This is a genomic window from Arthrobacter sp. TJ-217, from assembly GCF_058269255.1.
The window spans coordinates 282,946-339,898 of the sequence record NZ_JBZCNJ010000003.1 but is presented as its reverse complement, the minus strand read 5'-3'; the positions used below and the strand labels follow the sequence as shown (position 1 = coordinate 339,898).

General features: G+C 68.1%; 55 protein-coding genes (2 of these 55 running past the window's edge). 46 read left to right on the top strand and 9 right to left on the bottom strand.

Annotated elements, in window-relative coordinates; genetic code table 11:
• The 9 genes from lysA to AC4D2R_RS07385 all read left to right on the top strand — a co-directional run.
• Positions 1-1,418: the 3' portion of a diaminopimelate decarboxylase gene (lysA, locus tag AC4D2R_RS07425; protein ID WP_490938919.1), read on the top strand. It extends 88 nt beyond the left edge of the window; the window shows 1,418 of its 1,506 coding nt (coding positions 89-1,506); the start codon falls outside the window, past its left edge; it ends in the stop codon at positions 1,416-1,418.
• Positions 1,415-2,746 (top strand): homoserine dehydrogenase, encoded by a 1,332-nt coding sequence (locus AC4D2R_RS07420; RefSeq protein WP_490938917.1) that lies wholly within the window; start codon positions 1,415-1,417, stop codon positions 2,744-2,746. Before lysA ends, AC4D2R_RS07420 begins: the two co-directional genes overlap by 4 nt.
• Positions 2,747-3,874 (top strand): threonine synthase, encoded by a 1,128-nt coding sequence (gene thrC, locus AC4D2R_RS07415; protein WP_490899823.1) that lies wholly within the window; start codon positions 2,747-2,749, stop codon positions 3,872-3,874.
• Positions 3,852-4,841 (top strand): homoserine kinase, encoded by a 990-nt coding sequence (gene thrB, locus AC4D2R_RS07410; protein WP_490938915.1) that lies wholly within the window; start codon positions 3,852-3,854, stop codon positions 4,839-4,841. The genes thrC and thrB overlap by 23 nt, the downstream gene beginning before the upstream one ends.
• A gap of 294 nt (positions 4,842-5,135) precedes the next feature.
• Positions 5,136-7,229, top strand: a complete 2,094-nt coding sequence (rho, locus tag AC4D2R_RS07405; RefSeq protein ID WP_490938913.1) for a transcription termination factor Rho — start codon at positions 5,136-5,138, stop codon at positions 7,227-7,229.
• A 188-nt stretch (positions 7,230-7,417) separates the two neighbouring features.
• Positions 7,418-8,497, top strand: a complete 1,080-nt coding sequence (prfA, locus tag AC4D2R_RS07400) for a peptide chain release factor 1 (RefSeq protein WP_490938911.1) — start codon at positions 7,418-7,420, stop codon at positions 8,495-8,497.
• Positions 8,498-8,500: 3 nt separating this feature from the next.
• Positions 8,501-9,400, top strand: coding sequence for a peptide chain release factor N(5)-glutamine methyltransferase (prmC, locus tag AC4D2R_RS07395; protein WP_490938909.1), 900 nt, complete (start codon positions 8,501-8,503; stop codon positions 9,398-9,400).
• A gap of 1 nt (position 9,401) precedes the next feature.
• A complete protein-coding gene (locus tag AC4D2R_RS07390; RefSeq protein WP_490938907.1) occupies positions 9,402-10,310 on the top strand; it encodes a glycosyltransferase in 909 nt (302 codons plus the stop codon).
• A 126-nt stretch (positions 10,311-10,436) separates the two neighbouring features.
• Positions 10,437-11,180 (top strand): L-threonylcarbamoyladenylate synthase, encoded by a 744-nt coding sequence (locus AC4D2R_RS07385; protein WP_490938905.1) that lies wholly within the window; start codon positions 10,437-10,439, stop codon positions 11,178-11,180.
• 137 nt (positions 11,181-11,317) lie between these two features.
• Here the strand turns inward: AC4D2R_RS07385 and AC4D2R_RS07380 are convergent, their stop codons facing one another.
• Positions 11,318-12,298: a glycosyltransferase gene (locus tag AC4D2R_RS07380; RefSeq protein WP_490938903.1), complete on the bottom strand. Its 981-nt coding sequence runs from the start codon at positions 12,296-12,298 to the stop codon at positions 11,318-11,320.
• A gap of 177 nt (positions 12,299-12,475) precedes the next feature.
• On the opposite strand from AC4D2R_RS07380, the gene AC4D2R_RS07375 reads away from it, so the two are divergent.
• The 13 genes from AC4D2R_RS07375 to AC4D2R_RS07315 all read left to right on the top strand — a co-directional run bounded on the left by AC4D2R_RS07375 (position 12,476) and on the right by AC4D2R_RS07315 (position 23,846).
• Positions 12,476-14,341, top strand: coding sequence for a polysaccharide biosynthesis protein (locus AC4D2R_RS07375; protein WP_490938901.1), 1,866 nt, complete (start codon positions 12,476-12,478; stop codon positions 14,339-14,341).
• The gene (locus AC4D2R_RS07370; protein ID WP_490938898.1) at positions 14,338-15,360 is read left to right on the top strand and encodes an MraY family glycosyltransferase; all 1,023 of its coding nucleotides are present in this window, start codon (positions 14,338-14,340) and stop codon (positions 15,358-15,360) included. The genes AC4D2R_RS07375 and AC4D2R_RS07370 overlap by 4 nt, the downstream gene beginning before the upstream one ends.
• Positions 15,361-15,494: 134 nt before the next feature.
• Positions 15,495-15,971: a Cg1360 family ATP-synthase-associated protein gene (locus AC4D2R_RS07365; RefSeq protein WP_490938896.1), complete on the top strand. Its 477-nt coding sequence runs from the start codon at positions 15,495-15,497 to the stop codon at positions 15,969-15,971.
• Positions 15,961-16,269 (top strand): hypothetical protein, encoded by a 309-nt coding sequence (locus AC4D2R_RS07360; protein WP_490938894.1) that lies wholly within the window; start codon positions 15,961-15,963, stop codon positions 16,267-16,269. The genes AC4D2R_RS07365 and AC4D2R_RS07360 overlap by 11 nt, the downstream gene beginning before the upstream one ends.
• An 85-nt stretch (positions 16,270-16,354) precedes the next feature.
• The gene (gene atpB / locus AC4D2R_RS07355) at positions 16,355-17,176 is read left to right on the top strand and encodes a F0F1 ATP synthase subunit A (RefSeq protein WP_490899835.1); all 822 of its coding nucleotides are present in this window, start codon (positions 16,355-16,357) and stop codon (positions 17,174-17,176) included.
• A gap of 73 nt (positions 17,177-17,249) precedes the next feature.
• The gene (locus AC4D2R_RS07350; RefSeq protein WP_019481292.1) at positions 17,250-17,465 is read left to right on the top strand and encodes an ATP synthase F0 subunit C; all 216 of its coding nucleotides are present in this window, start codon (positions 17,250-17,252) and stop codon (positions 17,463-17,465) included.
• Between the two features lie 50 nt (positions 17,466-17,515).
• Positions 17,516-18,064, top strand: a complete 549-nt coding sequence (locus tag AC4D2R_RS07345; RefSeq protein WP_490899836.1) for a F0F1 ATP synthase subunit B — start codon at positions 17,516-17,518, stop codon at positions 18,062-18,064.
• On the top strand, positions 18,064-18,879 hold the full coding sequence (locus tag AC4D2R_RS07340; RefSeq protein WP_490938892.1) for a F0F1 ATP synthase subunit delta: 816 nt from the start codon (positions 18,064-18,066) through the stop codon (positions 18,877-18,879). Before AC4D2R_RS07345 ends, AC4D2R_RS07340 begins: the two co-directional genes overlap by 1 nt.
• Before the next feature lie 94 nt (positions 18,880-18,973).
• On the top strand, positions 18,974-20,602 hold the full coding sequence (gene atpA / locus AC4D2R_RS07335) for a F0F1 ATP synthase subunit alpha (RefSeq protein WP_490938890.1): 1,629 nt from the start codon (positions 18,974-18,976) through the stop codon (positions 20,600-20,602).
• A 97-nt stretch (positions 20,603-20,699) separates the two neighbouring features.
• Positions 20,700-21,593, top strand: coding sequence for a F0F1 ATP synthase subunit gamma (locus AC4D2R_RS07330; RefSeq protein ID WP_490938888.1), 894 nt, complete (start codon positions 20,700-20,702; stop codon positions 21,591-21,593).
• A 51-nt stretch (positions 21,594-21,644) separates the two neighbouring features.
• Positions 21,645-23,108: a F0F1 ATP synthase subunit beta gene (gene atpD / locus AC4D2R_RS07325; protein WP_490899840.1), complete on the top strand. Its 1,464-nt coding sequence runs from the start codon at positions 21,645-21,647 to the stop codon at positions 23,106-23,108.
• Positions 23,109-23,113: 5 nt separating this feature from the next.
• Positions 23,114-23,404, top strand: a complete 291-nt coding sequence (locus AC4D2R_RS07320; RefSeq protein ID WP_490899841.1) for a F0F1 ATP synthase subunit epsilon — start codon at positions 23,114-23,116, stop codon at positions 23,402-23,404.
• A 10-nt stretch (positions 23,405-23,414) separates the two neighbouring features.
• A complete protein-coding gene (locus AC4D2R_RS07315; protein ID WP_490938886.1) occupies positions 23,415-23,846 on the top strand; it encodes a DUF2550 domain-containing protein in 432 nt (143 codons plus the stop codon).
• A 19-nt stretch (positions 23,847-23,865) separates the two neighbouring features.
• Here the strand turns inward: AC4D2R_RS07315 and AC4D2R_RS07310 are convergent, their stop codons facing one another.
• The gene (locus AC4D2R_RS07310; RefSeq protein ID WP_490938884.1) at positions 23,866-25,086 is read right to left on the bottom strand and encodes an N-acetylglucosamine-6-phosphate deacetylase; all 1,221 of its coding nucleotides are present in this window, start codon (positions 25,084-25,086) and stop codon (positions 23,866-23,868) included.
• A gap of 44 nt (positions 25,087-25,130) precedes the next feature.
• A complete protein-coding gene (nucS, locus tag AC4D2R_RS07305) occupies positions 25,131-25,826 on the bottom strand; it encodes an endonuclease NucS (protein WP_490899844.1) in 696 nt (231 codons plus the stop codon).
• Positions 25,827-25,925: 99 nt separating this feature from the next.
• Here nucS and AC4D2R_RS07300 point away from each other — a divergent pair, with 99 nt between their 5' ends.
• Together AC4D2R_RS07300 and AC4D2R_RS07295 are read left to right on the top strand one after the other, a co-directional pair.
• Positions 25,926-26,249 (top strand): Rv1322 family protein, encoded by a 324-nt coding sequence (locus AC4D2R_RS07300; RefSeq protein ID WP_490899845.1) that lies wholly within the window; start codon positions 25,926-25,928, stop codon positions 26,247-26,249.
• Positions 26,250-26,303: 54 nt separating this feature from the next.
• Positions 26,304-27,095: an alpha/beta hydrolase gene (locus AC4D2R_RS07295; RefSeq protein WP_490938882.1), complete on the top strand. Its 792-nt coding sequence runs from the start codon at positions 26,304-26,306 to the stop codon at positions 27,093-27,095.
• 68 nt (positions 27,096-27,163) lie between these two features.
• Here AC4D2R_RS07295 and AC4D2R_RS07290 read toward each other — a convergent pair whose 3' ends face one another.
• A complete protein-coding gene (locus AC4D2R_RS07290; RefSeq protein WP_490938880.1) occupies positions 27,164-28,492 on the bottom strand; it encodes an AI-2E family transporter in 1,329 nt (442 codons plus the stop codon).
• 334 nt (positions 28,493-28,826) lie between these two features.
• Here AC4D2R_RS07290 and AC4D2R_RS07285 point away from each other — a divergent pair, with 334 nt between their 5' ends.
• The 6 genes from AC4D2R_RS07285 (at position 28,827) to AC4D2R_RS07260 (ending at position 36,468) form a co-directional block, all read left to right on the top strand.
• Positions 28,827-30,524, top strand: a complete 1,698-nt coding sequence (locus AC4D2R_RS07285) for a DUF8094 domain-containing protein (RefSeq protein WP_490938878.1) — start codon at positions 28,827-28,829, stop codon at positions 30,522-30,524.
• A 37-nt stretch (positions 30,525-30,561) separates the two neighbouring features.
• A complete protein-coding gene (locus AC4D2R_RS07280; protein ID WP_490938876.1) occupies positions 30,562-31,521 on the top strand; it encodes a tetratricopeptide repeat protein in 960 nt (319 codons plus the stop codon).
• Between the two features lie 50 nt (positions 31,522-31,571).
• Complete coding sequence (locus AC4D2R_RS07275; protein WP_490938874.1) at positions 31,572-32,687, top strand: NADH:flavin oxidoreductase/NADH oxidase; 1,116 nt, start codon at positions 31,572-31,574, stop codon at positions 32,685-32,687.
• Positions 32,688-32,756: 69 nt separating this feature from the next.
• Positions 32,757-33,047, top strand: a complete 291-nt coding sequence (locus AC4D2R_RS07270) for a DUF3039 domain-containing protein (protein ID WP_490899851.1) — start codon at positions 32,757-32,759, stop codon at positions 33,045-33,047.
• A gap of 95 nt (positions 33,048-33,142) precedes the next feature.
• The gene (locus AC4D2R_RS07265; protein WP_490938872.1) at positions 33,143-34,687 is read left to right on the top strand and encodes an MFS transporter; all 1,545 of its coding nucleotides are present in this window, start codon (positions 33,143-33,145) and stop codon (positions 34,685-34,687) included.
• A complete protein-coding gene (locus AC4D2R_RS07260) occupies positions 34,684-36,468 on the top strand; it encodes a DEAD/DEAH box helicase (RefSeq protein ID WP_490899853.1) in 1,785 nt (594 codons plus the stop codon). The genes AC4D2R_RS07265 and AC4D2R_RS07260 overlap by 4 nt, the downstream gene beginning before the upstream one ends.
• Positions 36,469-36,529: 61 nt before the next feature.
• On the opposite strand, the gene AC4D2R_RS07255 is transcribed toward AC4D2R_RS07260, so the two are convergent.
• Both AC4D2R_RS07255 and AC4D2R_RS07250 read right to left on the bottom strand, forming a co-directional pair.
• Positions 36,530-37,150, bottom strand: a complete 621-nt coding sequence (locus tag AC4D2R_RS07255) for an isochorismatase family protein (protein ID WP_490938870.1) — start codon at positions 37,148-37,150, stop codon at positions 36,530-36,532.
• Positions 37,147-38,463, bottom strand: a complete 1,317-nt coding sequence (locus AC4D2R_RS07250) for a nicotinate phosphoribosyltransferase (RefSeq protein WP_490938868.1) — start codon at positions 38,461-38,463, stop codon at positions 37,147-37,149. The genes AC4D2R_RS07255 and AC4D2R_RS07250 overlap by 4 nt, the downstream gene beginning before the upstream one ends.
• Before the next feature lie 111 nt (positions 38,464-38,574).
• Here AC4D2R_RS07250 and clpS point away from each other — a divergent pair, with 111 nt between their 5' ends.
• The 9 genes from clpS (at position 38,575) to AC4D2R_RS07205 (ending at position 45,154) form a co-directional block, all read left to right on the top strand.
• A complete protein-coding gene (clpS, locus tag AC4D2R_RS07245) occupies positions 38,575-38,883 on the top strand; it encodes an ATP-dependent Clp protease adapter ClpS (protein WP_490899856.1) in 309 nt (102 codons plus the stop codon).
• A gap of 5 nt (positions 38,884-38,888) precedes the next feature.
• On the top strand, positions 38,889-39,455 hold the full coding sequence (locus tag AC4D2R_RS07240; protein WP_490938866.1) for a DUF2017 domain-containing protein: 567 nt from the start codon (positions 38,889-38,891) through the stop codon (positions 39,453-39,455).
• Positions 39,456-39,534: 79 nt separating this feature from the next.
• Entirely contained in the window at positions 39,535-40,452 is a 918-nt protein-coding gene (murI, locus tag AC4D2R_RS07235; RefSeq protein WP_490938864.1) for a glutamate racemase, read from the top strand.
• Positions 40,449-41,246, top strand: coding sequence for an MBL fold metallo-hydrolase (locus AC4D2R_RS07230; protein ID WP_490899859.1), 798 nt, complete (start codon positions 40,449-40,451; stop codon positions 41,244-41,246). Before murI ends, AC4D2R_RS07230 begins: the two co-directional genes overlap by 4 nt.
• A gap of 181 nt (positions 41,247-41,427) precedes the next feature.
• Complete coding sequence (locus AC4D2R_RS07225; RefSeq protein ID WP_490938862.1) at positions 41,428-42,252, top strand: class F sortase; 825 nt, start codon at positions 41,428-41,430, stop codon at positions 42,250-42,252.
• 76 nt (positions 42,253-42,328) lie between these two features.
• On the top strand, positions 42,329-43,135 hold the full coding sequence (gene rph, locus AC4D2R_RS07220; protein ID WP_490938860.1) for a ribonuclease PH: 807 nt from the start codon (positions 42,329-42,331) through the stop codon (positions 43,133-43,135).
• Positions 43,119-43,775 carry an RdgB/HAM1 family non-canonical purine NTP pyrophosphatase gene (gene rdgB / locus AC4D2R_RS07215; protein WP_490938858.1) on the top strand — a complete coding sequence of 219 codons (657 nt, stop codon included), beginning with the start codon at positions 43,119-43,121 and terminating at the stop codon, positions 43,773-43,775. Before rph ends, rdgB begins: the two co-directional genes overlap by 17 nt.
• A 48-nt stretch (positions 43,776-43,823) precedes the next feature.
• Positions 43,824-44,495 carry a DedA family protein gene (locus tag AC4D2R_RS07210; RefSeq protein WP_490938856.1) on the top strand — a complete coding sequence of 224 codons (672 nt, stop codon included), beginning with the start codon at positions 43,824-43,826 and terminating at the stop codon, positions 44,493-44,495.
• Positions 44,492-45,154, top strand: coding sequence for a GNAT family N-acetyltransferase (locus AC4D2R_RS07205; protein WP_490938854.1), 663 nt, complete (start codon positions 44,492-44,494; stop codon positions 45,152-45,154). The genes AC4D2R_RS07210 and AC4D2R_RS07205 overlap by 4 nt, the downstream gene beginning before the upstream one ends.
• Here AC4D2R_RS07205 and AC4D2R_RS07200 read toward each other — a convergent pair.
• The gene (locus tag AC4D2R_RS07200) at positions 45,135-45,746 is read right to left on the bottom strand and encodes an HAD-IA family hydrolase (protein WP_490938852.1); all 612 of its coding nucleotides are present in this window, start codon (positions 45,744-45,746) and stop codon (positions 45,135-45,137) included. The two genes, AC4D2R_RS07205 and AC4D2R_RS07200, sit on opposite strands and share 20 nt — an antisense overlap.
• Positions 45,747-45,840: 94 nt before the next feature.
• Between AC4D2R_RS07200 and AC4D2R_RS07195 the strand changes: the two genes are divergently transcribed.
• A complete protein-coding gene (locus tag AC4D2R_RS07195) occupies positions 45,841-46,836 on the top strand; it encodes a 3'-5' exonuclease (protein WP_490938850.1) in 996 nt (331 codons plus the stop codon).
• Positions 46,837-46,865: 29 nt separating this feature from the next.
• On the opposite strand, the gene AC4D2R_RS07190 is transcribed toward AC4D2R_RS07195, so the two are convergent.
• Together AC4D2R_RS07190 and AC4D2R_RS07185 are read right to left on the bottom strand one after the other, a co-directional pair.
• Complete coding sequence (locus tag AC4D2R_RS07190) at positions 46,866-47,354, bottom strand: GNAT family N-acetyltransferase (protein ID WP_490938848.1); 489 nt, start codon at positions 47,352-47,354, stop codon at positions 46,866-46,868.
• Between the two features lie 66 nt (positions 47,355-47,420).
• Entirely contained in the window at positions 47,421-48,476 is a 1,056-nt protein-coding gene (locus AC4D2R_RS07185; protein ID WP_490938846.1) for an ADP-ribosylglycohydrolase family protein, read from the bottom strand.
• 148 nt (positions 48,477-48,624) lie between these two features.
• Between AC4D2R_RS07185 and AC4D2R_RS07180 the strand changes: the two genes are divergently transcribed.
• The 6 genes from AC4D2R_RS07180 to hpaB all read left to right on the top strand — a co-directional run.
• Complete coding sequence (locus tag AC4D2R_RS07180; RefSeq protein ID WP_490938844.1) at positions 48,625-49,683, top strand: aquaporin; 1,059 nt, start codon at positions 48,625-48,627, stop codon at positions 49,681-49,683.
• Between the two features lie 188 nt (positions 49,684-49,871).
• The gene (locus AC4D2R_RS07175) at positions 49,872-51,035 is read left to right on the top strand and encodes an exonuclease SbcCD subunit D (RefSeq protein ID WP_490938842.1); all 1,164 of its coding nucleotides are present in this window, start codon (positions 49,872-49,874) and stop codon (positions 51,033-51,035) included.
• Positions 51,036-51,087: 52 nt separating this feature from the next.
• Positions 51,088-54,177: an AAA family ATPase gene (locus AC4D2R_RS07170; protein ID WP_490938840.1), complete on the top strand. Its 3,090-nt coding sequence runs from the start codon at positions 51,088-51,090 to the stop codon at positions 54,175-54,177.
• 133 nt (positions 54,178-54,310) lie between these two features.
• Positions 54,311-55,597 (top strand): MFS transporter, encoded by a 1,287-nt coding sequence (locus AC4D2R_RS07165; protein ID WP_490938838.1) that lies wholly within the window; start codon positions 54,311-54,313, stop codon positions 55,595-55,597.
• 245 nt (positions 55,598-55,842) lie between these two features.
• Positions 55,843-56,472: a flavin reductase family protein gene (locus AC4D2R_RS07160; protein ID WP_490938836.1), complete on the top strand. Its 630-nt coding sequence runs from the start codon at positions 55,843-55,845 to the stop codon at positions 56,470-56,472.
• A gap of 47 nt (positions 56,473-56,519) precedes the next feature.
• Positions 56,520-56,953: the 5' portion of a 4-hydroxyphenylacetate 3-monooxygenase, oxygenase component gene (gene hpaB, locus AC4D2R_RS07155; protein ID WP_490938834.1), read on the top strand. The gene runs 1,036 nt beyond the window's last position; 434 of the gene's 1,470 nt are visible here — the first part of the coding sequence; its start codon is at positions 56,520-56,522; its stop codon lies off the right edge, out of view.

The window sequence follows — 56,953 nt, the reverse complement described above, 5'->3', positions numbered from 1 at the left end:
TGCAGCGGGCCGAAGGAGGCGTCCTTGAAATCGACGGCGTTCCCGTGGACCAGCTTGCCCGCGAGTTCGGAACGCCCCTGTTCGTCGTCTCGGAGGCAGACTTCCGCTCCCGCGCCCGGGCTTTCCGCGACGCCTTCAACGACGCCTTTCAGGACCTGTGCGGCGGAGTCGACGTCTTCTACGCCGGCAAGTCGTTCCTCTGTACGGAGGTGGCGCACTGGGTGGCAGAGGAGGGGCTGGGTCTCGACACCTGCTCCGGCGGCGAGCTTGCCGTCGCGATGCGGGCCGGGATCCCGGGACACCGCCTCGGCCTTCACGGCAACAACAAGTCGGCGGCTGAAATCAACCGCGCGCTCGACCTCGACCTCGGGAGGATCGTCGTTGACAGCCTCGAGGAGATCGAGGTTGTGGGCTCACTCGCCGCAGCGCGCGGACGGCAGGCGAACGTCCTGCTGCGGCTGACCCCCGGCGTCCACGCCTCAACCCACGAATTCATCGCAACGGCGCACGAGGACCAGAAGTTCGGGCTCTCCCTCGCGGCCGACGCCGCAACAGCCGACGCCTCCGGTGCCTCTCCGGCGGCACAGGCCGTCGCAGCGGCGCTCGCCGATCCGGGAATCAACCTCCTCGGCGTCCACTGCCATATCGGGTCGCAGATCTTCGAATCCGAGGGCTTCGAGCTCGCGGCGCGCCGGCTCCTGGGCTTCCTCGCCGGAGTGAGGGACCGCCACGGCATCGAGCTCCCCGAACTGGACCTCGGCGGCGGATACGGCATCGCCTACACGGAGGCCGACGAGCCGCGGCCGGCCGCCGAGATCGCCCGGGCCATGGCCGGGGTGGTCGGCTCCACCTGCGCCGAACTGTCACTCGCCGTGCCGCGCATCTCCATCGAACCCGGGAGGGCCATCAGCGGCCCCAGCACGTTCACGCTCTACACCGCCGGGGTCACCAAGACCGTTCACGTCGACGCGGCCGCCGGGCAGCCGGACAACCCGCCGGCAACCTCGCCGCGCCGCTACATCTCCGTTGACGGCGGAATGAGCGACAACGCCCGCCCGGTGCTGTACGACGCCGACTACTCGGCCGTCCTTGCCTCCCGGGCGTCGGAGGCGGACCCCGTCCTCTCCCGCGTTGTGGGCAAGCACTGCGAGAGCGGCGACATCGTTGTCCGCGACGTCTACCTTCCGGCCGATGCCGGTGCGGGAGACCTCCTCGCGGTTCCGGGAACCGGCGCCTACTGCTGGTCCCTGTCGAGCAACTACAACTACCTTGCGCGGCCGCCGGTCGTGGCGGTCGCCGACGGAAAGGCGCGCCTGATCATCCGCGGCGAGACCGAGGACGACCTGCTGGCCCGCGACATTCCCCGGGCCGCCCCGCACAGCCCCCTCGAAACAACAGGAGCCGAGCGAACCGCATGAAAAACAATGGATCGCCTTCGGGCAAGACCCTGCGCGTTGCCCTCCTCGGCTCCGGGAACGTCGGATCCCAGGTGGCGCGCATCCTCCTCGACGACGCCGAAGCCCTCGGCGCCCGCGCCGGGGCCCCGCTTGAACTCACCGGCATCGCCGTCCGCTCCCTCGAAACAGAGCGCGCCGGAAACCTGCCGCGCGAACTGTTCACCACCGACGCCGCAGCGCTCGTCGAGGACGCCGATATCGTCATCGAACTCATGGGCGGCATCGAACCGGCCCGGACGCTGATCCTCCGCGCGATCGAGCACGGAGCAACAGTGGTCAGCGGCAACAAGGCCCTCTTCGCCCAGGACGGGCCGACGCTCTACGAAAAGGCCGACGCCGCCGGAGTGGAGCTCTCCTACGAGGCGGCGGTGGCCGGCGCGATCCCCATCCTGCGCCCCATCCGCGACAGCCTGTCGGGCGACCGCATCACCCGGGTGCTCGGGATCGTCAACGGCACGACGAACTACATCCTCGACCAGATGCACTCGACCGGGGCGCAGTTCGCCGACGCCCTGCGCCAGGCGCAGGACCTCGGCTACGCCGAAGCCGACCCGACCGCCGACGTCGAAGGCCACGACGCCGCCGCGAAGGCCGCGATCCTCGCCTCGCTGTCCTTCCACACGCGGTTCGGGCTCGAGAACGTCAGCTGCGAGGGCATCACGGGCGTAAGCGCAGAAGACATCGCTGCGGCCAAGGAGGATGGCTACGTCATCAAGCTGCTCGCCATCGCCGAACTGCTGCGCGATGCGGCCGGCGAGGACGGCGTCAACGTGAGGGTCCACCCGACGCTCCTGCCGGCCGACCACCCCCTTGCCGCCGTCCACGGAGCCTTCAACGCCGTCTTCATCGAGGCCGAGAACGCGGGCGAACTCATGTTCTACGGCCAGGGTGCCGGAGGAACGCCGACGGCGTCGGCCGTGCTCGGCGACGTCATCAGCGCCGCACGCCGCATGGTGCTCGGCGGCCCCGGCCGCACCGAGACGACAACCGGACACGTTCCTGCGCTGGCGATCGATTCGGTGACCACCAGCTACTGCATCGGACTCGACGTGCTGGACCAGCCCGGAGTGCTCGCGAAGATCGCGACGATCTTCGCCGACAACGGCGTCTCGATCGAGACGATGCGCCAGCGGATCCACTCGGCCGGCCCGGGCGTTGAGGGAACCGCGGAACTGCGCATCGTCACCCACCGGGGCACCGAGGCTTCGCTTGCGGCAACCGTCAAGCAGGTTGCCGCCCTGCCCATCATCAACGCCGTTACATCAGTTCTTCGAGTAGAGGGAATCTAAGTGGCCCACCAGTGGCGCGGAGTCATCCGCGAGTACGCCGACCGACTGCCCGTCACCGACTCCACGGAGGTCATCACCCTCGGCGAGGGGGGAACCCCGCTGGTGCGCGCACGGGCGCTCTCGGAGCTGACCGGCTCCGAGGTGTACCTGAAGGTCGAGGGGATGAACCCGACGGGCTCCTTCAAGGACCGCGGGATGACCATGGCGATGACCGCCGCCGTCGCGGCAGGGGCCAAGGCCGTTGTGTGCGCCTCGACGGGCAACACTTCGGCCTCCGCCGCGGCGTATGCCACCCAGGCCGGAATCACCTGCGCGGTGCTGGTGCCGGATGGCAAGATCTCCCTCGGGAAGCTCAGCCAGGCCATCGCCCACGGCGCGCAGCTCCTCCAGGTCAACGGCAACTTCGACAACTGCCTCGATGTGGCCCGCAAGCTCGCCGAAGCCTACCCGGTGTTCCTCGTGAACTCGGTCAACCCCGCCCGCCTCGAAGGCCAGAAGACCGCCGCGTTCGAGGTCGTCGACTCCCTGGGCGACGCCCCCGACTACCACCTGCTTCCGGTGGGCAACGCCGGGAACATCAGCGCCTACTGGAAGGGCTACCGGGAATACGCGGCGCCCTACGCCACCGCCGACGGCGAACTTGCGCCCGTGGCGACGAAGACCCCGGTGATGTGGGGCTTCCAGGCCGAGGGCGCCTCACCGCTGGTCAAGGGCCACCCGATCAGCGAACCCGACACGCTGGCCACCGCGATCCGGATCGGCAACCCGGCCTCCTGGGATCTCGCCATCGCGGCCCGCGACGACTCCGGCGGGCTCATCGAAGCGGTCACCGACGATGAAATCCTTGCCGCCCACCGCTGGCTCTCCTCCCGGGAGGGCGTCTTCGTGGAGCCTGCCTCGGCCGCCGGGGTCGCCGGCCTGCTCAAGAAGCACGCCGAAGGCGCGGTGCCCGAAGGAAAGACGATCGTCATCACCGTCACCGGCCACGGCCTGAAGGATCCGCAGTGGGCGCTGCGCACGGCGGACGGGTCGGACGTTGAGCCAACGAAGGTGGACTTCGACGTCGTCAGCGTCGCGGCCGCGCTCGGGCTGGAAGGTGAGACGCATGCGGATCACGCCGCTTCCTGACAACGGCGTCGTCACCGCCTCGGCGCGGCGGATCGACGTCGGCCAGGACATCGAGGTGAGCGTGCCGGCAACGAGCGCGAACCTCGGTCCCGGGTTCGACAGCCTTGGTCTCGCCGTTGCGCTCTTCGACAAGGTGCGCGTGCGGACAGTGCCCAGCGGCACAACCACCGTTGCGCCGACGGGGGAGGGCTCGGCGGCCCTGCCGACCGATGCAGGCCACCTCGTGGCACGCACCCTGCTCGATACGCTTCGGCACGCCGGCTGGTCGTCGCCGGGTCTCGAGGTCGAAACCGTCAACGCCATTCCGCACGGGCGCGGACTGGGTTCCTCCGCCGCTGCAATCGTCTCGGGCGCGCTTGCGGCGAACGCGCTGCTGCCCGAGGAGGGCCGGCTCGACGACGCCGCCCTGCTGCAGTGGTGCTCCGCCCTCGAGGGCCATCCGGACAACGCCGCGCCCGCGCTCATGGGTTCGCTGGCCGTGTCCTGGGAGACCGACGGCACGTACTCGAGCGCCCGGCTCGAGGTGCACCCCGACGTCATTCCGATAGCGGCCGTTCCGGACACCGCCCTCTCAACGGAAAGCGCGCGCGCACTGCTGCCCGTGTCGGTGGCGCACGGGCTGGCCGCGGCGAACGCCGGGCGGGCGGCCCTGCTCGTCCACGCGCTCATGAACCGCCCCGACCTCCTCTTTCCCGCAACGCAGGACGCCCTCCACCAGGACCAGCGTGCCAGCGCCATGGCCCCGAGTGCCGCGCTCCTCAAGGCAATGCGCTCGAAGGGCTTCGCGTCGGTCATCTCCGGTGCAGGACCCACGGTGATGACGCTGGCGGCCGGCAAGGAGCAGGCGGCGGAAATAACAGCCGAACTCAAGGCGTTGACTGCGGAAGGCGACACGCCCGGCTCGTGGCGCATTCTTCGGCTCGATGTGGCACGCGAAGGTGCTAAAGTAAGAGTGCACCAAAGGTAGGAACCGTACTTACGGTTTTGAAGCGTGCTTCTGTTGAGCCGGCCGTCCTCTCTTTAGACCGCCGTGAAACTGCAGGTTTATCAGCAGTAGCACATTCTCCGGTGTAGCCTCCGAACTTATCGTTGCGACAGGATTTTTCCCGACGCGCGGATTTCCTCAGGCTTCCAGAACACCCGGCCGTTCCGCAGTGCTTGCGGTTCAGCCGAACCCCTCCTGTCCATCTACAGCGGCAGCAGGGCTAACCAACGCGGCACACTCGAACGGTGGCCGCCCGACGAGGGGGAAGGATCCTTCGTGACTGATACCACTGACCTGTTGCCAGGTGTGGATACAACAAGCGCTGAGACAGAAAGCGCACCAGCTTCAAAGAGCAGCGGCCTCGCTGGCTTGAAGCTCGCCCAGCTCCAGGCTCTTGCCGGCCAGCTTGGCATCACCGGTGGTTCGAGGATGCGCAAGAGCGACCTCGTAGCCGCCATCTCAGATCACCAGCGCGGATCGGCCGTTGCCGACCGCCAGAAGGCGCCGGCCGTCCGCACCGAGGACGACGTTCCCGCGTCAATCGCAGACTCCGCGGCAGAGCCGCAGGCCGCCGAGCAGCCAGGGCGCGCCCCCCGCACCCGCAACCGCAACCGCAGGGCGGGCAGCGACGGCGTTGTGAGCACCCTTTCCTCGACCGAGGCACCCACCGACGCCGCTCCCGCCGCCACCGAGGCACCCGCCGGCGAGACCGCAGCGGACCAGCCCGACTCCGCGGGCCGCGGAAACAACGAACGCGAGGCTTCCGGCAGGGGCCAGCGCAACCGGCGCGGACGCCGGAACGACGACCGCGCAGACGCCGGCGAGGTTGCCGCCGACGACGCTCCGGGCCAGGCCGAAGCACCCGCCGCAGCATCGGGCGAGGGCCGCGGCGACCGCAACGAGCGCCGCGACCGCAACCGCTCCCGCGCAGACCGCGATGACGACCGCAACGGCGACACCCGCAACGCGGATTCCCGGAACGGCGACACCCGGAACGGTGATCCCCGCAACGGCGACACCCGCAATGGAGACTCGCGCAACGGCGACTCGCGCAACGGTGACGACGAGGGCCGCGGACGCAACCGCCGCAACCGCACCAACCGCGGCACCCGCGAGGACGAGCGCAGCAGCCGCTTCCGTGACCGCGCCGACCGCAATGACCGCCGCCGCGGACGCAACCAGAACCCCGACGTCGACGACGTCGAGGTCACCGAGGACGACGTCCTGCTGCCCGTTGCCGGCATCCTGGACGTCCTCGAGAACTACGCGTTCGTGCGCACCTCCGGCTACCTGCCCGGGCCCAACGACGTCTACGTTTCGCTCGCCCAGGTCAAGAAGTACAACCTTCGCAAGGGCGACGCCGTCGTCGGCGCGATCCGTGCCCCGCGCGATGGCGAAAACCAGAGCAGTACCCGCCAGAAGTTCAACGCCCTTGTCCGCGTCACTTCGGTGAACGCCCTCCCGGCGGATGACCTCAAGGACCGGGTGGAGTTCGCCAAGCTCGTGCCGCTGTACCCGTCCGAGCGGCTGCGTCTTGAGACCGAGCCCAAGAAGATCGGTCCGCGCGTGATCGACCTTGTTGCTCCCATCGGCAAGGGCCAGCGCGGGCTCATCGTTTCACCGCCCAAGGCGGGTAAGACGCTGATCCTGCAGGCGATCGCCAACGCGATCACCATCAACAACCCCGAGGTCCACCTCATGATGGTCCTCGTCGACGAACGTCCCGAAGAAGTCACCGACATGCAGCGGACCGTCAAGGGCGAGGTCATTGCCTCGACCTTCGACCGGCCGGCCGATGACCACACGACGGTTGCCGAACTCTCCATCGAGCGCGCCAAGCGGCTCGTGGAGATGGGCAAGGACGTCGTCGTCCTCCTCGATTCGATGACCCGCCTGGGCCGTGCCTACAACCTGGCCGCCCCGGCGTCGGGACGTATCCTCTCCGGCGGCGTCGACTCGGCGGCGCTGTACCCGCCGAAGCGCTTCTTCGGTGCCGCCCGCAACATCGAGAACGGCGGCTCGCTGACCATCCTCGCCACCGCGCTCGTTGAGACCGGTTCGAAGATGGACGAGGTGATCTTCGAGGAGTTCAAGGGCACCGGCAACATGGAGCTGCGCCTCTCGCGCAACCTCGCCGACAAGCGCATCTTCCCCGCAGTCGACGTCAACGCTTCGGGTACCCGCCGCGAGGAGAACCTCCTGTCGCCGGACGAGGTCAAGATCATGTGGAAGCTGCGCCGCGTCCTCTCCGGACTCGAGCAGCAGCAGGCGCTTGAGCTGCTCACCAACAAGATCCGGGAGACGCAGTCCAACGTCGAGTTCCTCATGCAGGTCCAAAAGACCACGCTGGGTTCAAAAGACTCGGATTAGCGTTTCAGCAGCCGCCCACGGGCGTGCGGGCCGCCTCGGGCGGTCCGTACATCCTGGGCGGCTGCCTCGTTAAGCGCCCCGCCATCGAGGACGCAGTACTTACGGCTCCGCCGGGTGTTTCCCTGCGATTTCTGCGTCCTCGATGAATCATTAGACTGGCTTGCAACAGCCGAAAGAGGTTTACACCAATGTTTGAGTCCATCCAGGGCCTGCTCGACGAGCATGCGGAACTGCAGCTTCAGCTGTCCGACCCCGCCGTCCACGCCGATCAGTCGCTGGCGCGCCGGCTCGGGCGCAGGTACGCAGAGCTTGGACGCATCGTCGATGCGCACAACCGGTGGAGCACCCTCAAGGACGACCTCGAGGCCGCGCAGGAGATGGCAGGGGAGGACCCGGAGCTCGCCGCCGAGGTTCCCGTCCTTGAGGAGCAGCTCGCCACGGCCCAGGAGAACCTCCGGCGCCTCCTGATTCCCCGGGATCCCAACGACAGCCGCAACGTCATTATCGAGGTCAAGGGCGGCGAAGGCGGCGACGAGGCGGCCCTGTTCGCCGGCGACCTGCTGCGCATGTACACCCGCTACGCCGAATCGCGCGGATGGAAGACCGAGCTCATCTCGGCAACGGAGTCGGACCTCGGCGGCTACAAGGACGTCCAGATGGCCATCAAGGGCTCATCAAACGACCCCGCGGAGGGCGTCTACGCGCGCCTGAAGTTCGAAGGCGGCGTGCACCGGGTCCAGCGCGTTCCGGTCACCGAGTCGCAGGGGCGCATCCACACCTCCGCCGCAGGGGTGCTCGTCCTGCCCGAGGTCGACGAGCCCGAGGAGGTCGAGATCAGCCAGAACGACCTGAAGATCGACGTCTACCGCTCCTCCGGTCCCGGCGGCCAGTCGGTCAACACCACCGACTCCGCCGTGCGCATCACGCACCTTCCCACCGGGATCGTCGTGGCCATGCAGAACGAGAAGTCCCAGCTCCAGAACCGCGAGGCGGCCATGCGCGTGCTCCGCTCGCGCATCCTGGCCCACGAGCAGGAGAAGATCGACGCCGCGAACTCCGACATCCGCAAGTCGCAGATCCGCACCATGGACCGCTCCGAGCGCATCCGCACCTACAACTACCCCGAGAACCGGATCGCCGACCACCGCACCGGGTACAAGGCCTACAACCTCGACGCCGTGATGAACGGCGACCTCGAGCCGGTCGTCCTGGCCGCCATCGAGATGGACGAGCAGGCCCGCCTCGACGCCATCGGCGCGGACGACTAAGCGTTGCCCGAACAACCGCTCGACGCAGCACTGGCCGCAGCCGCGCGCACCCTCGCCGAGGCGGGAGTGCCCAGCCCGCGGGTCGACGCCGAACTGCTCGCCGCGCATCTCCTGGGGGTAAGCACCGGCAGGATCCGTGCGTTGGCCATCCTCGGATCCGCCGCGCCGGAAGGATTCGAGGCCCTGGTGCGTGAGCGTGCCCGGCGCATCCCGCTTCAGCACCTCACGGGACGCGCCTATTTCCGGCATGTTGAGCTCGCCGTCGGGCCGGGTGTGTTCCTTCCGCGTCCCGAGACGGAATCGGTGGCGCAGCTTGTCATTGACCGGGGCTCGGCGCTGTCGTCCCCGAAGATCGTCGACCTCGGCACCGGTTCCGGCGCAATCGCGGCGGCGGTGGCGGACGAGGTTCCCGGCGCCAAGGTGTTTGCCGTTGAACTGAGCGAGCTTGCGGCGGCCTGGGCGGAGGTCAACCTCGCACCCCGGGGTGTCGAACTGGTCCGGGCGGACCTCACCGACGCGCTCCCCGAGCACGATGGAACCTTCGACATCGTTGTCTCGAATCCTCCCTACATTCCCGCAGCGGCGATCCCCAACGAACCCGAGGTGGCGCTTCACGATCCTCCCGAGGCCCTGTACGGCGGGGGCGAGGACGGAATGGTGCTGCCGGCCGCTGCCGCCCGCACGGCGGCCCGGCTGCTGAAGCCGGCAGGGTTCTTCGTGATGGAACACGCAGAGGTCCAGGCCGCCTGGATCGCCTCGATGCTCAAGCGCGCCGGTCTCTGGACGGACATCACCACGCACCGCGACCTCAACGGGCGCGAACGCGCCACCAGCGCGGTGTTCACGGGACGGGCCGCCGGAGCAGTCTCACCACCACCACAACGAATTGATGGGGAAGCCTAAGATGCACGCAAAAGTAGCAGTAGCGGCAGTCACCTTTGACCGCCACGAGGAACTCGGGCAGCTGCTCCGTGCCCTGGCGCAGCAAACCGCGCAGATTTCCGCCATCGCGCTCGTCGATTCGGGCACGCGTCCTGCGCAGGAGGTCGTCGCCGCGGCGGGGGAGAACGTCACCTACCTGCGCTCGGAGGCGAACCTCGGCGGAGCCGGCGGCTTCGCCTACTCCATCCTTGCGGCCCTGGCTACCGGCGCCGAGTGGATCTGGCTCATGGACGACGACGGGCACCCCGAGGACGAGACCTGCCTCGCCGAGCTGCTCCGGGCGGCGAACGAACACGACCTCGACATCGTCAGCCCGCTCGTCGCGGCAACCTCCGATCCGAACCGGCTTTCGTTCAATTTCCGCATCAACGGCCTGCTGACCAACGACCGGGCACGCCTGGCGGAAATGAAGTACCTGCCCAACATGGTCCACTTCTTCAACGGGGCACTGATCCGCAGCGAGGTCTTCCACACCATTGGACTGCCCGACCTGAAGTTCTTCATCCGCGGCGACGAGGTCGATTTCCTTTCGCGGGTCAAAAAGGCCGGCCTGAAATACGGGACCGTTGCGACGGTCGCGGTCCGCCACCCGGCCACCTGGACGGAAATGAAACCGGTCTTCGGCGGCTTCATCACGCCCGTCGTGCCGGAGGGCGACTTCAAGCGTTACTGCTACTTCCGCAACCGGGGGTACCTCACCCGCAAATACCGGAACCTGCGCTGGTTCGCCGCCGACCTCGCCGGGTTCCCGTATTACTTCCTGCGTTCGGGCGACGCACGCGGTTTCAGCCGGTGGCTTCGGGCCTACTCGGCAGGGTTCCGGGGCAAGGGGTTCGGCGCGCCCGAGCGCCTGATGTCGGAAATGCGCTGACAATCCGGCAGCGGAGGCTGTCGCGCCTGCGCTGAATGTCAGAAATGTGCACAATGGCAGAGATGTGCTGGCCACCGCCGGCCCGCCCCTGACCTGCCTGAATGGAAAAGAGATAAGGATGACGGCGTGAGCACCATGTACGACTGTTCCGATCCGGCCCAGCGGAGCGAGGGGCTCGCTGCGGCGCAGCGTGCCATCGCCTCAAAGCAGTGCGTCGTGATTCCGACGGACACGGTCTACGGGATCGCCGCCGATGCTTTCTCACCGCAGGCGGTTGCCTCGCTGCTCGCCGCCAAGGGCCGGGGCCGGAACATGCCGCCGCCGGTGCTGATTCCGCGCCTGTCGACGATGGATGGACTGGCCGCCGACATCCGCCCCGAAGCCCGCGCGCTTGCAGAGGCGTTCTGGCCCGGGGGATTGACCCTCATCTGCCATGCCCAGCCCTCGCTCACCTGGGATCTTGGTGAAACCCTCGGAACCGTTGCGCTGCGCATGCCCGACGACCGGGTGGCCCTGGACTTGCTGATCCTGACCGGCCCGCTCGCCGTTTCCTCCGCGAACCGGACGGGCAGCCCCGCCGCCTCGACGGCGGCCGAAGCGCTGGCGCAGCTTGAAGGATCGGCTGTGGTGTACCTCGACGGCGGCCCGCGCTCCGGCGGGGGCATCGGCTCGACCATTGTCGACGCAACGGGGGAGCTGCTCCGGGTGGTGCGGCAGGGAACACTGTCCCTGGAACGGCTGCGCGGGGTTGTTCCGGCAATTGTCGGCGCCGACGGTTCCGGCGGAACCGCGCCGGCAGCATCTGGTACCCAAGGCGAGGCCGCGCCGGGCGCGGGTCCGACCGAAGCACGGCAGCCGGACCAGCCCTAGGCGGTCGGAACCCGTGTAGCCGGAACCCACGCAGCCGGGATCCATGCAGCCCGCACCCTGGGCCGCCGTTCAGCTCCGGTTCCCATCAGGCGCCGATTTCCATGAGGCGCCGATTCCCGTACGGCGCGGCCTCCTTCTCAGGCAGGGGTCTTGACGAGCGGCGGCATCGGGCGCCACGCGGGGTCGGCCAGGATGCTCCGAGCCGCGCGCCAGCCGCGCCAGAGTTCCGCACTGCCGGACAGCGAGCGCTCGACGGCGACAAGCCGCAGCAGTTCCTTGCCGAACGTGAGCGCGGTGCCCAGGGCGAAGCCTGGCCGGGAGAACCGGCCCCGGCTGCGCAGGTACTGTCCGATGTGCCCGCGGTTGCGCATGGCATAGAACCTGCTGAGGTTGCTCGAATCGTTGAGGTGGCGGATCCCCAGGCTGATTTGGCGCTGCACCCGGGTCTTCCGCAGCACGTATTCGTCGACGTAGACAACGGGGTGGTGCTGGGAGATGAGCCAGCCGTACGTCGAGTCGTCTCCGTTGATGAAGAACCGCGGATCGGGAAGCCCCACCTCACGCACCGCGCCTGAGGAAACGAGCATTCCCTCGAAGCAGCCGACGTTGGTGCGGAATACCGGGGAGTGCTCGAACACGTTGCCGCGCACCGGAAGGTAGATGCCCAGGAAATCGATGAACCGGTGCTGCCAGAAGAACGGCCTGCCCTCGGCATCCCACCGGCGGCCGTGGATGCACGAGTAGCGCTCCATCCACGGGGCGAAGGACGCCAACGCATCCGGCAGGGCCTCGACGTCGTCGTCCATCAGCCACAGCCAGTCGGCGCCTTCGTCGAGCGCCCGCTCCACTCCGGCTGAAAAGCCGCCCGCGCCGCCGGTGTTCTCGGCGAGCCGGTGGTGAAGCAGCGGATAGGGGAAACGGGCAGCGGCTTCTGCGATGATGTCCGCCGTGCCGTCGGTGCTCGCGTTGTCGACAACGACGACCGCGGCGGGGGCCGGGTTGAGCACCTCGACCGAATCGAGCAGCCGGCGGAGGTACTCCGAGCGGTTGAAGGTGGTGATAACGAGCATCACGCGCTGTTCCGACACGCCCGGGATCTTCCGGTTCTGCTGCTCCAAACTGATCCTTTCGAATCCGCGGCAACACGCGATTGTCGCGGGAGGCGCAGGGATGTGCGGCTAGTATTCTCGGGTAGAACGAGTCTATTACACCGCCGCAGTCCAACGGCCGAGCAGAACCCGCGGGGTCCGAGGACGCCGGCAGGCGAACTCCTGCCTCAACGTTTGTTAGGAACCATGAGTCGAACCGACGGTCACAGTGAACCCCCGAGGGGATCCACCGAAACCATGACCCCGCGCGGGGACAAACCCGCTTTCTGGCTGTGGTCCCAGTACATGCTGGACGCCGTGGCCTGGGTGGTGGCGATCCTCCTCGCGCTGGTGCTGCGTTACGAACTGCTCGTCAACGAGATCAACGCCGAGGGCGTGGTCGTCTTCTGCGCGGTCGCCGTCGCCGCCCAGCTGCTCGTGGGCTTGAGTTTCGCCCTCTACCGCGGGCGCTACAGCTTCGGAAGCTTCCACGAAGCCAAGCTGCTGGTCATCGTGACGGTCATCGTCTCGGTGATCCTGGTCCTGGTCAGCGTCGCCTTCTTCACCGTGATCGAAATTCCCCGCAGCATCGGCATCATCGCGTTCCCCTTCGCCTGCATCTTCCTCGCCTCCACCCGCTACCTCAAGCGCATGTACGTCGAGAGCAAGGCGCGTCCGGGTGAAGACGCCCAGCGGACCCTGATCTACGGCGCCGGGTTCCTTGGCAATTCCCTCGTGGGACGCATGATGCAGGATCCGGAATCCCCCTACTTCCCGGTCGGACTCATCGACGACGACCCGGCCAAGAAGCACCTCCGGCTCTCCTCGGTGCCCGTCCTCGGGCGCCTCGACGACCTGCCCGACATCGTGGCGCGGACCAAACCCTCGGTGCTCGTCATCGCCTTCTCCGAGGTCGAGGCCTCGCAGGTGCGCCGCGTGTCAGATCTCGTTGCGGGCCTCAGCATCAAGGTTCTTGTCCTCCCGCCCCTGCGCGACATGCTCGGAGCCGGAACCGGTCTTTCCGACTTCCGCGAGGTGGCCGTCGAGGACCTCATCGGGCGGCGGCCCGTCGACATCCACGCCGACGAGGTCGCCGGGTACATCACCGGACGCCGGGTGCTGGTCACCGGGGCCGGTGGTTCGATCGGATCCGAGCTGTGCCGGCAGCTGGCCGAGTTCAGCCCGAAGGAGCTGATCATGCTCGACCGCGACGAGACCGGCCTGCAGACAACCCAGATCTCGCTGACCGGCAGGGGGCTGCTCACCGGGCCCGACACCGTCCTTGCCGACATCCGCGACGCCGAAACGCTCCTGGGGATATTCGAGGAGCGCAGGCCCGAGGTGGTCTTCCACGCCGCGGCACTCAAGCACGTCTCGCTGCTCGAGCAGTACCCGGAGGAAGCCTGGAAGACGAACGTCCAGGGCACCGCGAACGTCCTGCGGGCGGCTGAAGCCGCAGGGGTGACAAATTTCGTGAACATCTCAACCGACAAGGCGGCGAACCCCACGAGCGTGCTGGGCCATTCGAAGCGGCTGGCCGAGCGGATCACCGCCTGGTATGCCGCGCGCACCGGCCGGAAGTATGTCTCGGTCAGGTTCGGCAATGTCATCGGCAGCCGGGGCTCCATGCTTCCGCTGTTCACCGAGCAGATCCGCAGCGGGGGTCCGATCACCGTGACCGACCCCGAGGTCACCCGGTTCTTCATGACGATCCCCGAGGCCTGCCAGCTCGTGGTCCAGGCCGGTGCGATCGGACGTGCGGGGGAGGTGCTCATCCTCGACATGGGCGAGGCGGTGAAGATCCTCGACGTGGCCCAGCGCATGATCGCGATGTCCGGCAAGGACATCGACATTGTCTTCACCGGGCTGCGGCCAGGCGAGAAGATGCACGAGGACCTCGTGGGAATCGACGAAGACGATTCGCGGCCGCTCCACCCCAAGATTTCCCACACGCCTGTTGCCCCGCTTGATCCCTCCCACCTCGACCTCCAGGAGTTCCGGAGCAGGGGAGCGTTCCCGCTGGCCGCCGGTACGGGCATGCCCGAACCCTCAAACGGCAAGGCGCTGCAGTGATCCCGCTGCTGGTCGCGGTGTCGGCCGCCGCGTTCACGCTCAGTGCGCTGCTTCCGGCGGCGATCAAGCCCCTCCTCCAGCGGCACGGCGTCCTCGACGTCCCGAACCACCGCTCGTCGCACAGCACGGTGGTCATCCGGGGGATGGGACTCGCCGTGGCAGGCGGGATCGCCGGCGGCCTGGTGCTCGCGCTCGCCACAGGCCTCATCGCGGTCGACCGTTCCCTGCCCGCCGTCATCCTCCTCATGATCGCCGGAGCCTCCCTCATCGGCTGGATCGAGGACCTGCGCGGAGTGTCGATCGTGGCCAGGGCCAGTATCCAGCTGCTGATCGGAGCGGTGGGCACAGCCGCCCTTGCCGCAGCGATCGGCCAGAGCTACTGGTGGGTTCCCGTCGGGGCGATAGCCTTCGCCACCTACATCAACGCCGCGAACTTCATGGACGGCATCAACGGCATTTCGGGAATGCACGGCGCACTTGCCGGCGGGTTCTACTCCCTCGCCGGAGTGCTCAGCGGCCAGTGGTGGCTCACGGTGACCGGACTGGTCATCGGCGTCGCGTTCCTCGCGTTCCTGCCCTGGAACCTCGGCCGCGGCTTCGTCTTCCTCGGCGACGTCGGCAGCTACCTGCTGGGGGCCTCGATCGCGGCGACCGCGGTGGCAGGGCTCCTCGCCGGGGTCTACCTCGAGTACCTCCTTTCCCCGGTGCTGATCTACCTGGCCGACACCTTCACCACCTTCCTGCGGCGGGCGCGCAGGGGCGAACGCCTCTATGCCTCCCACCGCTCGCACGTCTACCAGCGGCTGACCGACACGGGGCTCACCCACGTCCAGGTCGCCCTGCTCGTCACCGTGGCCTCCGGCCTCACCGGTGCCGCCGGTTTCGTCGCCGCGACGGCCGAGCCGCCGATCGCGGTCGCCGCCTCCCTGTTCGCGGCAGCGGTCGTGTGCGCCTACCTCTACAGTCCCCGCCTCTTTGCCGCCGCCTCCGCCAAACGGCGGGAACGCCGGACAGTCTGAGCCCCTGCGGGGGGCCGCGATTTCTATCTGCTGTAGAATGTTGTGTGCGCCGCCGGCCTGAGCCGCGCGAGTGCCTTCCCGGTCCGAAGCCAGCAATGGCCGACGGACCCCCCAAACACCACGGACGGAACGCTGTGACTCCTCAAGATGCCTCGGGTGCCCCTGCCGGGCCGCGGCTTGGCGTCTCCGGTCCGGAACAATCGCCGTGGCTGCGGATCCTGGTCCGCTGCGCCGCGGTGACGGTGGGCACCACGGCCCTGCTTTCGACGGCGGCGGCCCTTACGGCCGGCCCCGGGGCGGCCCTCAGCGCCGCCTTCGGCTACGGCGTGGTTGCCGCCTTCTTCGGCATCAGCCTGCTCATCGGCCACTTCGCCGGGAAGACGAACCCCTCGGGTGCCCTCGGGCTCTTCGCCGTCACCTACGCCATCAAGGTGGTCGGATTCGCCGCTGTGCTGTTCCTTTTGGGCACCCCGCAGTGGCTCGACCGGACCTGGTTCTTCACCGGCGCCGTCAGCACCGTGATCGTCTGGCAGACCGTCGAAATCTTCGTGTTTTCGCGTACCCGACACCAGCTCTACAACGACCCGGAGGAGGCAGGACATGGCGCCTGACAACGCGCAGGAGAACGGCTCCGGCGACGACGCCCGCGGCCGTTACGGCTCGGGCGGTTACAACGCTGGAATCGCCGTCTTCAGCTACATCACTGGCGGGATCCTAGTCTGGAGTTTGATAGGGTGGGGCCTGGATAATCTTCTGGGAACACGTTGGATAGTGCTCGCAGGGGCTCTCTTGGGTGCCGGGGGCGGTTTCTACCTCTCCCACATGCACAACCTCACCCGATCGCACCTCTCTGATCCCGGCTCCACGCCGCAGGGCAGCCCAGAGCCTCCGGAGAACAGCCCGAAGTGACACCTAAAAACTTAATGAGCCGGAGCAGTGTCGCTGTCACCGGTCGTATCATGCCCAACGATGGACACTGCAGAGAGGAAACGCGTTGATCGCGCTTGCGCTCCCGGCCGCAACAACTGATGAGGGCTTCGTAGCCCCCACGATTGAAGAGACCCACTACCCCGATATCTTCCCCTGGCGTGGTGAATACGGCGTCTGGTTCGAAGGTGGCTTCGGCAAGCAGATGCTGCTGATCATCCTCTCCGTCATCCTCATCGCAGCCTTCTTCATCGCCGCCTCGCGGCGCGGCCAAATGGTCCCGGGCAGGATGCAGTTCCTCGGCGAGTCCGCGTACGGGTTCGTACGGAACTCCATCGGCAAGGACATCATCGGCGGCCGTGACTACCTGAAGTACGTGCCCTGGCTGTTCGCCGTGTTCTTCTTCATCCTGGTGAACAACATCTTCGGCGCCATCCCGTTCCTTCAGCTTCCGACCTTCTCCCATCCGGGAAGCGCCTACGCGATCGCCGGGATCTTCTACATCCTCTGGATCGCCATTGGCATCAAGAAGCACGGGCTGCGGTACTTCAAGCTCGCGGTCGTCCCCTCCGGCGTCCCGTGGTACATCATGCCGCTGCTGATCCCGATCGAGATCATCTCGAACTTCCTCGTGCGGCCCGTGACCCACTCGCTCCGACTCTTCGCGACGATGCTCGCAGGGCACCTCATCATCACCCTTGCGGGTTCGGCCATCGAATACATGGCACTCTCGGGCAGCATCCTGCTGCAGGGAACCGGCGTCCTCGTCCTGGGCGGCTCAGTCGCGATGTATATGCTCGAAGCGCTGATCATGATCCTCCAGGCGTACGTCTTCACGCTGCTTGCCGCGATTTACATCGAGGGCGCGCTTCACGCCGACGCCCACTGATCACAAATTCTTCCCCGTCGGGGATGATCCCAAACAACCTGCCGCACCAAGGCGGCATCTTGAAAGGAACACAATGGAAGTACAGGGTAGCCTCAACCTCGTTGGATACGGTCTCTCCGCAATCGGCGGTGGTATCGGCGTGGGTCTCGTATTCGCCGCCTACATCAACGGCGTAGCACGTCAGCCCGAGGCGCAGCGCGTTCTTCAGCCCATCGCCTTCCTTGGCCTGGCCCTGACCGAAGCTCTCGCGATCCTCGGTCTGGTCTTCGCCTTCGTCATCGGCGCCTAACAACTCCAGGCTGGAGATCCGAAGACCAGTTGAAGAAAGACGGGTGAAAGATGTTTAATGCAGCCATTATGGCAGCGGAAGAGGGCGCAAACCCGCTCGTCCCAAACGGGTGGGAAATCCTCGTCACACTAGTGGGCTTCGCGGTCCTGTTGTTCATCGTCATCAAGTACGTGATGCCGGCGTTCGAGAAGACCTTCGCAGAGCGCACCGAAGCCATCGAAGGCGGAATGGCCCGGGCCGAAGCAGCCCAGGCCGAAGCCAACGCGGCGCGCGAAGAGTACAAGCAGCAGCTTGTCGACGCCCGTGCCGAGGCAAACCGCATCCGTGAGGAAGCGCGCGCCGAAGGTGCCCAGATCCTTGCCTCGCTCAAGGAGAAGGCAGCAGCGGAGGCGTCCCGGATCACCGAGCAGGCACATGTCCAGATCGAGGCCGAGCGCCAGGCAGCAGTCGTGTCGCTCCGCGCCGAGGTCGGCACGCTGGCAACGGATCTGGCAAGCCGCATCGTTGGAGAGTCGCTGGCCGACGACGCGCGCTCGGCACGTGTCGTTGACCGTTTCCTCGCCGACCTTGAGAACCAAAGCGCAGGTGCGGCGAAGTAATGGCCGGAGTATCAAGCCAGTCCCTTGCCACAGTCCGCGCGGAGCTTGAATCACGCCTCCCCGGAGCGAAGTTGCCGCTGGCGGAGGAGCTCTTCGGAATCCTCGCCATCCTTGACAGCAACGCCGGCCTGCGGCGCGCGCTGACCGACCCGTCCCGCTCCGGCGCGGACAAGGCGGCGCTCGTGGACCAGCTCGTGGCAGGCAGGGTCTCGGCTGATGCTGCCTCGGTAGTCAAGGCGCTCGTCGCAGAGCGGTGGGCCCGCCCCCGCGACCTCGGCGACGCTTTGGAAACCCTCGCCGCGACCGTTGCCATTGCGGTGGCGGAAGCGGCCGGATCGGGCACTGAAGGCCTCGACCGGCTCGAGAGTGACCTGTTCTCCTTTATCGGCCTCGTGGGCTCGAACCATGAGCTGCAGCGCGCCCTGTCGGATCCCCAAGCGAGCCCGGAAGCGAAGACCGCGCTGGCGTTCCGCCTGGTTCCCGACGCGGGCGAAGAGGCGAAGCTGCTCATCCGCCAGGCGGTCACCACCCCGCGCGGCCTGCGGCCTACCCAGCTTGTCCAGCGGTTCGTCGAGCTTGTCGCACTGCGGCAGCAGCGGTGGATCGCAACTGTCAGCGTCACCCGTCCGCTGACTCCGGAGCAGCTGTCGAAGCTTGAAGCAGGGCTCAACCGCCTGTACGGCCGTGAACTGAAGATCAACGTCAGCGTTGATCCCTCCTTGATCGGTGGTGTGCGTGTCAGCGTGGGCGACGAGATGGTCGACTCCACAGTGTTCACGCGGCTGTCCGAACTCCGCCGACGACTGGCGGGATAGGCGCACACCGCGCCTGAAGATTGATCCAACACTGAATTACACACAGGTCACCGCCGGCGGTGGTGATCGCAACACAGGAGAGCAGGGACTGCAGATGGCCGAATTGACCATCAACGCTGAAGATGTCCGTAATGCGTTGAACGAGTTTGCGGCGTCCTACGAACCCGGAAATGCGGAGCGCGTCGAAGTTGGCCGCGTCACCACCGCAAGCGACGGCATTGCCAAGGTTGAGGGTCTGCCTTCGGTCATGGCGAACGAGCTGCTGCGTTTCGAGGACGGCACGCTGGGCTTGGCCCAGAACCTTGATACCCGCGAGATCGGCGTCGTCGTCCTAGGCGACTACTCCGGCATCGAAGAAGGCCAGGAAGTACACCGGACCGGCGAGATCCTCTCGGTGCCCGTTGGGGATGCGTTCCTCGGACGCGTCGTCGACCCGCTCGGCCAGCCCCTCGACGAGCTTGGCGAGATTCAGGCCGAGGGCCGGCGCGCGCTCGAGCTTCAGGCTCCCGGCGTAACGATGCGCAAGTCGGTTCACGAGCCGATGCAGACCGGTCTTAAGGCAATCGACGCGATGATCCCGATCGGGCGCGGCCAGCGCCAGCTGATCATCGGTGACCGCCAGACCGGCAAGTCGGCAATCGCCGTCGACACGATCATCAACCAGAAGGCCAACTGGGAGTCCGGCGACGTTCAGAAGCAGGTCCGCTGCATCTACGTCGCAATCGGCCAGAAGGCTTCGACAATCGCCGCCGTCCGCCAGACCCTCGAAGACAAGGGTGCACTGGAGTACACGACGATCGTCGCTTCCCCGGCCTCCGACCCGGCCGGCTTCAAGTACCTCGCCCCCTACGCCGGTTCGGCCATCGGCCAGCACTGGATGTACGGCGGCAAGCACGTCCTGATCGTGTTTGACGACCTGTCGAAGCAGGCCGAGGCCTACCGTGCGGTGTCGCTGCTGCTGCGCCGGCCGCCGGGACGCGAAGCCTACCCCGGCGACGTGTTCTACCTGCACTCCCGCCTGCTCGAGCGCTGTGCGAAGCTCTCCGACGAGCTCGGTGCCGGTTCGATGACGGGTCTGCCGCTCATCGAGACCAAGGCGAACGACGTGTCGGCCTACATCCCGACAAACGTCATCTCGATCACGGACGGCCAGATCTTCCTGCAGTCCGACCTGTTCAACGCCAACCAGCGCCCTGCGGTCGACGTCGGCGTTTCGGTTTCCCGCGTTGGCGGTGCCGCGCAGGTCAAGTCGATGAAGAAGGTCTCGGGCACGTTGAAGCTCGACCTGGCGCAGTACCGCGACATGCAGGCCTTCGCGATGTTCGCCTCGGACCTCGACGCCGCCTCGCGCCAGCAGCTGACCCGCGGTGCGCGCCTGATGGAACTGCTCAAGCAGGGCCAGTACTCCCCGATGCCCGTCGAAGAGCAGGTCGTCTCCATCTGGGCCGGCACGAACGGACACCTCGACGAGGTGCCTGTCAGCGACGTCAAGCGGTTCGAAACCGAGTTCCTTGACCACCTGCGCAACCGGTCATCGGTTCTCACAACGCTGGCGCAGACCAACGTGCTTGAGGACTCGACCGTCGACGAGCTGAAGTCTCAGGTCGCCGAGTTCAAGCAGGGCTTCTTCGGCCAGGGGGAGAGCCTCACGGCCCACCAGAAGCACGACCCCCTTTCCGAGGACGCAGTCGACCAGGAAAAGATCGTCAAGCAGAAGCGCTAGAGGCACCGCGGCCGCTGGAGGACAGAACGCTGTCCTCCGGCGGCCCGGGCCTTGAGCCTTAGCCACTTCCCGCGCGGGAGTGGAGGAAAGGACAAGTATGGGAGCCCAGATTCGGGTCTACCGCCAGAAAATCGCTTCGACGACGTCGATGCGGAAGATTTTCAAGGCGATGGAGCTGATCGCGACCTCTCGCATTGGAAAGGCACGCACACGCGTCGCAGCGTCGTTGCCTTACGCCAATGCGATTACCCGTGCCGTTTCTGCAGTGGCATCGCAGTCGGAGATCGACCACCCCCTGACCACCGAGCACACCGAGGTGCGCCGCGCCGCGGTTCTCGTGATGACCTCGGACCGCGGCCTTGCCGGTTCCTACTCGGCAAGCGTGCTGAAGCAGACCGAGTCGCTTCTCGAAATGCTCCGCAAAGAGGGCAAGGAAGTAAAGACCTTCCTCGTCGGGCGCAAGGCCCAGGCATACTTCGAGTTCCGGGGCCGCTCGTACGAGAAGTTCTGGACCGGCGGGACCGACGCTCCGGAGTTCGCCACCGCGCGGGAAATCGGTACGGAGCTCGTCGAGCAGTTCATCACCGGCTACGACGACGGCGGAGTCGACGAGATCCACGTCGTCTACACGCGCTTCCGGTCAATGGTTTCGCAGGAGCCGACGGTCATCCGCCTGCTTCCGCTTGAAGTCGTCGAGGAAGAAGCCGGAGACACCTCCGATCTGCTTCCCCTCTACGAGTACGAGCCGGAGCCGGAGCGGGTGCTCGATGCCCTCCTGCCGCGCTACATCGAGTCACGGATCTTCGCCGCGCTTCTCCAGGCGGCGGCGAGCGAGCTCGCGGCCCGCCAGCGCGCAATGAAGTCCGCAGGCGACAACGCGACCGACCTCATCAAGAAGTACACGCGTCTGCGCAACACCGCCCGCCAGGCGGAAATCACGCAGGAGCTTTCGGAGATTGTCGCAGGCGCCGACGCGCTGAGCGCATCCTGATCCACCAGATAATCTTAGTTCCACGCCATCTACGTAAATGAAGTGAGAGAGATGACTGCCCAGACTGTTGAACACGGTACGGACTCAGTTGCCCCCGGAGCTACCGGCCGTATTGCACGTGTCATTGGCCCGGTTGTCGACGTCGAGTTTCCTGCTGACGCGATCCCCGCAATCTACAACGCGCTGACCACCGAGATCACCCTCAACGGTGAGACGCACATGATCACCTTCGAGACCTCGCAGCACCTCGGCGACAACCTGGTCCGGGCGATCTCGCTCCAGGCCACTGACGGCCTCGTCCGCGGCACCGTGGTGCAGGACACCGGCTCGGCAATTTCCGTGCCCGTCGGCGACGGCGTCAAGGGACACATTTTCAACGTGCTGGGCAAGCCCCTCGACGTCGAGGAATCGGCACTCGAGATCACCGAGCGCTGGCCCATCCACCGCAAGGCTCCTTCGTTCGCCTCCCTCGAGGGCTCGACCGAGATGCTCGAAACGGGCATCAAGAGCATCGACCTCCTCACCCCCTACATCAAGGGTGGAAAGATCGGCCTGTTCGGCGGCGCCGGTGTGGGAAAGACGGTGCTGATCCAGGAAATGATCACCCGTGTTGCCCGCAACTTCGGCGGCACCTCCGTTTTCGCCGGCGTGGGCGAGCGTACCCGCGAGGGCAACGACCTCTGGGTCGAAATGGAAGAGGCCGGAGTGCTCAAGGACACCGCTTTGGTGTTCGGCCAGATGGATGAGCCGCCGGGAACCCGTCTCCGGGTTGCACTGTCGGCGCTGACCATGGCGGAGTACTTCCGCGATGTGCAGAAGCAGGACGTGCTGCTCTTCATCGACAACATCTTCCGCTTCACCCAGGCCGGTTCGGAGGTGTCGACCCTGCTGGGCCGTATGCCTTCCGCCGTGGGTTACCAGCCGAACCTCGCCGATGAGATGGGCGTCCTCCAGGAGCGCATCACCTCGACGAAGGGCCACTCCATCACCTCGATGCAGGCTATCTACGTCCCCGCCGACGACTACACCGACCCGGCTCCGGCGACGACCTTCGCGCACCTCGACGCGACGACCGAGCTCTCCCGCGAAATCGCTTCGCGTGGACTGTACCCGGCCATCGACCCGCTGGCGTCGACCTCGCGCATCCTGGATCCGCAGTACATCGGCCACGACCACTACAACACCGCGGTCCGGGTCAAGCAGATCCTCCAGAAGAACAAGGAACTCCAGGACATCATCGCGATCCTGGGTGTCGACGAACTGTCCGAAGAAGACAAGATCGTCGTCTCCCGCGCCCGCCGCATCCAGCAGTTCCTCTCGCAGAACACCTACACCGCCAAGCAGTTCACCGGCGTTGAGGGTTCAACTGTGAGCATCAAGGACACCATTGAGGGCTTCACCGCCATCTGCGACGGCGACCTTGACCACATCGCCGAGCAGGCGTTCTTCAACATTGGCGGACTCGACGACGTCGAGCGCCAGTGGGCGAAGATCCAAGAGCGGACCGGAAAGTAACGCTCATGGCCTCTGCAGAGCTAGAAGTAGAGATTGTCGCGGCGGACCACTTCGTGTGGTCCGGCCCGGCGACAATGGTCAAGGCGCGCACGAGCGAGGGCGAGATCGGGATCCTTCCCGGCCACTCGCCGGTGCTTGCGCTGCTGGGCGAGGGCGAACTGGCCATCCAGCCGGTGAGCGGTGAGCGCATCATCGTGGGGGTCGACAGCGGATTCTTCTCCGTCGACAGCAACCGGGTCGTGATCGTGGCCGACAACGCGAAGGTCGGCGGTCCGGTGACCGCGGAAAACCGCTGACCGACGCACAATGGACGCCCTGGGACTTGTGCTGATTGTCCTCGCAGCCGCCGCAGGCGTGCTGGTGTTGATGATTGGCGCCCTTGTCCTGCGGCGGTTCCAGCTTGGCCGGACCCTCGGCACCTTCGACGCCTCCATCCGCCTTCCCTCAACAGGTTGGCGGATGGGGGTTTGTCGTTATACGGACATGCACCTCGAGTGGCTGAGGCTGTTTTCGCTCAGTCCCATTCCACGGCACCGGTTCCTGCGCAGCTCCCTCGAGCTCCAGGGCTGGCGGCACCCTTCCGAGGCGGAGAAGCACCGCGTCCAGCCGGGGGCGATCGTCGTGCTGCTCACCTACGAGGGCCAGGAGCTCAGCCTGGCCATGAAGTATGAGGTTTACGCCGGGCTCTCGTCCTGGCTCGAGGCCGGGCCGGTCATCGGCATCGGCACCTGGCGCTGATGCGCCCCGCCGCGGGCAGCTAGCGCCGTGCGGAGGGCTCGAGGATCCACGTCCCGGCCCGGAGCACTCCGAGGAGCTCAAGCTCCTCCGACACAACCACCGCATCTGCTCGCAGCCTCGGCCTCAGGCTGCCGAGTTCGTCGGCGAGCCCAAGAATCCCGGACGGCACGGCCGACGCCGAGCGCACCGCGTCAACGAGGTCGACACCCGCACGGACGGCGCAGCGGACCACGTCGAGCAGCGTGGTGGTGCCTCCGGAGATCTCCTCGGATCCGGCGAGATAGGACCTGCCGCCGCGGACGCTGATCCGAGTCCGGCCCAGGCGGTACTCGCCGTTCTCCCGGCCGGCCGCGGCGGTCGCGTCGCTCACCAGGCAGACATTCGCCGGACCCGCGAGGTTGAAAGCCATGCGCACCGTGTCCGCGTGGAGGTGGATGTTGTCAGCGATCAGCTCCACCGCGATTTCGCCGGCACGGGCGCGCTCAAGCAGCAGCGGAACCGGCCCGGGGGAGCGGTGGTGGATGGCGGGCATCGCGTTGAACAGGTGGGTGGCCATCGGGCGCCCGCTGAATCCGTCGAAGCCCGTCGAGGCGAGCTCCTCGTTCACCAGGTCGAGGGCTGCCGCCGCCAGCTCCGGGCTGCAGTCGGTGTGGCCGATTGCCGGAATCACGCCGTGGGTGACCAGCTCGAAGACCAGGGAGTCAGTTCCGGGCAGCTCCGGCGCATAGGTCATCGAGATCAGGTGCCCGGCGGCGGCGCGGACCAGCTGCAGGAGCAGCTCCTCGTCGGGGTCGCTGAGGTAGGCGGGGTCGTGGGCGCCGGCCCTCAGCGGGGAAAGGAACGGCCCCTCGGCGTGGATGCCCGCGATGACTCCCTCCTCGGCGAGCTCCGCGAGCAGCGGAAACACGGCGAGCAGGTCGGCGCCGGGTGCTGCACCCGTGCTGGCCAGGAGTGTCGTTGTGCCGCTGCGGTGCTGGAAGTCGACGGCCGACCGGATTTCCGCGCTCGTGCCGGAGGTGAAATCACCGCCGTCGCCACCATGGCAGTGGAGGTCGACCAGTCCGGGAAGGATCAGCGCCCCGGGCGGGAGGAGGGCGGGAGTCCCGTGCGCCGCCGGTCCCGCGGGGCCGGCAACGATGATCCGGTTATCCTCCCAGCCAAGGACGGCGTCGTCGACGATGCCCGTCTCGGTGACCAGCCGTCCGGATAGGAAGCGCGGAGTACCCTGCTGGTTGGCCATTCTCCGATTCTATGCGCCCGCACCCCGCCAGCGGCGAGCCCGGTCTAGAACAGGCGGGATTCCTTGTCGTCAACGCCGCGCATCGCGTCGTAGTCGAGGGTCACGCAGTCGATGCCCCGGTCGGCGGCGAGCACCCGCGCCTGGGGCTTGATCTGCTGTGCGGCGAAGATGCCGCGCACGGGGGACATCAGGGGGTCCCGGTTGAGCAGTTCAAGGTAGCGGGTGAGCTGCTCAACGCCGTCGATGTCGCCGCGCCGCTTCAGTTCGACGGCGACGGTCGCCCCCGCTCCGTCCCTGGCCAGGATGTCAACGGGACCGATGGCGGTCATGTACTCCCGGCGCACAAGGGAGAACCCTTCACCGAGGAGGGTGATCTGTTCGGCGAGCAGCCGCTGAAGGTCCGCCTCAACGCCGTCCTTGACCAGGCCCGGATCGTCGCCGAGGTCGTGGGAGGTCTCGTGGAGCTGTTCGCGGATGTTGATCACAAGCTTGTCGTCGCTCTTGGCGTGCTGGACGGTCCACACCTCGGTGACGCCGTCGGCGGCGTCGGCCTCGTCGGGAGCCGAGACACGGAGGGAAGCCGGAGGGCTCATCCAGTTCAGCGGCTTGTAGGAGCCTCCGTCGGAGTGGACAAGGACCGAGCCGTCCGCCTTCACCATCAGCAGGCGGGTGGCAAGGGGAAGGTGTGCCCTGAGTCGGCCGATGTAGTCGACGGAGCAGCGGGCTATTACTAAACGCACACGCCACAGCTTACCGTCCGCGCGCTGGGGGACAGGCTGCACCGCTCCGTCCGGTGCCGCGGTTTCGGCGCCGGCCGCGCCGTCGGGCAGACTTAGAGGGTGCCACGATCGAACCGTCCCCGCCGTCCGCCAAGCGGCGGAAGGAACAAGTGGGCTCCCGCGCCCGAACGGGACCCCGAGCTCGCCCGGTTTGGCGTGCCCATCCACGAAAGCGCCCCCGACGGCGAGTGGTCGGTGCGCACCATCACCGAGCGGAACGCGGCGAAGAACTACACCTGCCCGGGCTGCAACACCGTCATTCCGCCCGGGCTGGCCCACCTTGTGGTGTGGCGCGAGGACTCGCTGTTCGGCACTGAGGCCGCTTTGGCCGACCGCCGGCACTGGCACAACCGGTGCTGGCGCTCCCGCAGCTTCCGGTACTGACCAGCACCGGCACGACGCGCCGCCCCCCGTCGCGCGGCGCCCTAGAATGGGGAAATGGCAAGTGATCCCCAGGACTACGTCTTCTCAACCAGCGCGGAACCCGTCGAGATCCGCGCCTCGACGGTGCTGCCGGCGGACCGGCGGAACATCGAACTGAAAACCGCCGACGGGCTGACGCTCGTGGGCGAGTTCGCCGCACCCGCGGGCCGGACGCCGAAGGCCACCCTCGTCACGCTTCACCCGTTGCCGACGCACGGCGGGTTCATGGACTCCCACCTCTTCCGCAAGGCATCCTTCCGGCTTCCGGCCCTTGCCGACATCGCAGTGCTGCGCTTCAACACCCGCGGGACCTGCTCTCCGCGGGGCTGCAGCGAAGGTGCCTTCGACGGTGGCGCCTCCGAGCGCCACGACATCGAGGCTGCGGTCAAGTGGGCCGTGGACGAGGGACTCACGAACATCTGGCTGGTCGGCTGGTCCTTCGGGACCGAACTGTGCCTGAAATACGGGGCGAGCGATCCGATCGCCGAGCACATCGAGGGAGCCATCCTGATCTCCCCGCCGCTCCACAGGGCCAAAGACACCGACCTCGACACCTGGGCCTCGTCGGGGCTCCCCCTCACGGTGCTCGTCCCCGAACTCGATGACTACCTCCGCCCCGACGCGGCGGAGGAACGCTTCGCAGGCGTTCCGCAGGCCGTCGTGACCGGGGTGGACGGCGCCAAGCACCTGTGGGTCGGCGAGAAGTACGCATCGCGGGCGCTCAACGAGATTGCCGACGTCGTGCTTCCCACGCCGGTTTCCCCGCTTCCCACGCAGTGGGAGGGACCGGTGGCCACGGCCTCCTAGGGCCGTGCTAACCAGCCGTGCGGACCGGCCGTTCGAACCAGCCCTGCGTGCTGTCCCGCGGGCTTGACCTACTGGCTGTCCTGGCGGGCGATGAACACTTCCTTGAGCAGCAGCATCACGGCGGCCGCCGTCGGGATGGCGATGAGGGCGCCGAGGACGCCGAGCAGGCTTCCGCCGGCGATGACGGCGATGACGGCCACCGCGCCGGGGACCGCAACCGCCCGCTGCATGATGCGCGGGGAGATGAAGTAGGCCTCGAACTGCAGGTAGGCGATGTAGGGGATCGCGAACAGCAGCGCAGTCTGCCAGCTGACAGTAAGGGCGATAAGGCTCACGAACCCTGCCGCGATGAGCGCCCCCACCAGCGGGATGAAGGCCAGCAGGACCACGATGAATGCCAGGAGCACCGAGAACGGCACCCCGACGATGCTCATGACCACGAACGCGAAAATGCCGTTGAGCAAAGCCACGCACGCCTGCCCGATGACGTACATGCCCACGCTGCGCGTGATCTCCTCGGAGAGGGACTGCACCCGCGGCCGGCGGGAGCGGGGTGCCAGGCGGTAGGCCCACTTTTTCATCGAGGGCAGCGAGGCAAGGAAGTAGAGGGTCAGGACGAGCACGATGAGCGCGCCGAAGAGGCCGTTGAGGATCACTGTGCCCACACCGAGGACACCGCCGAAGATCCCCCCGACCGCCTCGCTGTCGGTGAAAAAGTTGTTGATCTCCGCCGAGACCCTGTCGCGGAGCTGGAACTGGCGGTCGACTGTGCGGAACAGCTCGGAGTTGAGGAAGTCCTCGGCGTAACCGGGCGCGCGTGCTGCGATCTGCGAGGTCTGGTTGACGATCGTGGGAATCAGGGTCGCGAAGAAGCCGACAACCAGGCCGGCAAGGATCAGCAGCGACACCGCAATCCCCGCCGGACGCGGCACTCCGCGGGTTTCAAGCCACCGCACGATCGGGTCAAGCCCGAGGGCGATGAAGAGGGCGGCCCCGATCCAGAGCAGCAGCTGGCCCACATTCATGATGATGAAGTAGGCAAGCAGCGCCAGTCCCACGCCCACACTTGCCATGAAGCCGAAATGGATCGGGTGCTGGCGCATCGAGCGCGGATACGCTCCGCCGAACTTCAGGCGCTCGTCGGTCAGCTGAACGCTCGGATCGACGGCAACGGGTGCCGGTTCAAGCTCCGGCGGGAATTCGAAGCGCCGCCGCGGCTGCGCCCCGGGAAACCGCCGCGCATGGGAGAGCAGGGCGGAAAGGCTCCTGCGGGAGGGTTCAGGGCCGCCAACGGCCGTGGTTCCAGCCGCAGCCGGCACAGGATCCGCCCCCGGCGCACTTTCTCCTTCGGGCCGGGGCAGCGGCTCGTCGACGGGGACTTCCTCGTTGTTCGTCACGCTGGATTCTGCTTTCGAAAGTGGCTGCCTGCGCGGCAGGTGGAATGACAAGCGAAACACTACAGCCGGAGCGGACCGAAGCCGGGACGTGACGGGCGGGGCCGGAACAAAATTACGCACGGCTGGCAGCGGACCGACGGCCACTGCGGAGGGCGCTCAGATCGGCGGCGGGCCGAAATCGGCGGGGAGGACGATCTTCGTTACCATTGGGGAACGAATCGGGAGCGTTTGCGACCCTTGGTCCTGCATGCCCCGCGGACAGGGGGCTGCGCAGAAGGACGGCCGCCCGCTCCACTATACGACGATAGGTAGCCGAGTGCGTTTGAAAATTGCAGTGCCGATTATCCTTGCGGGCGTGCTGCTGATGCTGCTGGGCATCGGCCAGCGCACCCTGTGGGCGCCGTCCGAAACCCGGACCTGGAGCGTTCCGGCGGGGGCGCAGTCGGCGCCCGTGACGGTGATCGATGCCGCCTCGCGGAACTCCGACGCGGCCGAGATCGACATCACCGTCAAGGGCGAGGGACAGTTCACCCTGGCCGTTGGCCGGGCCGCCGACGTCGACGCCTGGGTGGGCAAGGCCGCACACCTCCGCGTCACGGGCAAGGGCGAGGAAGAGCTGACGACGGAGTTCACTGACGGGGAAAAGACGGTTCCCGACCCCCGCGGTGCCGACCTGTGGACGAGCGAGGAGACGGCCGACGGCTCGGTGACCCACCGCTGGCTTGAGCCGGCCGAGGGCGACTGGTCCATCCTGCTCGCGGCGGACGGCAAGCGCCCGGCTCCCGCGGAAATCTCGATCACCGAGCCCAACGACCGCTCGACGCCGTTCGCGGTGCCGCTGATCGTCGCCGGAGCGCTCGTCACGGTGCTCGGCATCGCGCTTGCCTTCGTCACCCCTCGCTCCTCCGGCACCGCCGGAGGCCGGGCTCCGGCAGTCGAGGGCTCCAGGGCCTACCTGCGCCAGCAGAGCGCCGCCACGGCACGCCGGGGCGCCCGCCGGCCACGAATGGCGCATCCCGCTGCCGCCGCAGTACTCGCGCTGGGAATGACCGCGGCCGGGCCCGCCGCCGGGAACGCGGCGACCCAGAAGCCGGAAAGCACAACCGCGCCCAGCGCCGCTGCGGGACCGGATAACGGGGCCGAAGCACCCCCCGTGCTCCTTGACGCCCAGCTCGAGCGCATCCTCGGCTCGGTGGCGGCGACAGTCGCCGAGGCCGATGCGGCCTCCGACGCCGCCCTGCTGAAGTCCCGGGTCTCCGGGGCCGCGGCCAACCTGCGCAGCGGCGGGTATGCCGTCCGGTCCAAGGCGGACGACGTTCCGGCGCCGGTGCCGGTCGCGGCGTCGCCGGTGCTCACCCGGATGATCCCGTCGGGAACGGCATGGCCGCGGACTGTCGTGGCGCTGACCCAGAGCGAGAAGAACCCGGTTCCCCAGGCCCTTGTGCTCACCCAGGACACGCCCCGCTCGAACTACCAGCTTGTTTCGGCGATCCAGATGCTCCCCGGCACAACCTTCCCGGCGTCAACCCCGGGCAAGGGGCTCACTGAAGTGAAGCCGGACGACGCAGAGGGCCTGACCATGGCGCCGCAGGCCGCTGTTGCGGCGATCGCGAACTTCCTCACTTCGCCCAAGGGCAAGCACAAGGGAACCTTCGAGACGAACTCCTTCGCCGAGGCGATCACCGACTTCCAGGCGGGGGTGGTCGCGGACACGGATGACGACGCAGCCACCATCTCCTTCAAGCACGACGCCGTCCCGGCCAACACCCGCGCGGTGCGCACCGGCGACGGGGGAGCGGTGGTGTTCGGATACCTCGGACACACCTACTCGAGCGTGCCGAAGGGCAAGGGCGACTCGATCGACCTCAACGGTACGATCTACGAAACCCTGACCGGCAAAGACAAGACGGAAAAAGGCATTGACGTCGGGTACGGCGAGGCCGTGATGATGTATGTACCGCCCGCCGGGAGCAGTGAGAAGATCCGCGTCATCGGCGCCGCCCAGCAGCTCCTCGCTGCGAAGCTCCGCTAGGCAGTCCCCGCTCTCGTCCGATCTGAAAGGCAGTACCTTGTCCACACCTGGGAACCGCGGCAGCGTGCCGCCGGCGTCGATGAACCTCCATGGCGCAGTTGATCTGTCGGCGCTCAAAGCGCGCGCGGAGGCCGCCGCACGGCCCGCGGCGGCTGAGAGCCGCCCCCCGGCGGCAAGTCCCTATATCGTTCAGGTCACCGAGCAGACCTTCCCCCAGCTGGTCCAGCTCTCCGCGCAGGTCCCGGTGATCGTCGATCTGGGCGCGGCGTGGAGCGAGCAGTCGGTGCAGGTCAGCAGCGTGCTCGAAGCCGCAGCCATTGAGCTTGACGGCCGGGTGCTGCTGGCAAAGGCCGACATCCAGGCCCAGCCGCAGATCGCGTCCGCGTTCCAAGCGCAGGCTGCGCCTACCGTCGTGGCCGTGGTCAAGGGCCAGCCCGTTCCCTTGTTCGAGGGGGCGCTGCCGGAGGAGCAGATCCGGGCCTTCATCGATGAGCTGCTGAAGGTCGCCGAGGCCAACGGGGTGACGGGAACGCTCAACGAAGCGGGCGCGGCAGCGGTGCCGGCGCCCGGCACCGAGCCTGTGCTGCCGCCCCTGCACCAGGCGGCATACGACGCAATCGAGGCCGGCCACTACGCGGCAGCCGCCGCTGCCTACCGCCAGGCACTCGCCGAGCAGCCCGCCGATGCCGACGCCAAGGCCGGCCTCGCCCAGGTCGAGCTCATGCAGCGCGTGGAGAAGGTTGATGCAGCGCAGATCCGCGCCGCCGGGGCCGAGCAGCCCGACAACCTTGACGCGCAGCTCGCTGTGGCCGACCTCGACCTGACCGGCGGCCACGTCGAGGACGCCTTCGCGCGCATCGTCTCCTTCATCGCCCGCAGCGCCGGTGAAGACAAGGACGCCGCCCGGAAGCGCCTCCTTGAACTCTTCGAGGTCGTTGGACCCACCGATCCGCGCGTGACAAAGGCGCGCAGCGCGCTCGCGCGGGCGCTCTTCTAGCCCCTGCGCGACAAGGCACCATCCGCAGCTGGAACCGCAAAAAGGAAATCATGACAACCGAAGACACTGGGAGCGCTACCCGGCCGGCTCTCTTCACCCCGATCCGCCTGCGCTCGCTCGACATCGAGCACCGCGGCTGGGTTGCGGCAATGTGCCAGTACTCGTGTGACGCGCGGCTGGCGCCAGGGGTTCCGAACGACTGGCACCTGATGCATCTGGGCCAGTTCGCCGCCGGCGGGGCGGCAATGATCATCACGGAGGCCACCGCGGTCAATCCCGAGGCGCGGATCAGTCCCCGCGACGCCGGTCTCTACAACGCCGACCAGGTCGAGGCCTGGCGCCGCATCGTCGACTTCGTCCACACCTACGGTGCGGTCAGGACCAGGATCGCAGTGCAGCTGGCACATGCCGGACGCAAGGCGTCGACCTACTGGCCGTTCAGCCGCCACCACGGCTCCGTGCCGGTATCGGAGGGAGGCTGGCAGACCCTCGGCCCGACCGGGGAGGCGTTCGGCGACTACGCGGCTCCAGCGGCAATGACAGAGGCCGACATCGATAAGGTCATCGACGATTTCGGGCGCTCCGCCCGCCTCGCCGTCGAGGCCGGGTTCGACGCCGTGGAGATCCACGCCGCCCACGGGTACCTGCTGCACCAGTTCCTTACACCCCTCGTCAACACCCGCAAGGACGGGTGGGGAGGGTCCGAGGACGCACGGTTCAGGCTCACCCTGGCGGTCATCGACGAGGTCCGCCGAAGCATTCCCGATTCGATGCCGCTGCTGCTTCGTATTTCCGCCTCCGACTGGACCGAGGGCGGGCTCGACGGCGCCGCCTCGACCCGCCTCGCAGAGCGGGCCGCCCAGCACGGGGTCGACTTCGTTGACGTTTCATCTGGCGGTGCGGTGCCCCACGCGCGGATCCCCGTGGGGCCCGGCTACCAGGTGGAGCTTGCCGAGGTGGTGCGGGCGGCAGGGGTGCCGACCGGCGCCGTCGGTCTGATCAGTGAAGCCCAGCAGGCCGAGTCCGTTGTACGCGAGGGCCGCGCCGACGCCGTCCTGATCGCCCGCGCCGCCCTGCGCGACCCGCACTGGTGGGTCCGGTCCGCGCATGAGCTCGGCTACACGCTTCCCCTGGCGCCGCAGTACGAACGCGCCGGGCGGTCCTAGGTTTTGCCGCGGACGCCGGCGGCACGCCCGGTGCCGCTGCCGAAAGTGCGCCGGCGATAGAATGGAAAAATGACTATGCCCGTAGACCCTTTCGAGAACGACCCGCTGGAAAGCGCCGGCGGTTCAACCACCACCCTCGAACGCGAGGAAATGCGCCAGGAGGTTGAGCCCGGCGACAGCGAGCGCTTCGCCCACTATGTGCGCAAGGAAAAGATTATGGAATCGGCGTTCACCGGCGAGCCAGTGATCGCCCTCTGCGGGAAGGTATGGACGCCCGGACGCGATCCGGAGAAGTTCCCGGTATGCCCGGAGTGCAAGGAGATCTACAACGGGCTGCGCCCCGGCAAAGACGACTCCTAGTCCCGCCGGCCGGCCGCTCATAGCCCGGCGGCGGCCCGCCGCTGAATGCCCGGTGGAGTTCCCGGGAAGCCTCCGACCGACATCCCAGGGGTGTAATGACTGACAGTTCCGCCGTGCCCGCCGGCGCAATGTCGGCAAGGTACCGTCCGCTCACGCTCGGGGTCCTCGCCATCATCACGTGCGCCGCCTTCGAAGCGATGGCGGTGGTGACCGCCATGCCGGCGGTGGCCGCCGAGCTCTCCGGCGAGGCATCCTATGGGCTGGCGTTCTCGATGTACCTGACCGCTTCCCTTCTGGGCACGGTCCTGGCTGGGTCGTGGACCGATGCCCGGGGCCCGAGGCCGGCCCTGGCCGTCGGGATGCTGCTGATGATTGCGGGGCTGATCCTCTCCGGCGCCGCACCGGCGTTCTGGGTGGTCACAGCGGGCCGGGCGGTCTCCGGCCTGGGCGGGGGTTTCGTCATCGTCGCCGTCTACGTGATCATCGGCAGGGTGTTTCCCGCCCAGGCCCAGCCGGTTGTATTCGGATGGCTCTCCGCGGCCTGGGTGGTGCCCTCGCTCGTCGGCCCCCTGGTGGCCGGCGTGGTTGCAGAACAGGCGAGCTGGCGGTGGGTCTTCCTCGGCGTCGCGCCGGTGGTGCTCGCCGCAGTGCTGATCGTCTGGCCGCGTACCCGCGGCCTCGGCCCCCCGGAGCCCGCCGCCGCAAAGGCAGGCCGCGACCGGTCCGCCGCCGCAGCTCACGGCGGGGGACCGGAAGCTCCAGGAGATTCCCGTTCCGGTGGCCCACGGCCTCGACGCCCCGGGGCAGGCACCGGATGGCACCGGGCCGTGCGTGGGCTGGGACTGGCGGGGGGCGTTTTCGCCGTCCAGGCGGCGCTCAGCGGCCTCGACACGCAGGCACCGGGCGGCGCCGGGCTGGCCCTGAGGGGACTCGCCGCGGCCGTCGGCCTCGCGGCGGTGCTCGTGACCCTGCCCGGGCTGCTTCCGCGCGGCACCCTGCGCCTGGCCCCCGGCCTGCCGAGCATCATCGCCACCCGGGGCTTCGTGAACGTCGCGTTCTTCGGCGCCGAGGCCTTCATCCCGCTCATGCTCGTCACGGCGAGGGACTTCAGTGCCGCAACGGCCGGGCTGGCCCTGAGCGCCGGCGCCCTCGGCTGGAGCGGCGGATCCTTCCTTCAGGCACGGGTGCGCTTCCGGCGCCAATGGCTGCTTGTCGCAGGATCAACACTGCTCTCCGCCGCCCTCGGTGGCTTCGCCCTCGCCTCCTCAGCGGAGGCACCGCTGGGAGTGCTGATCGCGCTGTGGGCGCTCGCGGGCTTCGCCATGGGCATGACGCTCTCAAGCACCTCCGTGCTGGTGCTGAAGCTCTCCCCGGACGGCGAGCAGGGACGCAACTCAGCTTCCCTCCAGATCTCCGACCAGATCGGCGGAGTGGTGGGCACTGCAGGAGCAGGCACACTCTTCGCCCTGCTGCGGGACCCCGCCAACCCCGGACAGGTCGCGGTCTTTGTTGCGATCTGGCTGGCTCTGTGCCTGTTCTCGGCAGCAGGTATAGTTTCGGGTCTGAGAGGGGCGCAGGCTGCTGATGCCGGCCCCGATCCGAACACCAAGAAGTCAATGGAAGGTACTGTCCCGGCGTGAGTAGTGACACCCTGTTCGGTGCCGGCCCAGCGCTGCCGCCCGCGTATCCGGAGCGTGCAGCCTGGGGCACCGCACCCAAACTCCGCCAGTGGCAGAGCGAAGCCCTCGAAAAATACTTTGCCAATTCGCCGCAGGACTTCCTCGCCGTCGCAACCCCCGGGGCAGGCAAGACGACGTTCGCGCTGCGGGTTGCCACCGAGCTCGTTGAGCGCGGCATCGTGAACCGCATCACCGTCGTCGCGCCGACCGATCACCTGAAGCGGCAGTGGGCCGACGCAGCGGCGCGGGTGGGCCTCTCGATCGACCCGAACTTCAAGAACGCCGACGGCCGCCACGGCAACGGCTTCATCGGGGTCGCCGTGACCTACGCGCAGGTGGCCAGCAAGCCGATGCTCCACCGTGCCAAGACCGAGGGCGCGAAGACGCTGGTGATCCTCGATGAGATCCACCACGGCGGCGACGCCCTGTCGTGGGGCGACGGAATCCGCGAGGCCTTCGAGCCGGCGGTGCGCCGGCTGTCGCTGACCGGTACTCCCTTCCGCTCCGACACCGCGGCGATCCCCTTCGTCGAATATGTTGAGGACGCCGACGGCATCCGGCGCTCCCGCTCGGACTACACCTACGGCTACGGCGAGGCGCTGCGCGACCACGTGGTGCGTCCGGTGATCTTCATGGCCTATTCCGGCCAGATGCGGTGGCGGACCAGCGCGGGCGAGGAGATGGCGGCGTCGCTCGGCGAAGCGGCCGTCACCAAGGACATCACCGCCCAGGCGTGGCGCACGGCGCTCAACCCCGCGGGGGAGTGGATCCCCGCGGTGCTCGCGGCAGCGGACAAGCGGCTCACGGAGGTGCGCCGGTCGGTGCCCGACGCCGGCGGCCTTGTCATTGCCACCGACCATGACGACGCCCGCGCCTACGCCGGCCAGCTGAAACGGATCACCGGGGAGTCGCCCACCGTGATCCTCTCCGACGACGCCAAGGCCTCCGGCAAGATCGAGGAGTTCTCCGCGGGGGAGCGCCGGTGGATGGTTGCGGTGCGGATGGTCTCCGAAGGCGTCGACGTGCCCCGGCTCGCGGTGGGCGTCTACGCGACCTCAACGGCCACCCCGCTGTTCTTCGCCCAGGCCATCGGGCGCTTCGTGCGTGCCCGCCGCCGCGGCGAGACGGCGTCGGTGTTCCTTCCCTCGGTGCCGAACCTCATGGCCCTGGCCAACCAGCTGGAAGTGGAGCGCGACCACGCGCTCGACCGTCCGACCACGGGGGAGGAGGACGCCTTCGCGCTCGAGGACAGCCTCATGGAGGCGGCCAACCGGCAGGAGAAGGCCTCCGACTCCCTCACCAAGCAGAAGTTCGAGGCCCTCGAATCGCAGGCCTCATTCGACCGCGTGCTGTTCGACGGCGGCGAATTCGGTACGGGCGGAGAGATGGGCAGCGAGGAGGAATTCGACTTCCTCGGGATCCCGGGGCTCCTTGACGCAGACCAGGTGGGCCAGCTGCTGCGCCAGCGGCAGCGCGACCAGCAGTCCCGCCGCCGCGGGCGCGCCGAAGCGGCACCCGCGGAACCGCAGCCCCAGGTTGTCGATCACCGGCAGCTGACCGAGCTGCGCGGGCAGCTCGCCAAGAATGTCGCTGCGTGGTCGGCCCGCTCCGGCACCCCGCACGGCGTCGTGCACACCGAACTGCGGAAGGCCTGCGGCGGGCCCGCGGTCGCCCAGGCCAACGAGGAGCAGCTCCAGCGCCGGCTGAAGAAGCTTCAGGACTGGTTCATCGGCCGGAAATAGGCCAGAACCCGGCAGCGGGACGGCGGAGACGCCGGCTTCCGCCGCCGGGAAGGCGATGCGCTCAGCGCATCACCTCGACCCCAGCCGTTTCCAGCTCCTCAAGGGTCTCCTCCACCCGCTCCGCATGGACGGCCCGGGTGAGGCCGCTGAGCAGGGACACGGAGTACCCAGCCGCAAGCGCGTCGAGGGCGGTGGCGCGGACGCAGTAGTCGGCGGCAAGGCCGGTGACCACGACCTCCTCGACGTCGTGATCGCGCAGCCAGTCGTCGAGGGTCAGCGGGGTCTCCTCGGGGTCCTGGACCGCGCCAAGCTTCTGCTCGCCCGTGGGAACCTCGTCCTCGGGGGCCAGGACGCCCTCGAATCCGGAGTACGCGGCCTCGAACTGTCCCTTGCGGAACACGGCGTCGAGATTCTCGGTGTCAAGATCCGGATGGAATTCTGCGCCGGGGGTGTCCGCCACGCAGTGGACCGGCCAGGAATCGACGAAGTCAGGGGTCTCCGAGAAGTGGGGGCCTGGATCGATGTGCCAGTCCTGGGTGGCAACGACGTAGTCGTAGTCGGCGGCGTGCTCGTCGGCGTGGTCGCTGATCGCCGCGGCAACCGCTGCACCGCCCCTGACGGCAAGCGATCCGCCCTCGCAGAAGTCGTTCTGCACGTCGACGATGATGAGCGCTCGGGTCATGGCAGGTTCTCCTCGTATTCGGTGGGGATGACGGGTTCGCCGCGCTGCAGGCGGTGGACCGCAGCGGGCAGTTCCGCAATGGACTCCTGGTGGTGCCGGGCCGCACGGACCACCGCCTCCGGTCCCGTCCAGCCCGGGAGCACCTCGCCGTTCTTGACGAGCTGGTGAAGCAGCGGCCGGTCGTTACCGTCGTCGTAGGGGGCGGCGCCGATTCCCACGACCTCGGCGGTTGCCACGCCGTTCTCGTCGCGGCGGCGCAGCGCGTACTTCCTGCCTCCCACCGACGCCTTGTTCTTCGCCGACTTGGCGACCGCCACGAAGCGGCCGTCGTTGTCCTCCCTGCTGACCAGCTTGTAGACCATGCCGGCGGTCGGGGCTCCGGAACCGGTCACCAGTGAGGTGCCCACGCCGTAGGCATCGACCGGGGCCGAGGCAAGAAGGCCGATCGCAAACTCGTCGAGGTCCGAGGTGACAAGTATCCTCGTGTTCGGATTTCCGAGGTCATCGAGCAGTTCGCGCACCCAGCGCGCCTGGGCAACGAGGTCGCCGGAATCAAGGCGCACAGCCCCCAGTTCCGGGCCGGCGACCTCAACGGCGGTCCGCACGCCCTTTTCGACGTCGAAGGTGTCGACGAGCAGCGAGGTGCCCGGGCCCAGCGCAGCAACCTGCGCCTCGAACGCTTCGCGCTCCGTGTCGTGGAGCAGCGTGAACGAGTGGGCGGCGGTTCCCACGGTCGGAACAGCGTACCGGCGTCCTGCCTCGAGGTTCGAGGTGCTGGCGAAACCGCCGATGATCGCCGCCCGGGAAGCGGCGACGGCCGCCTCCTCATGGGTGCGCCGGGACCCCATCTCGATGCAGGGGCGGCCCGCGGCCGCACTCGTCATGCGCGAGGCCGCCGAGGCGATGGCGCTGTCATGGTTGAGGATCGAGAGGATGAGGGTCTCGAGGATGCAGGCCTCGGCGAACGTGGATTCGACGATGAGGATCGGGGAATTTGGGAAGTAGGCCTCGCCCTCGGCGTATCCGAAGATGTTCCCGCTGAACGAAAAATCCGCGAGCCAGGCGATGGTGCGCGCATCCACGACCGCGTTCCGGGAGAGGAACTCAAGCTGTTCGTCCTCGAACCGGAACCCCGCGAGGGCCTCAAGCAGGCGCCCGGTGCCGGCGGTGACGCCGTAGCGGCGCCCGTCGGGCAGGCGCCGGGCGAAGGCCTCGAACACGGAGCGGCGCGATGCCGCTCCGGAGGTCAGGGCGGCCTCAAGCATCGTCAGTTCGTACTGGTCGGTGAAGAGCGCCGTGTTTGGCTGATTCATCGGGCGGGTCGCGTTTCCGCTGGCAGGAGTCACAGTCAAAACATTAGCCGGGCGTTCGCTTTGTGAGTACCTGCGGACGACCCGGGAGCACCGCAACCTAGAATGAAAACCATGACACTTGGCGTTGCGACGGACCCCGGCGTGCGGGAAGAGACCCACACCCGCGAATCGATGAACCTTGACCAGCCCTGGGTCGTGGTGGTGTGGAACGATCCGGTCAACCTCATGAGCTACGTCAGCTACGTCTTCCAGACCTATTTCGGCTACAGCGAGGCGAAGGCCCGCAAGCTCATGCTCGAGGTCCACGAGCTGGGACGTTCCGCCGTGGCCGAGGGAAGCCGCGAGAAGGCCGAACGCGACACCGTTGCCCTTCACGGGTACGGCCTGTGGGCAACATTCGAAAAAGCCGGAAGCGAGTAGGCCCCGTGGCTAAAGCATTCAAGTCAACCCGGCGCGGCATCACCGCCCGGCTCGAGCCCGGCGAAGTGCGGCTGCTGGGCACCCTCTTCAAGGACATCATCTCGATGCTCGAACCGGAGACCGCTCCGAGCACCGACCCCCTGGCGGCGATGGTGGGCATGGACACCGAGGCGGTGGCGCCCACCGACTCCGCCGTCCGACGTCTGCTTCCCGACGCGGTGCGGAACGACGACAGTGAGGCCCTCGAGTTCCGGCGGCTCACCGAGCGGTCCCTGCGGGAACAGAAGATCGGAGCGCTGCGCAGCAGCGCGCTGCTCCTCGAAAGCGACCCGATCTCCCTGACCCCGGAACAGGCGCCGCTGATGGCGCAGGCGCTCAACGATGTGAGACTGGTGCTGGCCGACCGGCTGGGCATCAAGACCGACGAGGACGCCGCACGGCTGCACGGCGTCACCGACTTCGCCGACGCCGAGGATGTCGAGGCCTACCTCGCGCTGGTTTACAACTTCGTGACCTGGCTCCAGGAGTCCCTGGTGCAGGCGATGCTCGGCTCGGGCAGGCCGCGGCGCTGAGCACCAATCGGCGAGTGTGATATATCCGACTGGGCGAAAGTTAGTTTCTTCGGCCAACACGTCATATTCTCAGTAGATTATGAGCGCAGACGCGGATGTATTTTCATCGTTGAAGAAAACCGAGGCGCCGATCGGCATCTTCGACTCCGGTGTCGGAGGGCTGACGGTGGCCCGCGCGGTCATTGACCAGCTCCCGCATGAATCCATCATCTACGTCGGCGACACGGCCAACGGACCCTACGGGCCGCAGCCGATCGCGGCCGTACGGGCCCACGCGCTGGCGGTCATGGACGAGCTCGTGGATTCCGGGGTGAAGCTGCTGGTCATCGCGTGCAACTCCGCCTCCGCCGCAGTGCTCAGGGACGCCCGGGAGCGTTACACGGCGAGGTACGGGATCCCCGTGATCGAGGTCATCCAGCCGGCCGTCCGCCGCGCCGTCGCCTCAACCCGCACCGGCAATGTGGGGGTGATCGGCACCTCTGCGACGGTCAGCTCCCGCGCCTATGAAGACACCTTCGCCGCCGCCCCGCACCTGCGGATCACCTCGGCGGCGTGCCCCGAGTTCGTCGAGTTCGTCGAGGCCGGGGTGACGGCCGGGCCCGAACTGCTCTCGGCCGCCCGACGCTACCTGGAGCCGCTCAAGCGGGCGGACGTCGACACCCTTGTGCTCGGCTGCACCCACTACCCGCTCCTGACAGGCGTGATCTCCTACGTGATGGGCGACGGCGTCAGCCTCGTCTCAAGTGCGGAGGAGACCGCGAAGGACGTCTACCGGGCCCTCGTCTCGCACGACCTCCTCCGCGCCGACACCGCAGTGGCCCGGCACCGCTTCATTGCGACAGGGGACGCCGAGAGCTTCGAGGTCCTTGCCCGCCGGTTCCTCGGCCCGGAGGTGCTGGGCGTGCAGCATGTTGACCACGTCGCGGCCGAATACCCGACCGGAAGCCTCGCCAGGGTCACTCCGGACATGATTGCAGCAGCGGGGCGGACCTCATGAAGCTGACAATCGTCGGCTGCAGCGGGTCCTTTCCCGGCCCGCAGTCCCCGGCGTCGTGCTACCTGGTGAGTGCCGAGCACGAGGGGCGCACCTGGCGGATCCTGCTCGATCTCGGGAACGGATCCCTCGGCGCCCTCCAGCGCTACATCGACCTGCGCCAGATCGACGGAGTGTTCCTGAGCCACCTCCACCCGGACCACTGCATGGACCTGTGCGGGCTCCACGTTGCGGTCCACTGGGATCCTGCCGGATGGGGAAGGGAACGCATCCCGGTCTGGGGGCCAACGGCAACGGCGGACCGGATGGCCACCGCGTACGGGCTCGCGCTGAACCCCGGCATGCACGAGGATTTCGATTTCCACTCGTACAACCCGCGCACCGCCCTGCGGCTGGGCCCCTTCACCATCACCCCGTACCCGGTGCTGCACCCGGCCGAGGAAGCCTACGCGCTGCGCGTCGAGGTGACCGAGCCAAACGCCGGGGGAGTCCCCGAGACCCGGGTGCTCACCTATTCCGGCGACACCGATTCCTGCGACTCCCTGGTCGAGGCCGCTTCGAGCGCCGACATCTTCCTCTGCGAGGCGGCCTTCCATGAGGGGCGCGACGACGGAATCAGCGGTGTCCACCTGACCGGGCGCCGAGCGGGTGCGGTTGCCGCGGCGGCATCGGTGAAGCGCCTGCTGCTGACGCACCTGCCGGTGTGGAACGACGCCAACGTCTCAATCGACGAGGCCCGTGCTTCCTACTCCGGGGAGCTGGCCGTCGCCGTCGCCGGCGTGTCCTACACCGTCTAGTACACGGTGCAGGACACCGCCCAGCGCGGCTGCGCAGAGTAACTCTCCCTCACCGGCGATGTTGAACCGCTGCGGAATCCTCCCCGGGCTTCCCCCGGCGGTGTAGTCTGCGGAAAGCACCACCCCGCCGGGATGCCCGTCCCGGGCCGGGGCCGGTGTCCGTGTGAAAGGTCTCAAGAATATGGAACCAACCCCAACGGGCCCCGCCGAGCGCGGCCTCCCGCCGGAACCTTCGGGCGTGGAGCCCGGCCAGGAGCAGGGGGAACCCGAGCCCGGCGGCGCGGAGCCCGGCCAGGGCTCGGAAGCTCCAGCACGGCGCAGGCCGAGCCTCCGGATGCTGCTACCGCTGGCGGCACTGCTCGTTGCGGTGCTGCTCGTGCTGATCCCGCAGCTCACCTCGCGCTCGAACGCCTCCAACGAAGCCCAGCGCGGGGCTGTCACCGCACCGGCCACCGTCCCCCCAACCACCGTGCCCCCAACCAGCGCGTCCCCGCCGAGCGCGCCCGCAACGAGCGCGAAGCCCAAGCCGCCGGCCGCCAAGGCGGTGCCCAACCCCGGCCCCGCGGCCGCGGCCCCGACCCGGATCACCGTCGAGGCCGCGGGCATCGACGTGGCCGTGCTGCCGCTGAGCCCCACGGGAGCCGAGCTCGAGAGCCAGACGATCGTTCCCCCGTTCACCGACGACGGCTACTGGCTGACGTCCTACGGCACTCCGGGTGCAGGCTCCAGCAACACCACCTACATCGCCGGGCACAGCTGGGAAGGCCGCGAGGCCCCGTTCGACCGGTTCAGCACCCACACCGAGGTCGGTGACATCATCACCGTCACCACCCAGAAGGGAAAGCTCGACTACCGGGTCGACTCGATCATCACCCACGACAAGGACACCCTCAAGACGAGCGACATCTGGAACATCGTGCCGAACCGCCTTGTCCTCATCAGTTGCTACACGGAGGACCCGTGGGGCAAGAACGTCGTGGTGAGCGCCTCTCCCGTGAAGGGCTGACGCGGCCGCTGCCGGTGTCCGGCCCCTCCGCCGCCAGCCGGGCGGGGCACCGGTGCCGCCCGATTAGACTGGCTGCATGAGCCCAACGAACACCCCGTCCCCTTCTTCCCCCCAGTCCGCGCCGGAAGGACCGGACCCCGCCCAGGCACTTCGGGCGGACGGCCGCACCCCGGACCAGCTGCGCAACATCAGCATCACCCGGGGATGGTCGAAGCAGGCCGAGGGATCGGCGCTCATCGAATTCGGGAACACCCGCGTGCTGTGCACCGCCTCGCTGACCAGCGGGGTGCCGCGCTGGCTCAAGGGCGAGGGCAAGGGGTGGGTCACAGCGGAATACGCAATGCTGCCGCGCGCCACCAACACCCGCTCCGACCGCGAATCGGTCAAGGGAAAGATCGGCGGGCGCACCCACGAGATCTCCCGTCTGATCGGGCGCTCGCTGCGCTCGATCATCGACACCAAGGCGCTGGGTGAGAACACCATCGTGCTTGACTGCGACGTCCTCCAGGCCGACGGCGGAACCCGCACCGCCGCCATCACCGGCGCCTACGTGGCGCTCGCCGACGCGATCCGCTACGCGAAGGACAAGAAACTCATTCCCGCAAACGCCAAGCCGCTGATCGACACCGTCGCAGCCGTGAGCGTGGGGATCATCGACGGCGTGCCAATGCTGGACCTTCCCTACGTTGAGGACGTGCGCGCCGAGACGGACATGAACGTCGTCGTCACGGGTTCGGGGAAGTTCGTCGAGGTCCAGGGAACCGCCGAGGGCGCCCCCTTCGACCGCGTCGAGCTCGACGCCCTTCTCGACCTCGCCCTCCTGGGCACCTCGCAGCTGGCCCAGATCCAGCTCGACACCCTCAAGGATGCCGCCGGTGCCTGAGCATCAGTACCGGCTGGTGCTGGCAACCCGCAACAAGGGCAAGCTGCGCGAACTGCGCGAACTTCTCCGCGGCCAGGTCCCCGGGCTCGACGTCGACACGCAGGTCGTCGACGCCGAGACGGCCGGTGCGGCGGATGTCGTCGAGAACGGCGTCACCTTCGAGGAAAACGCGCTGCTCAAGGCCCGCCAGACGGCGGCGCGGACCGGCCTCGTGGCTGTCGCGGACGATTCGGGCCTCGCCGTCGACGTCCTCGGTGGAGCTCCGGGGATCTTCTCCGCCCGCTGGGCAGGACGCCACGGCGACGACCGGGCGAACCTTGAGCTCCTGCTTGCCCAGTTGGCCGACATCGAACCGGCCCACCGCGGTGCCGCCTTCCACTGCGCGGCAGCTCTCGCCGTCCCCGAGGGCGCGGTGCATGTCGAGATCGGCGAGCTGCGGGGCACGCTGCTCACCGAACCGCGCGGACACGGCGGGTTCGGGTACGATCCGCTGCTGGTTCCCTCCGGATTCGACCGGACCTGCGCCGAACTCACCCCGGAGGAGAAGAACCGCATCAGCCACCGCGGCCTCGCCTTCCGGGCGCTGCTGCCGTACCTGATCCAGGCGCTTGGGGCACCGGAGGCGGGCGCGGACCGCTGACCCGTTTTTGGCGGGCCGGGCAGTGAATAGGGCAGACTTGTTGGCAATATGACTACTTTCCTGCAGCAGGCGCTGACGACCCAGTCCGACGGATCCGCACTGAGCGGAATCTCCCAGTGGGCGGTGGACATCATGGAGACCATCGGTGCTCCCGGTGCCGGCCTGGCGATCGCCCTGGAGAACCTGTTTCCGCCGCTTCCCAGCGAGGTGATCCTTCCGCTCGCGGGGTTCACCGCGAGCCGGGGCAATTTCACCCTGTTCGAGGCGATTTTCTGGACCACCCTGGGGTCGGTCGTCGGTGCCTACGTCCTCTACGCCCTTGGGGCGTGGCTGGGTCGGAACCGGATGCGGGCCATCGTCTCACGGGTGCCGCTGATCGACCTCGAGGATGTCGACAAGGTCGAAGCCTGGTTCAGCCGGCACGGGTACCGGGCCGTGTTCTTCGGCAGGATGATCCCGCTCTTTCGCAGCCTGATCTCCATCCCTGCGGGCATCGAGAGGATGCCGCAGGGCAAGTTCCTGGTCCTGACAACCGCGGGCAGCCTGATCTGGAACACGATCTTCGTGCTCGCAGGCTTCTACCTCGGCGAGAACTGGCACCTGGTGGAGCGGTACGCCGACACCTTCCAGAAGATCGTCATCGTCGCGGTGATCCTCTTCGTTGGCTACTTCGTCGTGACCAAGGTGCTCAAGCGCCGCCGCTCGCGAGAGGTCCAGTGAGCCCCCTCCCGCCGCGGCTGGCCGAGGTATGGCCGCTCTTCGGCCTTTCGATCACAAGCCCCCGGCTGACGCTTACGCCGATACGGGACGATCAGCTGCCCGAGCTCATCGACGCAGCCCTCGCGGGCATCCACGATCCGGCCGTCATGCCCTTCAGCGTCCCGTGGACCGACGCGCCGCGGGAAATCCTCATCCGGGAAACCCTCAAGCACCAATGGCGCACCCGTGCGGCGGTCGAGCCGGAGAACTGGAGCGTGATCTTCGCCGTCGAGCATCAGGGGCGGGTCATCGGTACGCAGGACCTCGCGGCTCGCCGGTTTTCCCTGCTTCGCCGGGTTCGCACCGGGTCGTGGCTGACGCAGTCCGAACAGGGCAAGGGGCTGGGCAAGGAGATGCGCGCGGCCATTCTCCAGTTCGCTTTCGATCACCTCGGGGCTGATTCGGCGGCATCGGGGGCGGCGGCCTGGAACGGAGCCTCGCTGGGGGTCTCCGCCGCGCTCGGATACCGGCCGAACGGCACCTCCCTCGTCGAGGCGCGCCCGGGCGAGGTCGACCAGCAGCAGCTGCTGCTGCTGGAGAAGAGCGAGTTCCGCCGGCCGGGGTGGACGGCCGTCGTGGAGGGCTTCGACGCCGCCCGCCCTACACTGACAGGCGCTTGAGCTCGCGTGAAAGGTCGGTCGTCGGACCAAGGAGCCTCGCGTCGAGGCCGAGGCTCCGGGCGGCTTCGACGCTGACGGGCGACCCGTCAATGAACGTCACGGCCTCCGGGGGCGCGTCAAGGGCGGCAAGGACATGGCGGAAGATCTCCTGCGAGGGCTTAACCAGGCCGAGGTTTGAACTGAAGAACAGCCGTTCGAAGTACCGCAGCCAGGGCGCTCCGGAGAAGTTGGACACCATCGCTGCCGGCATGTTCGACAGCAGGGCAAGCCGCGCCCCCGAATCCGCGAGCTCATCGAGCACATCGAGGGTCTCAAGGTTGTAGTGGGACCACTGCCCGGCGTCGAGGGCGTCGAACCACGCGGCGCGGGCCGGGGAGACACTGCGCCCGGTGACGCGCGACCAGTAGTCGGCGGAGGAAAGAAAGCCAGCTTCGAAGGCGCCGCGAAGGGCCCAGTATGCGGAGGCGGGGTGGCGCAGGAGAGCTGCGGTTTCCTCCTCGAGGAAGTCCCAGTCCGCTGCGGTTGGCGCGGTGGAAATCACCGCGGCGTAGTCGAAGAGATACCAGTGCGGGGAACGGCTTGATCCGATCATGATTCAGCGTACGGGCCGGAACCGGTATGCGCAGTGGCCGCCGCGTAAACGTTATGTGAACTCAATCGGCGTTTGGCGCCGGTAGCCTTGTCTAGTGGGAATTGAGTTCACGGCTATCGACTTCGAGACAGCCAACGGGTTCCGCGGATCGCCCTGCGCCGTGGGATTGTCAAAAGTACGCGACGGCCGGATCGTCGAAGAAGCGCATTGGCTGATGCGTCCACCTCCCGGACACGACGCCTTCGACTCCCGCAACGTGGGTATCCACGGGATCACCGCGGACATGGTGGCCTCGGCCCCGCGATTCGGCGACCTGTTCCCCGAAATCGGCGGCTTCATCGGGGAAGACATCCTCGTGGCACACAACGCCGCCTTCGACCTTGGAGTGCTCCGCTCGGCCCTTGAGGTCTCCGACCTGCCGGGCCCGGGGTGGGACTACGCATGCACGGTTGTCCTCTCGCGGCGCAGCTACTCCCTTGCCTCCTACTCCCTGCCCTTCGTCGCCGAAGCCGCGGGCGTGCCGCTGCTCAACCACCACGACGCCGTCGAGGACGCGCGGGCGTGCGCCGGAATCCTCATCGATATGGCACGCCGGCAGGAGGCAGCCTCGGTGGAGCACCTGCTCGCCTCCCACGGCCTGCCGCTTTCGCGGGCCGAGCCCTACCTTCCAGGGATCGATGAGCTGTCAAAGGCAACGAGGACGGCCCTTGCCAAGGCGGCCGCCGGCATCGTCGAATGGGTGGGCTGGCCGGAGGAAGGCAGCAACCCCGACCCGAACAGGCTGGCGGATCCTTCCCACCCTTTGTACGGGCAGACAGTGGTGTTCACGGGAAGCCTCGGGATACCGCGTCCTCAGGCAAAACGGCAGGCCGCGCACGCCGGAGCCCAGCCCGCAAGCGCCGTGACGCGCAAAACGACAGTGCTGGTGGTCGGCGACGGGTTCGTCGCATCGGATCTGCGCAACGGCAGGGTCACCGGCAAGGCCCGCCGCGTCCTCGAACTGCACGAGCGCGGCCAGCAGATCGAAGTGCTTTCAGAAGCGGAGTTCCTGCAGATGGTCGGCGGGCGCTGGCCGGAGGGCAGCCAGTAGGGCTGGGCGCTTCCGGCCCCGGCGCCGGGTCAGAGGAGGAGCTTGAAACCCAGGTGGGACTGCTCGAAGCCGAGCCGCTCGTAGAAGCGGTGGGCCGACGTCCGTGACTGGTCGGACGTGAGCTGGGCGAGGCCCGCACCGCGCCTGCGCCCTTCAGCGAGGGCCCATTCGACCATCGCCCTGCCCAGGCCGTTGGAGCGCAGCGCCGCCTCCACCCGCACCGCTTCGAGCTGCAGCCTCGTTGTCCCCGCCCGGGCGAGGCCCGGGATGAACGTCAGCTGCATCGTGGCGACCACACGCCCCGCGCGGTCGACGGCGACGACGAGCAGCTGCCCGGGATCGTCGGTGATCGCCCGAAATGCGCGGTGGTAAGGGCCCATGGCCGCGGGATCCGTGCGCTCGGTTGGAGCACGGAGCTGGTCCGCGGCCAGCAGCGCAACAATCGGTTCGACGTCGTCTTCGGTCGCCGGCCTCAGCCGGTAGGCGCCCTGGAGTACCGGGGTTTCGAAATGTTCCACGCTGCAGTCTTCCACGTCTTGCGGCTTCCGTACGGACCGGCTCTCACTGCGGCGGAAGGCAGCCCGTTAGGGCGTTTCCCCGGTGGTCGCCGCGATCAGGGAATCGGCGAGGGCGGCAACCACGTCGGCACCCTCGAGCCGGTCCAGCCAGTCCCGGGGCAGGGCCGCGGAGCCGTGGAGCGCTCCAACGACATTGCCCGTGATCGAGCCGGTGGTGTCGCTGTCGCCGTCGTGGTTCACCGCCAAGGCAAGGGCCACCGCCACGTGCGCCGACGGGTCGGGCCCGCTTGACGCCAGAGCGGCATAGACCGCGATGGCGAGGGCCTCACCGGCGAGCCATCCTCCGCCGAGCTCGGCGGTAAGCCGCTCGGGAGCTGCGGGACCGGCCTCAGCGAGGGCGGCCGCCCGCCCGAGCCGGGCCGCCAGTTCCGTGGCGCCAAGTGCTTCGGCGTGGGCGACGGCGCCCCGGACGGCTGCCTCAAGCGGCAGTTCCTCATTCACGATCGACCGGATGAGCCCTGCGAACACCGCTGCGGGATACTGGGCGGCTGGATGCCCGTGGGTGAGGGCTGCTCCGTCGAGGGCGAGCCGGTCGCCCATTTCCGCCGGGATCCGCGGAACCAACCCGAACGGGGCCGAGCGCATCACCGCTCCGGCTCCCTGCGCGTCCGGGTTGAGCGGTTTGCGCCGGGTTCCCATGATCCCGCTGCGCAGGCCCGAAAGGCATGCGGCTCCGGGTCCGCGAAGCTGCCGCAGCACCGGTTGGGCGTCAATCCAGCGCGGAGGCGGCACCGGCGCCGGAGCCGAGGGCGTTTCCCCCTGGGTTCCGAGCCAGCGCAGGTAGGCAAGCCACAGGCAGGCGAGTTCATCGGCGGCAACCCCGTCATTGGCCCACTCGAGTGCCTCGACCAGCCCGTCCACTGTGTAAAGGGTGAGCTGGGTGTCATCGGAGAAGGCGAACGGTTCATCGAGGAGCCCCGGGTTGGTCAGGCCCTGGGCACCGAACCGCTCGCGGATATCTGAGACGCTGTCCATTTCCACCGCGTACCCGAGGGCGTCGCCGAGTGCTCCTCCGAGCAGGGAGCCGCGCACCCGCTCGGGGTATGTTGCTTGTTTTGGCATTTCCTCAGTCTAGGACGGGCTGAGGTGCCCCGTTCCACCCAGTGAGCTCCGGGCCACCTTCAGCACCCACCCAGCTTAGGATGGAACGCTGAACGGGTCGGCGCCTGAACCGGCGCAGTAGACCACCGCCTCCAAGCAAAGGACTTTCATGTCGCAGATCGCAGTGCCCCCATCCGCGGAGCCCGCCACCGCGCGGGCAGCCCCATCCATTCTGCCGCTGCGCAGCTACGGGCTGCCCGCGCGTTCAGCGGCGGAAGCAGCAGGGTCGTTCCTGCTGGTCTTTGCCGGGCTGGGCGTGACGATACTGAACACCCAGGCGGGAGTGCAGCCGACACTGGCCTTCGGCTTCGCGCTTGCTGCGGCGATGGTCGCCTTCGGCTACGTCTCCGGCGGGCACTTCAACCCGGCTGTGACCCTCGGCTCCGCCGCCGCCGGCCGCACGGCCTGGCAGTCGGTGCTCCCGTACATCCTTTCCCAGCTTGTTGGGGGTGCAGCGGCGGCGGGCCTGCTCTGGCTCCTTGTCAGCGCCAACGCGCAGCTCACAGACGTTGCAGGCCTCTTCGGAAGCGCTGCCAACGGGTTCGACGAGCACTCGGCGGCCCAGTTCCCGCTGACCAGCGCCTTCCTCGCTGAAGTCGCCGCGACGGCGATCCTCGTCGCCGTTTTCCTTGGCGCGACGTCGCACTCGGCGCGCCGGGGCACCGCACCCTTCGCCGTGGGCCTGACCTATGCCGCCCTGCTCACCTTCCTGCTCCCCATCACGAACGGCTCGCTGAACCCCGCCCGCTCAACGGCTTCGGCGATCTTCACCGGAACCTGGGCCCTCGAACAGCTGTGGCTGTTCTGGGCCGCACCCGTGGTTGGTGCTGTCATTGCCGGGCTGATCTACCGCAGCATCGATGCCGACCCCGCCGTCCGGATCTCCCGGTCCAAGAATGACGCCGGCGAAGGCAAGGACGCGGTCCCTGCGAAGGATGCCGCCGCCGCAGCCCCGCAGGCGGAGCGCAGCGAAGAGGGCGGACATTCCGAGCCCGTAGCCGACACCGCCGGCTCCGCAGCACCCGCCGGAACGACGGCGCACACGGATGAGCCTGCGACCGCCGACGGGCAGGCCGCGGAGCCCTCCGTCCGCCCGGCACCGGCCGACGCCGATGCCGAGGTGCGCTCGTTCTTCGATAAGAATCCGGGAACCACGGGCCGTAACTGACCCGTCCTGCCGGTGCTTCCCGCCGGTCCTCCAGCCCGTGTTTTCCGTCCCGGTCGATGTGCCGGGCCGGAAGCGCGGGCGAGGATCTTTGGGAGTGAACCGGCTGGCCGGTGCCTGCCGCCGACCTCTTGGTGCCGCGCCCGCGCGGTGTCTCAGGATTGTCGGCAGCAGGCGCTAGCGTTGAAAACATGCGGTTACTTCATACCTCCGACTGGCACCTCGGGCGGTCCTTCCACGGCACGGGGACCCTTCCCGCGCAGCGCCTCTTCATCGACAATCTCGAGAAGACAGTGCGCGAATGGGACGTCGACGTCGTTCTGATCTCAGGCGATGTGTACGACCGCGCGCTTCCCGGCGTCGAGGTGATCCAGCTCTTCGACGAGGCCCTCGACCGCCTGCGGGCCGCAGGTGCGGAAGTGGTCGTTTCGAGCGGAAACCACGACTCCGCCACCCGGCTGGGATTCGGCGGCCGCATCCTTGAGCGTGGGGGAGTGCACCTGCGCACCCGCGTCGAGGACATCGGCCGGCCCGTCACCTACCGCCTCGGAGACGGGGCCGAACTTGCCGTCTACGGCATCCCCTATCTCGAACCACGGGTGGTTGCGGACGCCCTGGGCGCCGAAAAACCCACCCACTTCAGCGTGACCGTGGCCGCACTGGACCTCATCCACGCCGACCTCCGCCGCCGCCGCGCCTCTGGCACCGTGCATTCGCTGGTCATGGCACACACCTTCGCCAGCGGAGGAATCACCTCCGACAGCGAACGGGAGCTGGCGATCGGCGGCCTCGGCGCGGTGCCACTCGACCTCTTCGATGGGTTCGATTACACGGCACTTGGGCACCTCCACGGCCAGCAGCGGCTGTCACCGACCGTTCGCTACTCCGGATCGCCCCTGGCGTATTCCTTCTCCGAAGCCCGCCAGACCAAGGGCGCATGGCTCGTGGAGTTCACAAACGCCGGCCTCGGACCGATCACGCCGGTCAAATGGCCCGCCGCGAAGGAACTTGCCGTGTTCGCCGGCCGCCTCGAGGAGATTCTCGCCGACGAAGCGCTCAAGTGGGCCGAAGATGCCTACTGCCAGGTCACGCTCCTTGACGCGGAACGTCCGCCCCGCGCAATGGAGCGGCTCCGGTCGCGGTTCCCGGGGACCCTCGTGCTGGCGTTCGAACCGGAGGGTCAGGTCCAGCAGGACGGCCGCACCTACAGCCAGCGCATAGCGGCGGCGGTCGACGACGCCGACATCTGCTGCGGATTCCTCGAGCACGTGCGTTCGCGACAGGTCTCCGCCGCCGAACGGGAACTGCTCGCGTCAACGGTTGACGCCGCGCTCAGCGAGGCTTCGGAACGATGAGGCGGCGGACGGCCGGGATGTTGAAGCGCGCAGCGGGCCGGGCGGGCGCCGCGTGAGGATTTCGAGTCTCGAGATTCAGGCTTTTGGTCCATTCGCAGAACGCCAGCGGGTGGACTTCGACGCGCTGAGCGCCCAGGGCCTGTTCCTGCTTAACGGACCCACCGGGGCCGGGAAGTCGAGCGTGCTCGACGCCGTATGCTACGCGCTGTACGGTTCGCTGCCCGGGACCCGCTCCGGCGCCAAGCGGCTCCGCAGCGACCACGCCCCGGAGGGGCTCGCCCCGGAAGTCGAAATGGAATTCACCGTCGGCGTCCGGAGGTTTCGGGTCAGCCGCTCCCCGCAGTGGGAGCGGCCGTCCAAGCGCGGCGGAGGCACGACAACCGAGCAGGCGCGCGTCCTGCTCTCCGAGCTGAGGGACGGCGACTGGGTCCAGCTCTCCGCACGCAACGACGAAGCGGGCCTCGAAATCCTCGACCTGCTCGGCATGGACAAGGAACAGTTCACCCGGGTGGTGATGCTCGCCCAGGGCGAGTTCGCGGCGTTCCTGAAGTCCGATGCGAAATCCCGCGGCGCGCTGCTTCAGCGGCTCTTCGCCACCGACCGTTTCGAGAAGATCGAAAACCTGCTGCACGAATCGGCGCATAAGGCCGCATCGGCCCTTGCCGCCGCCCAGGAGGCGCAACACCGCACCGTGGAACGGGCCATCGACGAGGCACGCCGCCACGGCATCGCCGGTGCATCCGACGGCGACGGTACGGCGGTGCCCGCCGGCGGGGACGGCGGCCCGGCGGCGCTCCAGCCACTCCTCGACCAGCTCAAGGCCAAACACGCGGCCGCCAAGGACTCGGCTGCCCGGTCGGCGGGGCTGCTCGTCGAGGAGAAGGAGAGGTCCGCTGCGCTTTCCGCCGCACGGAGGCGCGCCACCGCGCTCGCCCGCCTTCGGGCCGACGAGGAGGCCCACGCCGCGGAACGGACGACCGTCGAGCTGCGCAGGGCGGCACTCGACCGACACCAGCTCGCACAGGTGCTGGAAGGCGTGCTCTCAGCGGCAGAGGAGGCCGAGGGTGAGCACCAGCTGTGCCTTGGCCAATGGTCCGAGGCACTGGGCGCGCTCCGCGTTGATCCGGCCGCCCTGGAGTACCTCGCCGGCGCCGCCGCCGACCCGGTTATGGAACCAGCCGGCGCTGAAGCAGCGGACCCGGATGCCAGAGAGCTCGCCGAAGCCGTCAATGCCGTCTCGTCCGACCTCGGGGCGCTGCGCGCGGCGCTTCCCGAGGAAGAGCGGCTGCGGGGGTTCTCGCGCAGGGCCGATGAACTCGCCGCCGATATCGAAGCCTTCCGCGGCCGCGACGCCGAACTGGCAGGTGCCCTCGCGGTGCTGGCGTCCGAGAAGGCCGATCTGGCGAAGGACCTTGAGGAGCACCGGGCGGGGGCCGCGCTTGAGGGGCGCCGCGCTGAACTGCTTGAAACCGCCCGGCAGCTCGAATCGACAATCGCCGAATACGGTGCCGCCGACAAACGCCGCGCCGAAGCGGAACGGTTGTACTCCGCGGCCCACGAGGAGCACCTCGCACTCAAGGAACTCTGGCTGGAGAAGCTCCAGCTGCGGCTCGAGCAGGCCGCCGTCGAACTCGCGGCCCAGCTTGAGGACGGCGAGCCCTGCGCGGTCTGCGGAAGCCCCGAGCACCCGGCCCCGGCGCTCACCGACGGCACCGCTCTGGTCACGCATGACATCGAACAGGCGGCACGGCGTTCCGCCGCCGACGCCGAAGCGCGCCTGAACCAGGCACGCGCCGCGCGCGACGCCGCCGTGCTCGAAACCGCAGGACTCGCAGCCCGTGGCGGATCCGGAGACGCCGGTGCAGCCCGCGACGCAGCCGCCGTTGCGGCGGCACAGCTCCGCGAGGCGCAGGACGCGCGCCGGGCCGCCGACTCCGCTTCCGCCCGCCTCGACGAGGTCACAGCCAAAGAGCGCGAGCTCAGCACGCAGCAGGAAGCCGCGCGCCAGGACGCTGCCGATGCTGCAGTGCAGCTGCGGGGCGTCCAGGAGCAGGCGGATGAGCTGACGCAGCGCCTGAAAGGCTACCGCGGCACCCACGAAACGCTCGCCGCGCGCGTCGAAGCCCTCCGGGAGACCCACCGGCTGCTCATTCGAAGCCGGGAGGCCCTTGAAGCAGCAGACCGGAGCGCCCAGCGCACGGACCGCTCGGCACGTGCCCTCGCGCAGGCCCTTGACGGTTCCTCCTTCGCCGCCGCCTCCGACATCCGCGAGGCGCTTCTCGGCCCCGCGACGCTTGCCGAATACCGGGAATCAGTCCGCAGCTACGAGGCAACTGCCCACCGGCTGGCGCTCGAAGCAGAGGGAGACGAGATTGCCGCAGCGCTCGACGACGAGCGCCGCGGGTTGAGCATCCCCTCCGACGCGGAGGTCGAAGCGCTTACCCGGGCCCACGAGGCCCTCGCGGAACAGGCGAGGAGCGAAGACCTCGCAGCCGGGCTGCTCGGGCATTCAGTGGCTCAGCTCGAAGAGCTGAGCGCCACGTTCGCCGAACAGGAGGCGGCGGTGGGTCCCCTCCGCGAAAAGCACGCCCTGCAACAGGCGGTGGCAGACTCCGCCCGCGGCGGTGGTGAGAACCTCTACAAGATGTCCCTGAGCACCTACGTCCTTGCCTCCCGCCTTGAACAGGTGGCCGAAGCTGCCACCGAGCGGCTGCTCGCCATGTCCGACGGCCGGTATGCCCTCGTGCACAGCGACGCCCTCGCCGGCAACCGCAAGGCAGGACTCGGCCTGAGCGTCGTCGACGGCTGGACGGGGAACCGCCGCGACACCTCCACCCTTTCCGGCGGCGAATCGTTCATGGCGTCGCTCGCGATGGCGCTTGGCCTCGCAGACGTTGTGCAGCAGGAGGCCGGCGGGCTCGAGATTGAGACCCTGTTCGTCGACGAGGGATTCGGCTCCCTCGACGACCAGGCGCTTGAACAGGTGATGGACGCGCTGGAGGGGCTGCGCAGCGGAGGCCGGGTCGTGGGCCTCGTCAGCCACGTCGCCGAGCTGAAGCAGCGCATCCCGGTCCAGCTCCAGGTCCTCAAGGGACGGCAGGGCTCCACCCTCCGTTTCGTGGAGGACCTGGCCGCGATCTAGGGGCTGGGCGCCCCCGGCCCGCTTGTCGCTGCCACCCCGGGGACAGCCGGGGTTTCGTGTACAATTGTCGGGTTACCGGGTAGGGCGCATCGGGAGGAGGGACGATGCGCGATCTCAGCCACCCGGATACCTAATGTTCCAGTTTCCCCGTTCCACTCCAGCGGCCAAACAGCCGCGCACTCCCCGCACAGCAAGCCGCCTCGGCCGCTTCGGGCTCCTCCCCGAACTTGCGGGCAATTCCTTCCTTCCGATCGGGTTCATAGCCCGGCTTCCGCTCGCGATGCTCACCGTCGGCGCGCTCACGCTCGTGACCTCCGCCAGCGGCTCCTACGCGCTCGGAGGGTTCGCCGCCGGGGCCGTGGGCGTCGGCTCGGCAATCGGAGCGCCTGTCTTCGGATTCCTCGCGGACCGGCTGGGTCAGCGGATGGTCCTCCTCACCACCTCGGTCCTCAACACGCTGGCGATCCTCACGGTCCTGATCTTCGGGGCATCGGTCACTGCGACAACAGGCGGGCCGGCAGTGCTTGCCGCCGCCTTCGCAATGGGCCTCACCTCGCCGCAGATCGGTCCGATGGCGCGTGTGCGCTGGGTTGCGCTGACGCAGGGCCGGCGGGCCGATGACCTCGACACAGCGCTTTCCTACGAAAGCACCGCTGATGAACTGACATTCGTGCTCGGGCCCGCACTCGTGGGACTGCTCGCGTCTTTGGTGGCTCCGTGGCTTCCGCTCGCACTCGCCGCCGTGTTGACGATCGCCATGGTGACGGCGTTCGCCCTGCACCGCACCGGCAGGGCCGTCGCCCCCACCTCCGGCCGGCGGCGCACCCGCGCCTCCGCTCCGCGCCGGAGTTTTGTGCTGATCGCCGTGCCCGTGCTCGGAATGGTCGCGATGGGAACGTTTTTCGGATCGACCCAGACGGCGCTCACCGCTTTCGCTGGACAGTTCGATGCGGCCGAAGCGGCGGGCCTCCTGTACGCGGTCATGGGACTGAGTTCGGCCGCGGCCGCGCTGTCGGTGGCCTACTGGCCCCGCGCTTTCGGCCACCCCTGGCGGTGGGTCCTTTCCGCTGCGGCAATGGCCGCCCTGAGCGGGCTGTTCTTCCTTCCGGGCACCATCCCGCCGATGCTCCTCGTCCTGTTCCTGCTCGGCATCCCGGTCGGACCGACGATGGTCACGATCTTCAGCATCGGCTCGGCCGTTGCCCCACCCCACCTGCTCGGTACCGTCATGACCCTGCTGGCCAGCGGAATCGTCGCAGGCACCGCCATCGGCTCGGCAGCCTCCGGGGCGCTGGCAGATACTGCGGGGCCCACGGCGGCCTTCCTCGTCTCCGTTGCAGCCGCCGGCGCGCTGCTCCTGCTCGGCCTGGCGAGCGTGCTCGGCCTGCGGACAAAGACCGCTTCCCCGGCGGCCGGCTAGTCCGGAACAGGCGCACACCCGGGCGCGGCTGCGCCTCGGGGTCCGCGGCGGACCGGCCCCGGCCCGACGGGCAGTCGAGATCTGCCGGCGGCGGGAGCCTCCGGGGACGGATTCATGGTGGTCGCCATCCCACCGCTGATATCGTTCTTTACTGGAACCCAACGTTCAACGACCGACGGCTCCGCAGCGCCGGCGGCGGAGCACCTCCTTGAGTGAGCGCCGCACTCGAGTGAACGAGGCACAGGATGACCGCCACACCGAGCGACCCTTCTTCCGAGAGTGCCGCGGCGCCGCCACCCGATGCGGCCCCGTCCGGGGCCACACCGCCCACTTCAACCCAGTCCGGTGCCGCCCGTTCCGGTCCTGTCCCGCCAAGAATTCCGCGGGTCCCCACGCCCCGCGCCCAGCATTTCCGGGGAAGCCTCGGGCGGTTCGCCACCGGCGTCGCGATCGTCGCCTTCGACGGCCGGTCCAAGCGCTTCGGGCTCACCGTCAACTCCTTCACTTCGGTGTCCCTTGAGCCGCCGCTTGTCCTCGTCAGCATCGCCCGCACCACGAAAGCGCACGACGAGCTCGCCGGGCGGCCCTTCAGCGTCAACATCCTCGGTGCCGAGCAGCAGCAGCTCGCAATGCACTTCGCCGGCCGTCCCACCGAGGAGCCCAGATGGATTGAAGGCGGCACCGCGCCCCGGCTCGCAGGGGTCCTGGCGTTCTTCGAGTGCACCCCCTGGGCGGCCTACGACGGCGGCGACCACACCCTTTACCTCGGCCAGGTCGTCCACTTCGACTACCGCAGGGGTGACGCCCTCGCCTACGTCAACAGCAGGTTCACGACAATCCCCGAGTCGCTGCTCGGAGTGGAGGACCTGCTCTAACCGCTTCCCGTCCAGCCACAGCCAACTACTCAACCACTGGAGTACCCATGGGCATCCGCACCGGCCGGCAGTTCCTCGACAAAATCAATTCGATGCATCCCTCGATTCTCATCAGCGGGGAGGTCGTCACGGAAAACGTCGCAGAGCACCCGGCCTTCCGCAACGTCGCTCGCACCTACGCCAAGCTGTTCGACATGCAGCACGACCCGAAGTTCAGCGAGGCGCTGACCTATGAATCACCGTCGACGGGGGACAGGGTCAACGCGTCCTTCCTCGTCCCGCGGACGGTCGGCGACCTCGAGCGCCGGCGCAGGGCAATCTCCACCTGGGCCGAATACTCGAACGGATTCCTCGGGCGCACGGGCGACTACATGAACAGCTCGTTGACCGCCCTGGGCACCGCCGCGAAGTGGTTCGGACAGGCCGACCCGGAATTCGCTGAGAACATCAGGAACTACTACGAGCTGTGCCGGGAGCAGGA

Coding starts and splice junctions, on each gene's coding strand:
- AC4D2R_RS07315 (WP_490938886.1), top strand. CDS start 23,415: ATGGACGCCCTGGGACTTGTGCTGATTGTCCTCGCAGCCGCCGCAGGC.
- AC4D2R_RS07160 (WP_490938836.1), top strand. CDS start 55,843: ATGACCGCCACACCGAGCGACCCTTCTTCCGAGAGTGCCGCGGCGCCG.
- AC4D2R_RS07255 (WP_490938870.1), bottom strand. CDS start 37,150: ATGACCCGAGCGCTCATCATCGTCGACGTGCAGAACGACTTCTGCGAG.
- AC4D2R_RS07230 (WP_490899859.1), top strand. CDS start 40,449: ATGAAGCTGACAATCGTCGGCTGCAGCGGGTCCTTTCCCGGCCCGCAG.
- AC4D2R_RS07165 (WP_490938838.1), top strand. CDS start 54,311: ATGTTCCAGTTTCCCCGTTCCACTCCAGCGGCCAAACAGCCGCGCACT.
- prfA (WP_490938911.1), top strand. CDS start 7,418: ATGTTTGAGTCCATCCAGGGCCTGCTCGACGAGCATGCGGAACTGCAG.
- AC4D2R_RS07375 (WP_490938901.1), top strand. CDS start 12,476: ATGAGTCGAACCGACGGTCACAGTGAACCCCCGAGGGGATCCACCGAA.
- clpS (WP_490899856.1), top strand. CDS start 38,575: ATGACACTTGGCGTTGCGACGGACCCCGGCGTGCGGGAAGAGACCCAC.
- atpA (WP_490938890.1), top strand. CDS start 18,974: ATGGCCGAATTGACCATCAACGCTGAAGATGTCCGTAATGCGTTGAAC.
- AC4D2R_RS07360 (WP_490938894.1), top strand. CDS start 15,961: ATGGCGCCTGACAACGCGCAGGAGAACGGCTCCGGCGACGACGCCCGC.
- AC4D2R_RS07420 (WP_490938917.1), top strand. CDS start 1,415: ATGAAAAACAATGGATCGCCTTCGGGCAAGACCCTGCGCGTTGCCCTC.
- AC4D2R_RS07350 (WP_019481292.1), top strand. CDS start 17,250: ATGGAAGTACAGGGTAGCCTCAACCTCGTTGGATACGGTCTCTCCGCA.
- murI (WP_490938864.1), top strand. CDS start 39,535: ATGAGCGCAGACGCGGATGTATTTTCATCGTTGAAGAAAACCGAGGCG.
- AC4D2R_RS07210 (WP_490938856.1), top strand. CDS start 43,824: ATGACTACTTTCCTGCAGCAGGCGCTGACGACCCAGTCCGACGGATCC.
- AC4D2R_RS07225 (WP_490938862.1), top strand. CDS start 41,428: ATGGAACCAACCCCAACGGGCCCCGCCGAGCGCGGCCTCCCGCCGGAA.
- AC4D2R_RS07180 (WP_490938844.1), top strand. CDS start 48,625: ATGTCGCAGATCGCAGTGCCCCCATCCGCGGAGCCCGCCACCGCGCGG.
- AC4D2R_RS07345 (WP_490899836.1), top strand. CDS start 17,516: ATGTTTAATGCAGCCATTATGGCAGCGGAAGAGGGCGCAAACCCGCTC.
- AC4D2R_RS07390 (WP_490938907.1), top strand. CDS start 9,402: ATGCACGCAAAAGTAGCAGTAGCGGCAGTCACCTTTGACCGCCACGAG.
- AC4D2R_RS07320 (WP_490899841.1), top strand. CDS start 23,114: ATGGCCTCTGCAGAGCTAGAAGTAGAGATTGTCGCGGCGGACCACTTC.
- rph (WP_490938860.1), top strand. CDS start 42,329: ATGAGCCCAACGAACACCCCGTCCCCTTCTTCCCCCCAGTCCGCGCCG.
- rdgB (WP_490938858.1), top strand. CDS start 43,119: ATGCCGCCGGTGCCTGAGCATCAGTACCGGCTGGTGCTGGCAACCCGC.
- AC4D2R_RS07265 (WP_490938872.1), top strand. CDS start 33,143: ATGACTGACAGTTCCGCCGTGCCCGCCGGCGCAATGTCGGCAAGGTAC.
- AC4D2R_RS07270 (WP_490899851.1), top strand. CDS start 32,757: ATGACTATGCCCGTAGACCCTTTCGAGAACGACCCGCTGGAAAGCGCC.
- AC4D2R_RS07185 (WP_490938846.1), bottom strand. CDS start 48,476: ATGCCAAAACAAGCAACATACCCCGAGCGGGTGCGCGGCTCCCTGCTC.
- thrB (WP_490938915.1), top strand. CDS start 3,852: ATGCGGATCACGCCGCTTCCTGACAACGGCGTCGTCACCGCCTCGGCG.
- AC4D2R_RS07200 (WP_490938852.1), bottom strand. CDS start 45,746: ATGATCGGATCAAGCCGTTCCCCGCACTGGTATCTCTTCGACTACGCC.
- atpD (WP_490899840.1), top strand. CDS start 21,645: ATGACTGCCCAGACTGTTGAACACGGTACGGACTCAGTTGCCCCCGGA.
- AC4D2R_RS07295 (WP_490938882.1), top strand. CDS start 26,304: ATGGCAAGTGATCCCCAGGACTACGTCTTCTCAACCAGCGCGGAACCC.
- AC4D2R_RS07330 (WP_490938888.1), top strand. CDS start 20,700: ATGGGAGCCCAGATTCGGGTCTACCGCCAGAAAATCGCTTCGACGACG.
- AC4D2R_RS07250 (WP_490938868.1), bottom strand. CDS start 38,463: ATGAATCAGCCAAACACGGCGCTCTTCACCGACCAGTACGAACTGACG.
- AC4D2R_RS07340 (WP_490938892.1), top strand. CDS start 18,064: ATGGCCGGAGTATCAAGCCAGTCCCTTGCCACAGTCCGCGCGGAGCTT.
- AC4D2R_RS07310 (WP_490938884.1), bottom strand. CDS start 25,086: ATGGCCAACCAGCAGGGTACTCCGCGCTTCCTATCCGGACGGCTGGTC.
- AC4D2R_RS07275 (WP_490938874.1), top strand. CDS start 31,572: ATGACAACCGAAGACACTGGGAGCGCTACCCGGCCGGCTCTCTTCACC.
- AC4D2R_RS07175 (WP_490938842.1), top strand. CDS start 49,872: ATGCGGTTACTTCATACCTCCGACTGGCACCTCGGGCGGTCCTTCCAC.